Below are 54373 nucleotides of genomic sequence, written 5' to 3'. Positions count from 1 at the left end.
GCCCGAGCCGTATCGGTTCCTGGTCGCCCGCGGCGACCTGCGCCACACGCGCTGCACGAGCGACCCGGACGCGCCCGGCGCGCGTGCGCTGGCCGCCGGCGAGGTGCGCCTGCGCGTCGAGCAGTTCGCGCTGACGGCCAACAACGTCACCTACGCCGCGTTCGGCCAGGAGATGGACTACTGGCGCTTCTTCCCGTCGGGCGACGAGGCGTTCGGCTGCATCCCGGTGTGGGGCTTTGCGACCGTGGTGGAGTCCCGCTGCGAGGGCGTCGAGTCCGGCATGCGCGTCTACGGCTACCTGCCGATGGGCAGCTACCTGGTCGTGCAGCCGGCACGGGTGCGCCCGCGCGGCTTCGTCGATGCGGCGCCGCACCGGGCAGGGCTGGCCGCGGCCTACAACGACTACGCGGCCTGCGCGCAGGACCCGCTGTACGACGCGCAGCGCGAGGGGCTGCAGGCGCTGCTGCGCCCCTTGTTCACCACCTCGTTCCTGCTCGACGATTTCCTGGCCGGCCAGGGCGATTTCGGCGCCCGGCGATTGGTGCTGTCCAGCGCGTCCAGCAAGACGGCCTATGGCACGGCCTTCTGCATCGGCCGCCGCGCCGGCCACCCGCAGCGCGTGGGCCTGACTTCGCGCGGCAACTTCGATTTCGTCCGCTCGCTCGGCTGCTACGAGCAGGTGCTGGCCTACGACGAGCTGCCCTCGCTGGATGCCAACGTGCCGGCCAGCTACGTCGACTTCGCCGGCAGCGCGCCGCTGCGCCTGGCGGTGCACCGCCACCTCGGCGATGCGCTGCGCTACAGCTGCGCCGTGGGCGGCAGCCATTGGCAGGACCTGCGCAGCCCCGCGGCCGAACGCCTGCCGGGCCCGGCACCGCAGCTGTTCTTCGCGCCCGCGCAGGCGCAGCGGCGCGCCGCGCCCCCGCCCGAGGGCCTGGGCCCGCGCGGGCTGGAGCAGGCGATCGCCGGCGCGTGGCACGCCTTCATCGAGACGCTGTCGACGGCGTCGCCGCCCTGGCTGGTCGTGCGCCACGGCCGAGGCCCGCAGGCCATGGCCGACGCCCTGTCGGCCCTGGTCGGCGGCGCGGCCGACCCGCGCGAAGGCCTGATGCTGTCGCCCGACTGAAACTGGCAGGCGGGCTGAAGCCTCAGCGCAGCTGCATGACCTGCAGCTCGCTGACGGCCGAGGCGCGGTTGCCCCAGCTCTGCCGCACGTAGCTGGCAATGGCGGCCAGCTCGGCGTTCGACAGATCCTGCGGCGGCATGCCGTAGGGGCGGGGGTGGCCCGCCGTGGCGGGTGCGAAGCCGCCTTCGCGCATCACCTGCACGAGGTTGCGGGCGGTGGGCTGCAGCACCGTCGGGTTGCCGGCCAGCGCGGGGTAGGCGCCGGCCGCGCCCTGGCCGCGCTCGCCGTGGCAATCGGCGCAGCGCTTGTCGTAGAGGCGGCGGCCGAGCGCCAGGTCGCTCGCTGGCGCGGGTGGGGGTGTTTCGGCGGTGGCGGGTCGCGCCGGCAGGTTCACCAGGTAGTCGGCCACGGCCTGCAGGTCGTCGGCGTGCCAGTGCTGCAGGCTGCGGTAGACCACGCTGGCCATCGGGCCCGACAGGCTGTCCTGGTCGGTGCGGCCGTCGCGCAGCAGGGCAGCGAGCTCGGCGGCGTCGCCCCGGCCCGCGGCGGGGTGCAGCGAGGGCGCGTACCAGGCCTGCCCGGCCACCTGGCCGCCGCTGAGTTCACCGGAGGTAGCGCCCAGCGCATTGCGCGGTGCATGGCAGGCCGCGCAATGGCCCAGCCCCTGAACCAGGTAGGCGCCGCGCGACCGGGCCGCCGAAGCCGCCGGGTCGACCGGCGTGAAGTGGAGCCACTGCCAGGCGGCCATCGCGAGCTCGGTGTTGTACGGAAATCGCAGCCCGTGCGGCGTGTTCGCCCGCTGCACCGGCGGCAGGCTGCGCAGGTAGGCGAAGAGGGCGTCGCTGTCGTCTCGCACGACGTGCGAGAACGAGGTGTAGGGAAACGCCGGCACCAGGCGGCGGCCATCGCGCGAGCGGCCCTCGTGCAGCGCGCGCCAGAAGTCGTCGGCGCTCCAGCGGCCCAGGCCGGTGGTGTCGTCCGGCGTCAGGTTGCCGGCGTAGACCGTGCCGTAGGGCGTCGGCAGGCCGCGGCCGCCCGCATAGGGCTCGCCGCCAGGGCGCGTGTGGCAGCCGGCGCAGTTGCCGAGCGTGGCCAGGTAGGCGCCGCGGGCGATCTGCTCGGGCCCGGCCGGCACGGGGGCCGCTGCCGACCCGGATGCCGCCTCGCGGCGCCCTCCGCCGAGCACCATCGCAGCGGCCACCAGCACCGCGACCACCGCCGCGCCCGCGACCAGCTGCATCCGCCGCCGGCTCACGGCCGGATGCTCCCGCAGGACAGCGGCCACGATGGCGGTGGCGTCGTCGAGGGCGCTGGCTGGGGCGGCATCGGCTGCGCCGCCAACCACGCGGCGATTTCGGGGATGGCCTCGGCGGGCAGGCGGCCGGCGATCCTGGCCATGCAATCGGGCGATCGCCCGTGGCGCACGCCATTGCGCCACGCGCCCAGCTGGCCGACGAGGTAGTCGCTCGGCAGGCCGATGAGGCCGGGCACATGCGGGGCGATGCCGGTCAACGCCGGGCCGTGGCATTGCTGGCAGGCGGGGATGCCCCGCTGCGGGTCGCCGTGGCGAACCCAGGCGGCCGCGCGCTGCGCCGCCGGGCCGGTCGGCGACGGCCTGGCGCGCGAGCTTGGCGGGTAGGGCGCATCGAGCGCGGCGAAGTGATCGGCGAGCTCGCGCAGGAACTCGTCACTCAGGTTGTCGAGCAACCGGGCCATCGGCGCGTTGGCGCGCCGGCCGTCGCGGAAGTTCAGCAACTGTTCGTGGAGGTAGCCGGCCGGCTTGCCGGCAATGCGCGGGATGTAGCCGCCCACGACGGCGGTGTCGCCGGTCTGGTGGCAGCCGGTGCAGGCCAGGGCGCGCTGGGCCATCGTGTCGGGGACGACGGGCGCGGCCGCGCCAGCGCTGCCCAGCATGCAGGCGGCCGCGACGGCGGCAAGGAAACGATTCGACAGGCCCATGCCCGGCGGTGTCGCGGGGCCAGGCGGTCAGGCCTCGGCCAGGACCGCGTCGATCAGCGCGTCCTTCTCGGCCCACTGCTGCTCGACCCAGTCGCCGATGCGGCGCCGGTAGGCCTTGTCGGCCACCGGGTCGCCGCCCAGCACGTCGGCCGGGATGCTGCGCTGCTGCACCCGCACCGAGACCTTGTCGAGGCGGCCCGTGAGCAGGTCCCAGAAGGTGGGCGTGCCGTGCGGGTAGACGATGGTCACGTCCACCAGCGATTCGAACTGCTCGCCCATGGTCGCGAGTGCCACGCCGAGGCCGCCGATCTTGGGCCGCAGCAGGTGCTTGTAGGGGCTGGACTGCGCCGCGTGCTTGGCCGGCGTGTTGCGCGTGCCTTCGACGAAGTTCATCACCGCGGTGGGGATGTGCCTGAACTTTTCGCAGGCCTGGCGGGTGGTCTTCAGGTCGCCGTTGCGCGAGTTCAGGCCCTTGCCGCGCTTCATGAACGGGAAGTCCAGCGCCCACCACGCCAGGCCGATCACCGGCACCCAGATCAGCTCGGCCTTGAGGAAGAACTTGAGGAACGGGATGCGGCCGTGCAGCACGCGCTGCAGCACGAGGATGTCGACCCAGCTCTGGTGGTTGCACGAGACGAGGTACCAGCCGCCCGGGCGCAGCCCATCGCTGACCTGAACGTCCCACTCGGCCGGGCTCACCGCGGCGATCCAGGCGTTGTTGTTGGCGACCCAGCGCGAGGCCGTCGCGTTGAGCGCGCGGTCGCACAGCCGGCGCACGGCCGCCGCGGGCAGCGCGCGCTTGAGCAGGGCCGGGGGGATCATCAGCGAGAACATGACCAGGGTGTTCAGGCCGAGCGCGGCGCCCGCGAGGCAGCCGCGCAGCACGGGCAGCAGGCCGGAGCGGCGGGGTACGGAGGTCGTCATGCGGCAAGGGCGCGGGGCCGAGCGGGCCGCGGCGCGAGGGAAGGCAAGGTCATGGTCGTGCGGCTGCGGGTCAGCGCGGTGAGGGGTGAACGATGCAGCCGGGGTCTAACGCGGCGCTGTGGCCGAATTGTTGCAGCATGGCGCGGGCCCGGCGAGGCTTTGCCGCAGGCGCTGGAACGCCGGCGAGCGGCGCAGCGCCTCGCGCCCGGCGTCCTGCAGCAGTTCCACGTCCGACGGCGCGATCGTGAACGCCGTGGGCACCTGCAGGGCCGAGCGGCGCCGCCGCGGATCCGGCACGTCGCGCAGGCTGATGCTGATCACGTGGAGCTCCGCATCCGCCGCGAAGGGGCTGCCCGGCGCGCCGCGGTGGCGCTGAAGCTCCTGGTTCCAGCGCCGCAGGTCGTCGTCGAGCATCGCCAGGGTCATCTGCGTGACCCGCGAGCCGGCGCCGAACAGCAGCGCGTCCATCACCTGGCCGGTGGTGGGCACCCGGTCGCTCTGGTCGATGCGCTCGGCGAGGTCGCGCTCGGAGTTGACGGCGATCAGGATCAGCTTGCGGATGGAGCCGGGCGCCACGTCGCGGAAGCTGTCCTGGATGGAGCCGGTGGCGACCACCCGGTCGAGCAGCCCGCGCATGCCCAGGTTGTCGGCCAGCCCACCGTCGACCAGGTGCAGGAAGGGGCGTTCGCGCACATCGCGGTAGCTCTCGGCGCTGGCCTCGAGCATCCGGGTGCGGTAGTCGGCCTCCGCCGACACGGCGTTGCCGGTGGCGGGCAGTGGCGGGTGGGCGCAGTCGCCGGCATGGTTGCGCAGCGTCACAGGCGTCAGCAGCAGCGGCACCGCTGACGATGCCGCCACCGCGAACGACAGCGGCACGCTGCCCAGGTCCGAGCAGATCAGCGCGAACTGCTCCGCGTTGAATTCGAACGGTGCGCCGGTGGTCAGGTCGGTCGCCGTGACGAGCAGTTCCGGCCCGCGCGCCCGTTTCGCCAGGTCGGCGAAGGTGCGGCCCTGGTACAGCGCATCCAGCCGGTCGGCCAACACGTTGCTGCGCCCGTACCACGGCGACGTCAGGTCGTGCAGGCGCACGGGCGACAGTGCGCCCAGGATGAGGTCGCCGTCGAAATCGTGCAGCAGGAAATCCGGCTCGAAGCGGCTCAGCGTCTCGTCGCCGAAGCTCGCGTAATGGGCGGCCAGGATGCTGCCGCCGGACACGCCGCTGACCAGGCCGATCTCGTCGAACAGCGTCGTCTGCCGGCCTTCCCAGACGAAGGCGGTGTCCTTCAGCTCGCGCAGCACGCCCAGGCCGAACGCGGCGGCCCGTGCCCCACCGCCCGACAGCGTCAGCGCCGCGACCATCGAGGGCCTGTCGCTGCGGTCGGGGCCGAGGCCGGTGACGGGCGGCGCCATGCTGGCGGGCGATGCGGCTGCGTTCTGCCACGGCCGCATCGTGGAACAGCCCGCGAGCAGCGCGGCCGCCAGCACGACGGAAAGGGCGGAAGACCTCATGCGTTCAGGCGCGGCGGGGCAGCTATTGCCCCACGCGCGCCTCAGAGGTGGAACCAGGCGGCCGCGCCGACCAGCACGCCCAGGCCGCCCAGGCCCAGCGTCGCCCACTCGAGCCAGCGGCGCCGGGTCAGCAGCGCGATGGCGGCCATCGCGATCGCGATCTGCAAGGCGGTGGTGGCCTGGGCCCAGCGGTGGTGCTGGTGCATCTGCGCTTCGCTGGCCAGGTCCTTCTCGTGCGATTCGGCGTCGAGCGCCTCGGCCTGCTTCTTGATGTCGTTCTTCTCGGCCTCGTAGCGCTCGACCTTGGCCTGGTAGGCGCTGCGCTTGTCCTCGGGGGCGAGGTCACGCGCGAACTCGGCCAGCGACTGCTTCGTGCTCTTGGACTGGTAGTAAGCCCACTGGTTGGCCGCCTCGGTCTTCTTGATGGCCGCCTCGTTCTTCAGCAGCCCGGCGTTGGCCTGCGTCGCGCCGCCCTGGTAGGAGAACAGCGCCCCGACCGTGGCGAGGATCGCGGTGAGCACCGCGAGCTGGCCGGCCATGCCCTGCGGCTCGTGCTGGGCGGCGTGTTCGAGTTCGTGATCGTGCGGGCCGTGGACGTGGAAACCGTGCTCGGACATGGTGCGGGGCTCAGGTCTTGGGCGGCAGGCGCCGGTAGGTGACGAAGGAGAAATCGAAATCGTTGGGGGGCGCGGCCCGGTGGCGCTCGCGCTGCACCTCGGCGAAGGCCTCGCGGCTGAAGCTGGGGAAGTGCGCATCGCCCTCGAACTCGCGCTCGACCTCGGTCAGCAGCAGCTCGTCGGCGCGAGGCAGCGCCTCGCGGTAGATCTGCTCGCCGCCGATCACGAAGGCGCGCGCCGCGCCATCGCGCCCGGCCAGTGCCAGCGCGGCGTCGAGGCTGGCCACGACGCTCGCCCCCGGTGCGTCGAAGCCGGCCTGCCGGCTCAGCACGATGTTGTGGCGGCCCGGCAGCGGGCGGAAGCGCGCGGGCAGCGAATCCCAGGTCTTGCGGCCCATGATCACCGGCGCGCCCATCGTCGCGGCGCGAAAGTGCTTCAGGTCCTCGGGCAGCTGCCACAGCAGCTGGTTGTCGCGCCCGATCACGCCATTGCGCGCGACCCCGGCAATCAGCGTCAGCAACATGGCGTCACAGGCCATCAAACCGCCACCGGCGCCTTGATGGCCGGGTGGTGCTGGTACTCCAGCACCTCGAAGTCGTCGAACTCGTAGTCGAAGATCGAGGGCGGACGGCGGCGGATGTTCAGCACCGGGTAGGCAAACGGCGTGCGGGCCAGCTGCGTCTTCACCTGCTCGCGGTGGTTGTCGTAGATGTGGCAGTCGCCGCCGGTCCAGATGAACTCGCCGACCTCGAGATCACACTGCTGCGCCAGCATGTGGGTCAGCAGCGCGTAGCTGGCGATGTTGAACGGCACGCCGAGGAAGATGTCGGCGCTGCGCTGGTAGAGCTGGCAGCTGAGCTTGTTGTCGGCCACGTAGAACTGGAAGAACGCGTGGCAGGGCATCAGCGCCATCCTGTGCAGCTCGGCCACGTTCCAGGCGCTGACGATGATGCGGCGCGAATCCGGGTTGGTCTTGAGGGCCTTGACGACCTCGGCGATCTGGTCGATGTGGCCGCCGTCGGGTGTCGGCCAGCTGCGCCACTGCACGCCGTAGACCGGCCCCAGGTCGCCGTCGTCGCCGGCCCATTCGTCCCAGATGGTGCAGCCGCGCTCCTGCAGCCAGCGTGCGTTCGAGTCGCCGCGCAGGAACCACAGCAGCTCGAGGATGATGCTCTTCAGGTGGACCTTCTTGGTCGTCACCAGCGGGAAGCCTTCTTTCAGGTCGAAGCGCATCTGGTGGCCGAACACGCTGCGCGTGCCGGTGCCCGTGCGGTCGCCCTTGGCCACGCCCGTCTCAAAGACGTGGCGCATGAAGTCTTCGTACTGGGAGCGGACGGGGCGGGCGTTCATCGGGCCGATTTTATCGGCCGGGTCCCGCCCCGCGGGCGGCATCAGGAGGGACGCTCGGCTTCGCGCAGGAAGATCTCGACCCGGCGGTTGCGCGCGCGGCCTTCGGCGCTGCCGTTGTCGGCGATCGGCTGGCGCGAACCTTCGCCGGCGATCTCGACCCGCTGGCTGGCCACGCCGCGGCTGGCCAGGTACTCGCGCACCGAGCGGGCGCGCTCGACCGACAGCGGGTCGTTCACCGCATCGCTGCCGGTGTTGTCGGTGTGACCGACGACGCGCACGTGCATCGTCGCGTCCAGCCCTTGGGCGAACTGGTCGAGCACCGGGCGCAGCTCGGGGCGGATGTCGGAGCGGCCGGTGTCGAACGAGATGTCGCTCGGCACGTTGACCTTCAGCTGGTTGTCGGTCGTGCGGGTGACGGTGGCGCCGGTACCTTGCGTGGCCTTCTCCATCGCCTTGCGCTTGTCTTCCATGCGCTTGGACCAGAGGTTGCCGGCGACCGCGCCGAGCGCGCCGCCGACGACGGCCCCGGTGCCGGCCTTGCCGCCGGTCGTCGAGCTGATGATCGCGCCGGCCGCGGCGCCGATGCCGGCGCCGGCAGCCGTGCCCTTCTCGCGTTCGCCCATGTTGGCGCAGCCGGTCAAGGCGACAGCCGCGGCGACGAGCCAGGGCAGGGATTGGGTGGTTCTGCTCATGATTGTTCTCCTTGTTGAACGAGTGGCTCCCAGCCTAACGCGGCACACCCCGCGCGCCGGGACAGCGACGTGCAACCGGGTGTGACTTCAAGCGTCGAATTGCATGGCCGCCAGCCGTGCGTAGAGTCCGCCGCGCCCGACAAGTTCAGTGTGGGTGCCCTGGTCCACGATGCGCCCGGCCTCGAGCACGACGATGCGGTCGGCCCGCTGCACGGTGGCCAGCCGGTGGGCGATGACCAGCGTCGTGCGGTCGACCATCGCGGCCTCCAGCGCGGCCTGCACCATGCGCTCGCTCTCGGCATCGAGCGCGCTGGTGGCCTCGTCGAGCAGCAGCAGCGGCGGGTTCTTCAGGATCGCGCGGGCGATGCTGATGCGCTGGCGCTGGCCGCCGGACAGCCGCACGCCGCGCTCGCCGAGGAAGCTGTCGTAGCCGCCGGGCAGGGCCATGATGAACTCGTGCGCGAAGGCCGCCTTCGCGGCAGCGATCACCTCGGCGTCGCTCGCGTCGGGGCGGCCATAGCGGATGTTGTCCATCGCGCTGGCCGAGAAGATCACGCTGTCCTGCGGCACGATGCCGATGCGCTCGCGCAAGGCGGCGAGCGAGGCCTCGCGGACGTCGACCCCGTCGACCAGCACGCGGCCGGCCTCGGCGTCGTAAAAGCGCAGCAGCAGCTGGAACACGGTCGTCTTGCCGGCGCCGCTGGGGCCGACCAGGGCCACCGTCTCGCCCGGCTGGACCTGCAGCGCGATGTCGGCCAGCGCCGCGTGCTGCGGCCGCGAGGGGTAGTGGAAGCGCAGGGCCTGCAGCTGCACGCGTGAGCCGCGCACGGTGGGCGGCAGCGCGCGGGGCGCGGCGGGCTCGGCGACCGGCGAGCGCGCTGCCAGCAACTCCATCAGCCGCTCGGTCGCGCCGGCGGCGCGCAGCAGGTCGCCGTAGACCTCGGACAGCACGGCCACCGAGCTGACCAGCACGATGACGTACAGCACCGTCTGGCCCAGGTGGCCGGCGGTGATGTCACCGTGCAGCACCGCCTGCGTGCCCTGGTACAGGCCCCACAGCAGCGCGCCGAAGGTGGCGGTGATGATGAAGGCCACCAGCACGGCGCGCACGCCGGTGCGCTTTTGCGCGGTGTCGAAGGCGGCTTCGGTGGCGAGCCCGAAACGCTCGGCCTCGCGCCGCTCTTGCGTATAGGCCTGCACGACGGGGATGGCGTTCAGCACCTCCGCGGCTATCGCGCTCGAGTCGGCGACCCGGTCCTGGCTGGCGCGGCTGAGCTTGCGCACGCGGCGGCCGAAATACAGCGCCGGCAGCACCACCAGCACCAGGATCCCCAGCACCTGCGTCATCACGTAGGGGTTGGTGACGACCAGCATGAGCAGCGCGCCGATGCCCATCACCGTGTTGCGCAGGCCCATGCTCAGGCTCGAGCCGACGACCGTCTGCACCAGCGTCGTGTCGGTCGTCAGCCGGCTCAGGACCTCGCCGGTCGCGGTGGTCTCGAAGAACTCGGGGCTTTGCTGCACGACATGCGCGTAGACGGCGTTGCGCAGGTCGGCCGTGACCCGCTCGCCCAGCCAGGTCACCATGTAGAAGCGCGCCGCCGAGAACAGGCCGAGCGCTGCGCCGACCGCGAACAGGGCGCCGAAGTGCTCGCGCAGCGACATCACGCGCTCGCCCGGCCCGGCCGCGACCAGCCCCTGGTCGATCAAGGACTTCAGCGCCACCGGCAGCACCAGCGTGGCGACCGCGGCCAGCACCATGAAGGCCAGTGCCAGCACGATGCGGCCGCGGTAAGGCCGCAGGAAGGGCAGCAGGCCGGACAGGGAGCGGGGGGATGCGCCGCGCGGGCGCTCGGTGGGCGAGGTCGACATGGCGGGCAGTGTAGGCAAAACCCCATGCGCTGCCGGGCAAATAAATGACTGCCACACCAATCATTGCCTATGCAATTACAGTGGCGGCATGAATCAAGATGCCAGCAGCGCCCCGGAGTTCTACGTGCCCGGCCAGTACCGGCCCGACCAGAGCGTGGGCTTTCTGATGAAGCGGGTGCTGTCGTCCATCCTCGCGCAGGCCGACGAGCGCCTGGCGGCCTACGACCTGACGCACGCGCAGTGGCTGCCGCTGTTCAAGCTGGCGATGAAGGATTGCGACACCGTCGCCGAGCTGTCGCGCGGCCTGGAGCTCGACCCCGGCGCGATGACCCGCTCGCTCGATCGGCTCGAAGCCAAGGGTCTGGTGCGGCGCGAGCGCTCGACCGAAGACCGTCGCGTCGTCCACCTGGTGCTGACCGACGAAGGCCGCAAGGTGGCCCGCAAGGTGCCGCCGGTGATGGCCGAGGTGCTGAACAAGCACCTGCAGGGCTTCGACGAAGCCGAATGGAAACAGCTGATCGGGCTGCTGGCCCGCATGGTGGCCAACGGCGATGCGATGCGCCAGCCACCGGTGGAATGAGCGGAGGTGCGCGACATGAACATGAAGAAGCTCGACCTTTCCTCGCTGCACCTGCCGCACTGGCGCCTGCCCCTGCCGGGCCCCACGGCGCTGACCGCGCTGGTGGCGGTGGCCTCGGCCGCGGTGCTGCTCGCCGGCTGCGCCAGCCCCGGCGCGCCGACGCCGCGCCTGGCCGAGATCCCGCCCGCCGCGCTCGGCCTGGCTGATGCCACAAGTGGCTCGGCCGCCGCGAGCGACGCCGCCCCCGTGCGCTGGTGGGCCACGCTCGGCGACGAGCAACTGGCCCGTCTCGTCGACCAGGCCCTGCGCGACCAGCCCAGCCTGGCCGTGGCGCAGGCCCGGGTTCAACGCGCCCGCGCGCTGGCCCAGGCGACCGACGCGGCCGATGGCCCGCAGGCCCAGCTGAGCGCCGAGGCCTCGCGCCAGCGCTACCCCGAACACGGGCTGTTCCCGCCGCCGATCGCGGGCTCGGTGCGCAACACCGGCACCGTGAACGCCGGCCTGGCCTGGGCGCCGGATTGGTACGGCCAGCAGGCCGCGGCACTCGCCTCGTCGCTCGACCAGGCGCGCGCCGCGCAGGCCGATGCGGCCGTGGCGGCCAACGCGCTGGCCACCCAGGTCGCGCGCAGCTATGTCGGCCTGGCCCGGCTCGTCGCCCAGCGCGACGTCGCGCAGCGCACGCTCGCGCAACGCGAGGAGCTGAAGGACCTGACGCACCAGCGTGTCGGCGCCGGGCTCGACACCCGCGTCGAGCTGGTCCAGGCCGACAGCGCGCTGCCCGACGCCCGCACCCAGCTCGAGGCGCTGGACGAGCAGATCACGCTCGCGCGCCACCAGCTGGCCGCGCTGTCGGGCCAGGCACCGAACGCGCTCGATGCGCTGACCCCGGCACTCGGCCAACTGGCGGTGCAGCGCCTGCCCGGCACGCTGGGCGCCGACCTGCTGGGCCGCCGGCCCGACGTGGTGGCGGCGCGCTGGCGGGTCGAGGCGGCCGGGCAGGACGTGAAGGTCGCCCGCACGGCCTTCTACCCGAACATCAACCTCAGCGCCTTCGTCGGCCTGAATGCCGTCGGGCTCGACCAGCTGTTCGAGCTCGGCAGCCGGCAGTTCGGCGTCACACCCGCGCTGCACCTGCCCTTGTTCGACGGCGGCCGCCTGCGCGCGCAGCTCGGTGGCCGCGAGGCCGAGTTGAACGCGGCGATCGCGCAATACAACGGCACGCTGCTCGACGCCGTGCGCGAGACGAGCGACGCGATCAGCTCGCTGCAGTCGATCGAGCGCCAGCGCCGCGAGCAGGCCGATGCCCTGGCCGGCTCGCAGACCGCGCATGAGCTCGCGCTGCAGCGCTACCGCGCGGGCCTCGGCAGCTACCTGATCGTGCTGAACACCGAAAGCCAGTGGCTCGCGCAGCGCCGCGCCGCGGTCGACCTGCAGGCCCGGCAGGTCGATACCGGCATCGCGCTGATGAAGGCGCTCGGTGGCGGCTGGATCGATGACACCGGCCCGGCCACCCGCACGGCCGCCGCCCCTGCGCCAGCCCGCGCGCAATGAGAAGAACGAACCCGAAGGACGAGACCATGACCGACGCTGCTTCCTCCCCCGTCGCCAACCCCGCCGGCCGCCGCCGCGGGCTGACCGTGATCGCCGTCGCCGTGGCGCTGGCCGCCGCCGGATGGGGCGGCTGGCACTGGTTCCACGCCCGCCACCGCCAGTCGACCGACAACGCCTACGTGGCCGGCAACGTCGTGCAGATCACGCCGCAGGTCGGCGGCACGGTGGTCGCGATCCTGGCCGACGACAACGACGTGGTCAAGGCCGGCCAGCCGTTGGTCAAGCTGGACACCGCCGACGCCAAGGTGGCGCTCGATCAGGCCGAGGCCCAGCTTGCGCAGACGGTGCGCGAAGTGCGCGCCCTCTACGCCGGCAACGCGACGCTGAAGGCGCAGGTGGCGCTGCGCGAGGCCGATCTGGCCCGTGCGCAGGCCGACTTGGCCCGGGCGCAGGACGACGTCAACCGCCGTGCCCCGCTGGTCGCCAGCGGCGCGGTCGGCAAGGAGGAGTTCCAGCACGCGAGCGCACAACTGGCGGCGGTGAAGGGCACGCTGGCCGCCGCCCAGTCGGCCGCGCTGGCTGCCAAGGAGCAGCTCGCCACCGCGCAGGTGATGACCGAGGGCACGACGGTCGAGCAGCACCCCAACGTGCAGCGCGCCGCGGCCCGCGTGCGCGAAGCGGCGCTCGCGCTCAAGCGGGACGAGCTGCCGGCGCCGATGGATGGCCACGTCGCCAAGCGGGCGGTGCAGCTCGGCCAGCGGGTGCAGGCCGGGGCGCCGCTGATGACCGTCATCGCGCTCGACAAGGTCTGGGTCGATGCCAACTTCAAGGAGGGCCAGCTGGCCGACCTGCGCATCGGCCAGCCGGCCGAGCTGACGGCCGATGTCTACGGCAGCAAGGTCAACTACCACGGCAAGGTGGCGGGCCTGGGCGCAGGCACCGGCTCGGCCTTCTCGCTGCTGCCGGCGCAGAACGCGACCGGCAACTGGATCAAGATCGTCCAGCGCGTGCCGGTGCGCATCGCGCTGGACCCGGCCGAGCTCGCCGAACACCCGCTGCGCGTCGGCCTGTCGATGGAGGTGACCGTGGACACCGCCGAACGCGGCGGCAAGACGCTGGCCGACGCACCGCGTGCCCAGGCCGTGGCGGCCACCGGCGTCTACGAGACGCTGGACCGCGAGGTCGATGAACGAATCCGGCGCATCGTGCGCGCCAGCCTGGCCCTGCGCTGAATCGTCGGGGGAACGCAGGATGAGCACCACCGCGATCGAACAGGGCGCGGCCGGGCCGGCATCGCCGCCGGCGGCGGCGGCGATGCCGCCGAGCCCGCCACCCCCGCTGACCGGCGCCGCGCTCGCGCTCGGCACGCTGTCGCTGTCGCTGGCGACCTTCATGAACGTGCTCGATTCGTCGATCGCCAACGTCTCGTTGCCGGCGATTTCGGGCGACCTCGGCGTCAGCCCGGGGCAGGGCACCTGGGTCATCACCAGCTTCGGCGTCGCCAACGCGATCTCGGTGCCGCTGACCGGCTGGCTGACACAGCGCTTCGGGGCGGTGCGGCTGTTCACGATGAGCGTGCTGCTGTTCGTGCTGGCCTCGTGGCTGTGCGGTTTCGCGCCGTCGCTCGAAATGCTGGTCGCGTTCCGCGTGCTGCAAGGCCTGGTCGCCGGGCCGATGATCCCCCTGTCGCAGACGCTGCTGCTGGCCAGCTACCCGCGCGCCAAGGCCGGCACCGCGCTGGCGCTGTGGGGCGTCACGACCCTGGTCGCGCCGGTGGCCGGGCCGCTGCTGGGTGGCTGGATCACCGACAACGTCTCCTGGCCCTGGATCTTCTACATCAACATCCCCGTCGGCCTGTTCGCCGCCGCGATCACCTGGGGCATCTACCGCCGCCGCGAGACGGCGACGCGCAGGCTGCCCATCGACACGCTGGGCCTGGCGCTGCTGGTCACCTGGGTCGGCTCGCTGCAGCTGATGCTCGACAAAGGCAAGGAGCTCGACTGGTTCTCGTCGCCGCAGATCGTCCTGCTGGCGGTCGTCGCGGCCGTGTCCTTCGCGGTGTTCCTGGTCTGGGAATTGACCGACGCCCACCCGGTGGTCGACCTGCGCCTGTTCGCGCGGCGCAACTTCGCCTTCGGCGCGCTGGCCTTGTCGGTGGCCTATGGCCTGTTCTTCGGCAACGTGGTGCTGATGCCACTGTGGCTGCAGCAGTGGATGGGCTACACCGCCACCTCCGCCGGCATGGCGCTGGCGCCGGTGGGCGTGTTCGCGATCCTGCTGTCGCCGCTGGTCGGCCGCAAGGTGGGCGTGTGGGACCCGCGCCGCATGGCCAGCGCGGCCTTCGTCGTCTTTGCGCTGGTGCTGTGGCTGCGCTCGCAGTTCACGACCCAGACCGACCTCGCGCACGTGCTGGTGCCGACCTTCATCCAGGGCGCGGCAATGGCCTTCTTCTTTATCCCGCTGACCACGCTGACGCTGGCCGGCCTGAGCCCCGAGCGCATGCCCGCCGCCGCGGGCCTGTCGAACTTCGTGCGCATCACCGCCGGCGCGATGGGCACCTCGATCTCGACCACACTGTGGGACGACCGTGCCGCGCTGCACCACGCGCATCTGGCCGAGCCGCTGTCGGCCGGCCAGGGCGTGTTCGCCAATGCGCTGGCGTCGCTGCAGGCGGCCGGCCTCAGCGCCGAGCAGGCGCTGGCGCAGGTCAACCGTCTGATCGACCAGCAGGCCTACACCCGCGCGGCCGACGACATCTTCCTCGGCTCGGCGATGCTGTTTCTCGCGTTGATCGGCATGATCTGGATGACCCGCCGTCCGGCGCGCGCGGGCGCCCCGGCGGCCGATGCGGGCGGCGCGCATTGAGCGCGCGGCCGCGACGAATCCATCACGAGGCGCAGCCCGCCGTGTAAACAGTGCTCAAGCCCCACCCCGGATCAGCCGATTTGTGTTGGAATTCTTCTACCGGATCACTGAGACGACGATGGTGGCATCGAGCGAGCCGCGCGAGAGCCGCGAGGCGCATCCCAACTGGATGCAGACCCTGACCCGGCTGGCCGGCGGGGCCAGCCTGGGGTCGGCGTGGGCCTTCCAGATCGGCGTCGCAGCGATCGTCGCGATCGCGGTGGCCACGATGCTGGTCTGGCTGGACGGCAGTTCCTGGCCGGTGGCGCTGGGCGCCGGCGCGATCGCGCTGCTGCCGGCTCTGCTGGCCGGCGGGGCGGCGCTGCAACTGGCACGCGCCTTGGCCCAGTCGTCGGTGCAGCGCGAGTTGCTGATGGTCGACGACGAGTTGACCGGCGTGTGCAACCGTCGCCAGTTCCTGCGCTTGACCGAGCGCGAATGGTCGCGCTGCCGCCGTTATGGCGACGATGGCGCGCTGCTGCTGATCGATGCCGACCACCTGCGCCGCATCAACGACAGCATGGGCCAGCGCTGCGGCGACGCGATCCTGCTCGAGGTGACGCGGCGCGTGAACGCGACGCTGCGCCAGTCCGACCTGCTGGCCCGTTTCGGCGGCGCCGAGCTGGCGGTCTTCCTGCCCCACACCGACCCGCTGGGCGCGCTCGACGCGGCCGAGCGCATCCGCCAGCAGGTGGCCTCGGCGCCGTTCCGCTGGGAAAACGCGCATGTCGTGGCCACGGTCAGCGTCGGCGTCGCCCATGTGCACCTGGGCCAGGCCGCGCTCGACGGCCTGGTGCAGGATGCCGAGGCCGCATTGCAGGCCGCCAAGGAGGCCGGTCGCAACTGCGTGCGCGCGACCCCCATCCAACCTCGCCGCAGCGGCGAGACCCGATCGGTGACGTCCTGACGGCTAGGCTGGAACCTTGTAGTTCTCGGCGCCCATCAGATCGACGCCGCAGGCCAGGCCGCGGGCCCAGGCGATGAACTGCGGCACCGCGTCGTCCATCAGCGGCGCGCCGTGCTGTGGCACGATCATGCTGATCGGCAGCGTGCTGATCATGTCGGCCCACAGCCGCAGGATCTTGTTCGAGACCATGTAGCGGCGATGGAACTTCTCCATCGACGGCAGGAGCTTGGCCAGGTTGGTCACCGGCTGCTGCGCGGCCTGGCCGCCGACCAGCGACACGCCCAGGTCGCCCGAGAACAGGATCCGGCTCACCGGGTCGTAGAACTGGAAGTTCCCCTCGGCGTGCAGGAAGTGCGCCGGCAACGCGATCAGGTCGCTGCGGCCGATGCGGATGCGCATGCCCGGGTCGGGGATCGGCACGATGCGACCGATCGTCTTGCCCGGTTTGCAGAAGTGCGGAATGAAGCGCTCCCAGACCGCCGAGACGTAGATCTTGGCCTGGGTCGAGGTCGTCCAGCGGTCGAGCGAGGCGATGATGTCCGGGTCCGCGTGCGACGCCAGGATCGCCGCCAGCCGCTGCGGCGGGAAGTGCCGCGTCATGCCGAGGTAGAGCTCGCTGTAGGCCAGGTTGCCGCCCGGGTCGATGATCGCGCCGGTGTCGCCGTCGACGATCAGGAACTGGTTCGACTGCACCGCCTCGTCGGCATGCCCGTCGGTGCCTGGCACGTGGCCGAGGTCGGTGAACATCAGGCAACGGTGGCCGTCGCGGTCGTACAAAGTCACGGGCATGGCCCACTGTAGGAGGGGGGCCTGGGGTGCCGGTTGACGAAGGTCAAAACCCTCGGCCGGCCAGGGTGTGGCGCGCGTGATCAAACGCACGCGCTGCATCTTCGGGCGGCAGCACGCTGCGCCCCATGCCCCGCAGCCAGGTGAGCTGCCGCTTGGCCAGCTGGCGCGTCGCGGCGATGCCGCGCTCGCGCACGTCGGCGCGCAGGGCCTCGCCGGCCAGGCCGGCGTCCAGCGCCTCCCAGGCCTGCCGATAACCGACGCAGCGCATGCTGGGCAGGCCGGTGTGCAGGTCGCCGCGCGCGCGCAGGCGCTGGACCTCGGCGATGAAGCCTTCGGCCAGCATCTGGTCGAAGCGCTCGGCGATGCGCGCATGCAGCCAGGCGCGCTCGGTGGGCTCCAGCGACAGCAGCAGGTGCCGCGGCGCCGGCACGGCGGCGCCGCGGGTATGGAAGGCCGACAGCGGCCGGCCGGTGAGCTCGAAGACCTCCAGCGCGCGCTGGATGCGCTGTGCGTCGTTCGGCGCAAGCCGCGCGGCGGCGGCCGGGTCGACCGCGGCCAGGCGGGCGTGCAGCGCCGGCCAGCCGGCGCGCGCGGCCTCGGCATCGAGCGCGGCGCGCACGGCCGCATCGGCCGGCGGCAGTGCGTCGATGCCCTCGATCAGCGCCTTGAAGTACAGCATCGTGCCGCCCACCAGCAGCGGCAGGCGACCCCGCCTGCGGATCTCGCCGATCAGGCGCGTCGCGTCGGCAACGAACTGCGCCGCCGAGTAGGCCTCGCTCGGGTCCAGGATGTCGATCAGGTGGTGCGGCACGGCGGCGCGCTCGGCCGTGCTCGGTTTCGCGGTGCCGATGTCCATGCCGCGATAGACCAGGGCCGAGTCGACGCTGACGATCTCGAGCGGCACGGTCTGCGCAAGGCGCAGGGCCAAACCGGTCTTGCCCGAGGCGGTGGGGCCGGCCAGGCCGACCCAGTCGATGCGGGAGGCCGTCGGGCTCACGCGGCGCTACCCAGCTCGAAACGCTCGCCGTCGCGCTGCACCAGCGTCCAGGCGACCGCGCTCGTCGCGATGGCCCAGAAGCCCAGGCCGAGGCCGAGCGGGCGCAGCGTGCCATCCAGCGCCTGGCCCAGCCAGAGGCCGACGCCGAAGGCGACCAGCGCCAGCATGAAGCCCGCCAGCGCCGAGGCCAGCCCGGCCGCATGCGGGAAGGCGCCGACCGCGCCGGCCTGGCCACAGGGTTGGTGGATGCCGTGGCCGAAGTTGTAGAGCCAGTGGGCGACGAGCACCCAGACGATCTCGTGGCTGCCGGCCAGGCCCAACGCCGCCATGCCCAGGCCGCCGGCCAGCGTGAACAGCGCGCCGCGGCGCACCGCACCGGCCAGCCCATGGCGCGTCAGCAGGTGACGGCAGTAGAACGTGCCGACCAGGTAGGCCAGCGAAGCCGAGGCCAACGCGAGGCCGTAGCCCCAGGGTGACAGGCCCAGCACGCCGATGTAGACGAAGGACGAGCCGGCGAGCATCAGGAACAGGCCGCCGTAGGTCGCGCTGACCAGCGTCGCCCAGGCGCGAAAGGCCGGGTGGCGGGCCACACGCCTGAACCCGGCGGCCAGCGGGCCGGGGCGCAGCGCATCCGGGTCGCGCCGGGTGCTGGTCTCCGGCACCCGCCAGGCGACGATGCCCAGCGTGATCGCCGCGATCGCCGCCACCGCGCCGAGCGGCGCGCGCCAGCCGGCCGCGGCGGTCAACCAGCCGCCCAGCAGCGGCGAGCCGAGCGCCAGCACGCCCAGGCCCGACAGGGCCCAGGCCATCACGTGCGCCCCCTCGTGCGGCTCGTACAGATCGCGCACCATCGCCCGCGCGCAGACCACCGATGCGGCCAGGCCCAGGCCCTGCAACGCCCGGGCGGCGATCAGGGCCTCGATGTTCGGCGCCAGTGCGGCGCCGACGCTGGCCAGCGTGTGCAGCGCCAGGCCGCCGAGCAGCACGGGCCGGCGACCATGGCGATCCGACAGCGGGCCCATCACGAGCTGGCCGATGCCGAAGGCCAGCAGCACGAACGACATGGTCAGCTGCGTCGCCGACATCGGCGCCGCGAGCTCACGCGCCAGCAGCGGCAGCGCCGGCAGGTACAGATCGGTCGTGACCGGTTGCAGCCCGAGCAGCAGGGCGATGGCCAGCGCGGCGAGGGCGGGGCTGAGCTGGCTGCCGCGGGAAATCACTCGTCCTCGAGTTCCGCCTTGGCCATCTCGACGTCCAGCCGCTCCATCGCATCCATCGGCGTGCAGGCGGCGGCGTCGGCATAGAGCTTCTCGGCCTCGGCCATCTTCTTGTCGCCTTCGAGCATGACCAGCCCGTTGGCGTACTCGACCATCGCGATCGCACTGGCCGGGTTCAGCGCCAGCGCCTCCTTGTAGAGCTTCAGGCCGGTGGCGGCATCGGCGCCCTGGGTCTTGCCGAGCAGCTTGCCGACCTTGTCGATCACCTCGGCGTGGAAGGCGCCGAGCGCGATGTGCGCGTCGGCATGCTTCGGAGCCAGCTTGATCGTCGTCTCGAGCGCGGTCTTGACCTTGCTGCCCAGGCCCTGCGCCAGGGCCTTGGCGACACTGATGCCCTGGCTGTAGCGGCCCAGCGCGTAGGCCTGCCAGTACCAGGCGTTGGGGTTCTGGGGCTCCTCGGCCTGCTGGGCGCCGGCCCGTTCGGACACCTCGAGGAACAGCGCGAGCTTGTTCTTCTCGCTCTTTTCGAGGTAGTTCGCGTAGATGGCCTGCGCCTTGTTGGCAACCGTGATGCCGGCCCCGCCGGCCTTCAGCCCGGCCTCGGCCGCCTTCTGGAACTGGCCGGCGTGGAACAGCGCCCAGGCGGCCTGCACGGCCTCGTCCTTCGGCCACGGCTCGGCGTCGCCGGCGTGCAGGCGGGCCCAGTGTTTCTTCAGCGCTGCGGCGTCGTACTGGTACTCGCTGCCGTCATAGGGGAAGGCGGTCCACTTGGCCATCTTGTGTCTCCTTGGGTGTGTGTGGGTGTGATCGATCAGCCGGCGCGTCAACCGGCACGATAGGGTGACGCCAGCGTGTTCAGGTGCTCGCGCGCGTCCGGCTCGAGGTAGGGCCCGAGCAGGCTCAGCACGTGCCAGGCGCCCCGCGCCAGCGTGGCGGCGGCATGCTCGGGCTCGAGCGCCTTGCGCGGCTCGCGCACGTACTCGTAGCTCAGCCAGTAGGTCAGCACGACCACCATCGAGGTCGCGACGACGGCCGCGTCGGGCCGCGCGAGCCGCGCGGCGCTGCCACGCGTCAGCCCGGCGAGCACCGCCTCGACCGCGCGGGACTTGTTCTTCAGCACGAACTGGAAGTGGGTCTCGAGCCGGCGGTTCTTGCTGAGCAGGTCGTTGAGGTCGCGGTACAGGAAGCGGTAACCCCAGATCAGCTCGAACAGCATGTGGAAGAACAGCCACGCGTCCTCGACGTTGCGCACACCGTCGGCCGCGTTCAGCAACTCGTTCAGCGCCGTCTCGTAGCGCCCGAACAAGGCGTTGATCAGCTCATCCTTGGCGGGGTAGTGGTAGTAGAGGTTGCCGGGGCTGATGCCCAGCTCGGCCGAAATCAGCGTGGTCGACACATTCGGTTCGCCGAAGCGGTTGAACAGGTCGAGGGTGACTTCGAGGATGCGCTCGGCGGTGCGGCGGGGCTTCTTGGTGGGCATGGGCGGCGTCAATCTAGCATCCCCACGCCCCGGTGGCCTTGGGGGGCCTACCTACAATGTTCCGATGCCAGCCGTTTCCTTCCAGGGCGTCGCCAAGACCTATAGCGGCGCCCGCGGCACCCTGCGTGCGCTCGACGGGGTGAGTTTCGACATCGAGCGCGGCGAGTTCTTCGGCCTGCTCGGCCCCAACGGGGCAGGCAAGACCACGCTGATCAGCATCCTCGCCGGTCTCGCGCGCGCCACCGAGGGCCGCGTGTCGGTGATGGGCCACGACGTGGTCGCCGACTATGCCGATGCGCGGCGCTCGCTGGGCATCGTGCCGCAGGAGCTGGTGTTCGACCCCTTCTTTTCGGTGCGCGAGACGCTGCGCATCCAGAGTGGCTACTTCGGCGTCAAGCACAACGACGACTGGATCGACGAGCTGCTCGCCGGCCTGGGCCTGGCCGACAAGGCCGGCGCCAACATGCGGCAGCTCTCGGGCGGCATGAAGCGCCGCGTGCTGGTCGCGCAGGCACTGGTGCACCGGCCGCCGGTCATCGTGCTCGACGAGCCGACGGCCGGTGTCGACGTCGAGTTGCGCCAGACGCTGTGGCAATTCATCGCGCGGCTGAACAAGCAGGGCCACACTGTGCTGCTGACCACGCACTACCTCGAGGAGGCCGAGGCGCTGTGCGGCCGCATCGCCATGCTCAAGCAGGGGCGGATCGTCGCGCTGGACCGCACGGCGAACCTGCTGGCCGCGACCGCCGGCAGCGTGCTGCGCTTCAAGACCGACGACGCCCTGCCGGGCGACGTGGCCGCGCGGGCCCGGGTGACCGGCCGCATCGCGCAGATCGCGGCACACGACGCCGCCGAGGTCGAACGCCTGCTGGCCCGGCTGCGTGCGGCCAAGGTGCGCGTCGAAGACCTCGAGATCGGCCGGGCCGATCTGGAAGACGTGTTCCTGGGCATCATGCAGGGCAGCACAGCGCCGGCGGTGGCGGAGGAGGCCGCATGAGCGCCGTCATGGAATCGGGCGGCAGCCGGCCGCTGGCCGGGGCGCGCACGCTGTTCTACAAGGAGGTGCTGCGCTTCTGGAAGGTCAGCTTCCAGACGGTGGCGGCGCCGGTGCTCACCGCGGTGCTCTACCTGCTGATCTTCGGCCATGTGCTCGAGGAGCACGTCAAGGTCTACAACCGCATCGGCTACACCAGCTTCCTGATCCCGGGGCTGGTGATGATGAGCGTGCTGCAGAACGCCTTCGCCAACACCTCGTCCAGCCTGATCCAGAGCAAGATCACCGGCAACCTGGTGTTCCTGCTCGTCACGCCGCTGTCGCCGCTGGCCTGGTACGTGGCGTACGTCGGCGCGTCGGTGGTGCGCGGGCTGGCGGTCGGGCTGGGCGTGCTGGCGGTCACCGCGTGGTTCGGCCCGCCGGGCTTTGCGCAGCCGGGCTGGATCCTGGCCTTCGCCTTGCTGGGGGCGGCGCTGATGGGCTCGCTGGGCCTGATCGCCGGCCTGTGGGCCGAGAAGTTCGACCAGATGGCGGCGTTCCAGAACTTCATCGTGATGCCGATGACCTTCCTCGCCGGCGTCTTCTACTCGGTGCACTCGCTGCCGGCGTTTTGGCAGGGCGTGAGCCAGCTGAACCCCTTCTTCTACATGGTCGATGGCTTTCGCCACGGCTTCTTCGGTGTCAGCGACGTGTCGCCCTGGTTGAGCCTGGGCGTGGTCCTCGCGAGCTTCTTCGTCGTTGCCGGCATCACGCTGCGGCTGCTGCAGTCGGGCTACAAGCTCCGGAATTGAGCGATCAGGGATAATCCCGGCACCATGTCCGCCCCCACTCCCGCCCAGGTTCGCGACTACATCGCTGCAGGTGTTGCCTGCGAGCACCTGGAAGTCGAGGGTGACGGCCGGCATTTCTTCGCGACCATCGTGTCGCGCGAGTTCGAAGGCCTGCTCCGCGTGCGCCGCCACCAGCGCGTCTACGCGGCGCTGGGCGAGCGCATGCGCGAAGAGATCCACGCGCTGTCGATGAAGACGCTGACGCCGGCCGAGTGGGCCCGCGAATCCGCCAACTCGGCCCCCACGGGCCACCATTGACGCTTCTGCGGCCCGGGGCGCGCTGCCGCGCGCCGTGGGCCACCCCTGGTCCACGACCCGACACCCCATGGACAAACTCCTCATTCGCGGTGGCCGCCGCCTGGCCGGCGAGCTGACGATTTCCGGCGCCAAGAACGCCGCTCTGCCCGAGCTGTGCGCCGCGCTGCTGACGCCCGAGCCGCTCACGCTGCACAACGTGCCCAAGCTGCAGGACGTGGCGACCGCGCTGAAGCTGCTGCGCCACATGGGCGCGAAGGTCGATCGGCCCGAGGCCACGCCGCAGCGCATCACGATCGACGCGGCCGACATCACCAGCACCGAGGCGCCCTACGAGCTGGTCAAGACCATGCGCGCGGCCATCCTGGTGTTGGGCCCGCTGCTGGCGCGCTTCGGCACCGCGACCGTCTCGCTGCCCGGTGGCTGCGCGATCGGCTCGCGGCCGGTCGACCAGCACATCAAGGGCCTGCAGGCCATGGGCGCCGAGATCACCGTCGAGCATGGCTACATCCAGGCGAAGGCGCCGCTGAATGCGGCCGGCCAGCGGCGCCTGCGCGGGGCGTGCATCACGACCGACATGGTCACCGTGACCGGCACCGAGAACCTGATGATGGCCGCGGTGCTGGCCGAAGGCGAGACGGTGCTCGAGAACGCCGCGCAGGAGCCTGAGATCCCGGACCTGGCCGAGCTGCTGATCGCGATGGGCGCGAAGATCGAGGGCCACGGCACGCACCGCGTCGTGATCCAGGGGGTCGAGCGCCTGCACGCGCCCGCCAACGGCCACCGCATCATCCCGGACCGCATCGAGACCGGCACCTTCCTGTGCGCGGTGGCGGCCACCGGCGGCGACGTGACGCTGCGCCAGGCCAACGCCCGCCACCTTGACGCGGTGATCGACAAGCTGCGCGAGGCCGGCGTGACGATCACCTCGGGCGACGACTGGGTCCGCGTCCAGGCCGCGGCCCGGCCGCAGGCGGTGAGCTTTCGCACCAGCGAGTACCCGGCCTTCCCGACCGACATGCAGGCGCAGTTCATGGCTGTCAACTGCATCGCAGAGGGCGCCGCGAAGATCAGCGAGACGATCTTCGAGAACCGCTTCATGCACGTCAACGAGCTGATCCGCCTGGGCGCGAAGATCGAGGTGGACGGCCACAGCGCAATGGTCACCGGCGTCGAGCGCCTGTCGGGCGCGACGGTGATGGCCACCGACCTGCGCGCGTCGGCCAGCCTGGTGATCGCCGGCCTGGTGGCCGATGGCGAGACGGTCGTCGACCGCATCTACCACCTCGACCGCGGCTACGACCGCATGGAGGCCAAGCTGCGCTCGATCGGCGCCGACATCGAGAGGGTGTCCGCATGATCACGCTCGCGCTGTCCAAGGGCCGCATCTTCGAGGAGACGCTGCCGCTGCTGGCCGCCGCCGGCATCACGGTGAGCGAGGACCCGGAAAAGAGCCGCAAGCTGATCCTGCCGACCAACCGGCCCGACGTGCGCGTGGTGCTGGTGCGCGCGACCGACGTGCCGACCTACGTGCAGTACGGCGGCGCCGACCTGGGCGTGGCCGGCAAGGACGTGCTGCTCGAGCACGGCGGCGAGGGCCTGTACCAGCCGCTGGACCTGAACATCGCCAAATGCCGCATGAGTGTCGCGGTGCGCGACGATTTCGACTACGCGGCGGCCGTCAAGCAGGGCTCGCGCATCAGTGTGGCCACCAAGTACACGACCGTGGCGCGCCAGCACTTTGCCGACAAGGGCGTGCACGTCGACCTGATCAAGCTTTACGGCTCGATGGAGCTGGCGCCGCTGACCGGGCTGGCCGATGCGATCGTCGACCTCGTCTCGACCGGCTCGACGCTGAAGGCCAACCACCTGGTCGAGGTCGAGCACATCATGGACATCTCGTCGCGCCTGGTGGTCAACCAAGCTGCGTTGAAACTCAAGCGCGACGTGCTGCGCCCGATGATCGACGCCTTCGCCAGCGCCATTCCTCGATAGCTCCGGACACCTTTGCCGCCCGCCATGCTTAACCTGCGCCAGCTCGACACCACCACCGCCGATTTCGAAGCCGAGTTCGCCCGGTTGCGCCACTGGTCGGCGGAAACGGATGCCTCGATCGAAGAGCGCGTGGCGGCGATCCTGGCCGATGTGCAGCAGCGCGGCGATGCGGCGGTGCTCGAGTACACCGCGCGCTTCGATGGCGTGCAGGCCGAGAGCGTGGCCGCGTTGGAACTGACGCGCGACGAGCTGAAGGCCGCGTTCGACGCGATCACGCCGGCGCAGCGCAGCGCGCTCGAAGCCGCGGCGGCGCGGGTGCGCGCCTACCACCAGCGCCAGCTCGACGCCTGCGGCCGCGGCTGGAGCTACCGCGACGAGGACGGCACGCTGCTAGGCCAGAAGGTCACGCCGCTGGACCGCGTGGGCATCTACGTGCCGGGCGGCAAGGCGGCCTACCCGTCGTCGGTGCTGATGAGCGCGATCCCGGCCCACGTGGCCGGCGTCGGCGAAATCATGATGGTGGTGCCCACGCCGAAGGGCGAGAAGAACGCGCTCGTCCTCGCCGCGGCCTACGTGGCCGGCGTGACCCGCGCGTTCACCATCGGCGGCGCGCAGGCCGTGGCGGCGCTGGCCTACGGCACCGCGACGATCCCCGGCGTCGACAAGATCACCGGCCCCGGCAACGCCTACGTCGCCAGCGCCAAGCGCCGCGTCTTCGGCCAGGTCGGCATCGACATGATCGCCGGCCCGAGCGAGATCCTCGTGCTGGCCGATGGCACGACGCCGCCGGACTGGGTGGCGATGGACTTGTTCAGCCAGGCCGAGCACGACGAGCTGGCGCAATCCATCCTGCTGTGCCCCGACGCCGCCTACCTCGCGAAGGTGCGCGAGGCGATCGAGCGCCTGCTGCCCGAGATGCCGCGCCAGGCGGTGATCCGCGCTTCGCTGGAAGGCCGCGGTGCCCTGATCCTGACCCGCTCGATGGACGAGGCCTGCGCGATCAGCAACCGCATCGCGCCCGAGCACCTGGAGGTGTCGTCCGACCAGCCGAACCGCTGGGAGCCGCAGCTCAGGCACGCAGGCGCGATCTTCCTCGGCGCCTACACCAGCGAAAGCCTGGGCGACTACTGCGCCGGGCCGAACCACGTGCTGCCCACCTCGGGCACGGCGCGCTTCTCGTCGCCGTTGGGCGTGTACGACTTCCAGAAGCGAAGCAGCCTGATCGAGGTCAGCGAAGTGGGCGCGAACAAGCTGGGCTTGATCGCGGCCGAATTGGCCTACGGCGAGGGCCTGCAGGCCCACGCCCGGGCGGCGCAGATGCGGCTCAAGTCTTGACGGGTTGACACGAACTTCGTGGAACACGAAAATCGTGCGACACGAACATCGTGTGAGAGCCTCATGAAGAACGTCACCGTCACGATGGAAGACAGCGTCGCCGAATGGGCGAGGCTGGAAGCCGCGCGCCGCAACACCAGCGTCTCGCGCCTGGTCGGCGAGATGCTGGCCGAGAAGATGCGCCATGACGACGCCTACGAGCGGGCCATGCGCGAGGCGCTGGAGTTCAAGAGCTGGGGCTCGTCCGACGGGCGCTACCTGAATCGCGAAGCGATCTACGACCGGAGCCAGCGGTGAGCACGACGGTCTTCGTCGACACGAACGTCCTGCTGTACTGCGTCGACGACCGCGACCTGGCCAAGCGTGACTGTGCGCGCGGCTGGATCAGCACTTGCTGGGAGCGGCGCTGCGGCCGCCTGAGCGTGCAGGTGCTCAACGAGTTCTACAGCAAGGCCCGCCAGCAGTTTCCCAGCGCCATCTCCGCCGGCGACGCACGCGCCGAGGTGCGCCGCTACCAGCACTGGCGCCCATGGCAGGTCGATCACCCGACGGTCGAGACGGCCTGGGCGATCGAAAGCCGCAACGGCCTGAACTACTGGGATGCGCTGATCGTCGCCTCGGCCCAGCAGCAGGGCTGCCGCTACGTCATTTCGGAAGACCTGCCGCACGGCCAGCAGATCGATTCGGTGCAGATCCTCAACCCCTTTCTCGTCGGCCCCGAGGTGCTCGACGCACCGGCCGCCGCCACATCATGAGCAACGCCCTTGCCGATCGAATGACCCGCTTCCTGCGTGCCGACGTGCAGGGCATGCACGGCTACGCGATCCAGCCCAGTGCCGGCTTCGTCAAGGTCGACACGATGGAAAACCCGTTCCGGCTGCCGCCCGCGCTGCGCCGCGAGCTGGGCGAGCGGCTGGCCGAGGTCGCGCTGAACCGCTATCCGGCCGAGCGGGGCGACGTGCTGCGTCACGAGCTCGCCCGCCATGCCCAGATGCCCAAGGGCTGCGACATCATGCTCGGCAACGGCTCCGACGAGCTGATCAGCCTGCTCGCACTGGCGGCTGACATCCCCGGCAACGTGGTGCTGGCGCCGCTGCCCGGTTTCGTGATGTACGAGCTGTCGGCCAGGCTGCAGGGCCTGAAGTTCATCGGCGTGCCGACCACGCCCGATTTCGAGCTCGACGGGCCGGCCATGCTGGAGGCGATCGGGAAGTACCGGCCGGCCATCGTCTACCTGGCCTACCCGAACAACCCGACCGCCAACCTCTGGGACGACGCCACCATCGAGGCGATCATCGAAGCCGCACCCGGGCTGGTCGTGATGGACGAGGCCTACCAGCCCTTCGCCTCGCGCGATTCGCTCGAGCGCCTGAAGCGGCACGAGCACGTGCTGCTGATGCGCACGATGAGCAAGTTCGGCCTGGCCGGGGTGCGCATCGGCTACCTGATCGGCCGCGCGCCGCTGATCGCCGAGCTGAACAAGCTGCGGCCGCCGTTCAACATCAGCGTGCTGAACTGCGAGGCGGCGCTGTTCGCGCTCGAGCACGTCGACGAATACGCCAGGCAGGCCGAGACCATCCGCGCCGAGCGCGCCAAGCTGTTCGGCGTGCTGGCCGCGCTGCCGGGCGTCAAGCCCTACCCGAGCGAGGCGAACATGATCCTGGCGCGCGTGCCGGATGCGAAGCGCGTGTTCGCCGGCATGAAGGCGCGCGGCGTGCTGGTGAAGAACGTCTCCAGCCTGCACCCCTTGCTGGCGGATTGCCTGCGCATCACCATCGGTACGCCGGAAGAGAATTCGCAAACCGTGGCCGCACTGCGCGGCGCCCTGGAAGAACTCGACGCATGAGCACCACCGACCCGACGATGGCCCGTGTGGCCGAGGTCCGCCGCGACACCAAGGAGACCCAGATCCGCGTGCGCGTCAACCTCGACGGCACCGGCCAGGCCAAGCTCGCCACCGGCATCGGCTTCTTCGACCACATGCTCGACCAGATCGCCCGCCACGGGCTGATCGATCTCGAGATCGAGGCCCAGGGCGACCTGCACATCGACGGCCACCACACGGTGGAAGACGTCGGCATCACCCTGGGCATCGCGGTCGCGCAGGCGGTCGGCGACAAGAAGGGGCTGACCCGCTACGGCCATGCCTACGTGCCGCTGGACGAAGCCCTGTCGCGCGTGGTGGTCGATTTTTCCGGCCGGCCCGGCATCCAGATGGCGGTCGACTTCAAGGCCGGCATGATCGGCACGTTCGACACCCAGCTCGCCTTCGAGTTCTTCCAGGGCTTCGCGAACCACGCGCTCGTGACGCTGCACATCGACAACCTGAAGGGCCACAACGCACACCACCAGTGCGAGACGATCTTCAAGGCCTTCGGCCGTGCGCTGCGCATGGCGATGACGCTGGATCCCCGCTCGGCCGGCGTGATTCCCTCGACGAAAGGCAGCCTGTGAGCCGAGTCGTCGCCGTCGTCGATTACGGCATGGGCAACCTGCGCTCGGTGTCGCAGGCGGTGATGCACGTCGCCGCCGGCACCGAGGTGCAGGTCGTCGTCACGTCCCGACCCGAAGAGGTGCGTGCTGCCGAGCGCGTCGTGCTGCCCGGCCAGGGTGCCATGCGCGATTGCATGCGCGAGCTGCACGACTCCGGCCTGAAAGAGGCGGTGCTCGAAGCCGCCACCGCCAAGCCGCTGATGGGCGTGTGCGTCGGCATGCAGATGCTGCTCGACCACTCGGAAGAGCAGGACACGCCAGGCCTGGGCCTGATCCCGGGGCGCGTCAAGCGCTTCCAGTTGGAAGGCCAGCTGCAGCCCGATGGCAGCCGCTACAAGGTGCCCCAGATGGGCTGGAATCAGGTGCGCCAGACGCGTCACGGCGGTGCGGTGCACCCCATCTGGGCAGGGGTGCCCGACGAGGCCTGGTTCTATTTCGTGCACAGCTACTACGCCGAACCGTCGGACCCGCACCACAGCGCGGGCAGCACCGACTACGGACTGCGCTTTACCTGCGCGGTGGCGCGGGATAACATTTTTGCGACCCAGTTCCACCCTGAGAAGAGCGCCGCACACGGCCTGGCCCTGTATCGCAATTTCCTGCACTGGAATCCGTGATCCCCGCTTGCCCTGCGCCGTGCCGCATCCGTGCTGCATCCCTCGCACTGACCGCCTTCTCGCCTTCACCCCAGCCCGAATCCCCACTCGTGCTCGCCGAGCCATGCTGCTGATCCCCGCGATCGATCTGAAAGACGGCCATTGCGTTCGCCTGCAACAGGGCGACATGCAGGCTTCCACCACCTTCGGCGAAGACCCCGCCGCGATGGCCAGGCGCTGGCTGGCGGCCGGGGCGCGAAGGCTGCACCTGGTCGACCTGAACGGGGCCTTCGCCGGCAAGCCGGTCAACGAGACCGCGATCAAGGCGATCTTGAAGGCGGTCGGCGACGACATCCCGGTGCAGCTCGGCGGCGGCATCCGCGACCTGGACACGATCGAGCGCTACCTCGACGACGGGCTGTCCTACGTGATCATCGGCACCGCCGCGGTCAAGAACCCCGGCTTCCTGCGGGATGCGTGCACGGCCTTTGGCGGCCACATCATCGTGGGCCTGGATGCCAAGGACGGCAAGGTCGCGACCGACGGCTGGAGCAAGCTCACCGGCCACGAGGTGGTCGACCTCGCCAAGAAGTTCGAGGACTACGGCGTCGAGGGGGTGATCTACACCGACATCGGCCGCGACGGCATGCTGACCGGCATCAACGTCGACGCGACGGTCAAGCTCGCGCAGGCGCTGACGATCCCCGTGTTCGCCTCGGGGGGCCTGAGCAGCATCGCCGACATCGAGGCGTTGTGCGCCGTCGAGAGCGAGGGCATCGAAGGCGTGATCTGCGGCCGCTCGATCTACACCGGCGCGCTCGATTTCACGGCCGCCCAGGCGCGCGCCGACGAGCTGGCCGAAGCCGGCTGATCCATCTCGGCCGCCCGGCCCCAGCCGGGTGGCAGCGCGTGCAGCACCGCATGCGCATCGAGCGAGCGGATCGGCACCGCCTGGTCGGGCGGGATGCGCTGGTGTGCCATCAACGCCTGGTAGCGCAGCGCCGTCACGCGCAGGAACGAGGCGAAATTGCCGACGGCGCCGCGCGCCGCGACGAGCTCGTCGTACAGCTTCTCGATCAACTGGACGACGCCCATGCCGTCGCGCGCCGCGATCTCCTCCAGCACCGACCAGAACAGGTTCTCCAGCCGGATGCTGGTGACCACGCCGTGCAGCCGCACCGAGCGGGTGCGGCTGTCGTAGCTCGCCGGCTCCGCGCTGATGAAGATCTCGCACATGGCGGCCTCCCTGGAATCCGTCTCGAAGACCGCCAATGTAGGCCGAGGCAGGCTTGCCCTCAAGCCTGGATGCGCGTACCCAGCACCGCCAGGAACTGCCCGATCCACGCCGGGTGCGCCGGCCAGGCGGGTGCGGTGACGAGGTTGCGGTCGGTCACCGCCGCGTCCACCGCGATGCCGCAGTACTCGGCGCCGGCCAGCTCCACCTCGACCTGGCAGGCCGGGTAGGCCGAGACGCGGCGGCCCTTGATCTGGCCGGTGGCGGCCAGCAGCTGGGCGCCGTGGCAGATCGACGCGACCGGCTTGTCGGCCTTCAGGAAGTGGCGCGTGATCTCGACCACGCGGTTGTTCATGCGCAGGTATTCGGGCGCGCGGCCGCCGGGAATCACCAGCGCGTCGTAGCTCTCGGGCTTCACGTCCGCAAAGGTCGCGTTCAGCGTGAAGCGGTGGCCCGGCTTCTCGCTGTAGGTCTGGGCGCCGTCGAAATCGTGCACGGCGGTCAGGATGTAGTCGCCGGCCTTCTTGTCCGGCGCCACCGCATGCACGGTGTGGCCCACCGCCTGCAGGGCCTGGAACGGCACCATGGTTTCGTAGTCTTCGCCGAAGTCGCCGCACAACATCAGGATCTTCTTCGCCATCGCTGGTCTCCTTGGGTGGGGCCCGGCGCCGGAAGAGGAAATCGCACCGGGGTGAGGCATTCTTGGAACACCAGCGCGGGGCGTGGTAACAGCCCGCTGTGACCCTGCTCGCCGCGCGGGGGCTGCGACAATCGAGGCTTTCCTTCCGCCGCCCGCCCGCCATGCTCGCCAAACGCATCATTCCCTGCCTGGACGTCACCGGCGGCCGGGTCGTCAAGGGCGTCAACTTCGTCGAGCTGCGCGACGCCGGCGACCCCGTCGAGATCGCCGCGCGCTACAACGACCAGGGTGCCGACGAGCTGACCTTCCTCGACATCACCGCCACCAGCGACAACCGCGACCTGATCCTGCACATCATCGAGGCGGTGGCGTCGCAGGTCTTCATCCCGCTGACGGTTGGCGGGGGCGTGCGCACGGTGGACGACGTGCGCCGCCTGCTGAACGCCGGGGCCGACAAGGTCAGCTTCAACTCGGCGGCGGTGGCCAACCCGCAGGTGATCCGCGACGCCTCCGAGAAGTACGGCGCGCAGTGCATCGTCGTGGCGATCGACGCCAAGCGGCGGCAGGGCGACGACCTGGCCGCGCGCGGACCGGGCTGGGATGTCTACACCCACGGCGGCCGCAAGAACGTCGGCCTCGACGCGGTGGCCTGGGCGCGCCAGATGGCCGAATACGGTGCCGGCGAGATCCTGTTGACCAGCATGGACCGCGACGGCACCAAGATCGGCTTCGATCTCGAGCTGACCCGCGCGGTGAGCGATGCGGTGCCCGTGCCGGTGATCGCCTCGGGCGGCGTCGGGGCACTGGAGCACCTGGTTGAGGGCATCCAGGTCGGCGGCGCCGACGCCGTGCTGGCGGCGAGCATCTTCCACTACGGCGAGTTCACGGTCGGCCAGGCCAAGGCCCTGCTGGCGAAAGCCGGCGTGCCGGTGCGGGCGTGACGCGGCCCGTGAGGCCCGCCAGGCCCGAGCCGCCGCGCAAGGTGGCCAGGCCGGCCCACGCTGCCGGAAGGGCGCCGAACCAGGTGCGCATCGTCGGCGGCCAGTGGCGCCGCAGCCTGCTGCCGGTGGCCGACAAGCCGGGTCTGCGGCCCACGCCGGACCGGGTGCGCGAAACGCTGTTCAATTGGCTGGGGCAGGATCTGGCCGGCTGGCGCGTGCTCGATGCCTTCGCCGGCTCGGGTGCCCTCGGCTTCGAAGCCGCCTCGCGCGGCGCGGCCGACGTGCTGCTGGTGGAGCAGGACGCCGAGCTGGTGCGCTCGCTGAATGCGTCGCGCGAGCGCCTCAAGGCCACGGCGCTGCGCGTGCAGCGCGGCGACGGGCTGGCCGTGCTGCGCAGCGCGGTGCCCGGCCAGTACGACCTGGTGCTGCTCGATCCGCCGTTCAATTCGCGCCTGGCTGGCTCATCGCTGGCGGCGGCCGCCCGCGCGGTGGCCGCCGGCGGATGGGTCTACCTCGAGTCGGGCGAGGTGGCGCCCGAGCCGCCCGAGGGCCTGCGGCTGCACCGCCAGGCGCGTGCCGGCGCGGTGCACTACGCGCTGTTCCAGGCGGCGTGAGCAACGGAGCCCCTACACTGTGCTCGCCACTCCAGACCACGCCGAGGGCCTGCCGATGACCACTGTCCGCCCGTTGACCGCCGTCTACCCGGGTACCTTCGACCCGATGACCCTCGGTCACGAAGACCTGATGCGCCGCGCAAGCACGCTGTTCGATCGGCTGATCGTCGCGGTCGCCGCCGGCCACCACAAGCGCACGATGTTCAACGTCGACGAGCGGCTGGACATCGCCACCGAGCTCGCCCGGCCCTGCGGCAACGTCCAGGTGATCGCGTTTCGCGGCCTGCTGCGCGATTTCGTCGTCGGCCATGGCGGCCACGTCGTCGTGCGCGGCCTGCGCGCGGTGAGCGACTTCGAGTACGAGTTCCAGATGGCGGGCATGAACCGGCAGCTGATGCCCGAGGTCGAGACGCTGTTCATGACGCCCAGCGACCAGTACCAGTTCGTCAGCGGCACCTTCGTGCGCGAGATTGCCATGCTCGGCGGTGATGTCTCCAAGTTCGTGTCACCCTTGGTGCTCGATCGCCTGAAAGACCGCGTGGCCCAGCCGCCGCGCGAATGACTGTTTCCCCCGAGAGAGTGCCGTCATGGCCCTGATGATCACCGACCAGTGCATCAATTGCGACGTCTGCGAGCCCGAGTGCCCGAACGACGCGATTTCGATGGGGCCGGAGTATTACGTGATCGACCCCGACCGCTGCACCGAGTGCGTCGGCCATTTTCCCGAGCCGCAGTGCGTGCAGGTCTGCCCGGTCGAATGCATCCCGCTGAACCCCGAGCGGGTCGAGACGCGCGAGCAATTGCAGCGCAAGTACGAGGCCTTGATTGCGGCGCAGGGCAAGGTGGCCGACCCGGCCCGCTGACCGCCCGGAGCCCCGCTCAGTTCTTAGCTGCCGGCGGTGCGAGGTAGCGCGGCGACTCGTCTTCGGGCCGCGGCTTGTGGTGTTTCTTCTTCGAAGGCTTGGCCTTGCCGCTGGCCGGCGCACTGGCGGGCGGCTCGGCCGGCTTCAGCCCCAGGCCCATGGGCTGCCGCTGCGCGGGGGCAAGCTTCTCGCGCGCGTGCCGCTCGGCGGCCAGCTCGCTGGCCTGGCGGCGTTCGGCCGCGGCGGCGGAGCGGGCATCGCGGCGCTGGCTCGCGCTGCGGGCGTCATCCGCGTCCACCGCCTGGCCGCCGGTGCACGGCACCTGCTGGTAGGTCGGGCCGCAGCGGTAGACGGTGCCGTCGGCGGCGCCGGCGGCGGTGGCCCACGTCAGCAGCAGGCACCCGGCCCAGGTCGTGTGCACCACGGCCCTGTTCATGTCGGTTCCGCTGCCGGGGCCGCGCCATCCGGCCGCGGCGGTTTGGGCCGCGCGGGCTTGGCGTGCAGCTTCATGACTGCGCGGTCCATCTCGCCGGCCATGAGCAGGTCCAGCACCTTCATCGACTCGTCGATGTTGCGCTCGATCGCGTCACGCTCGTCGGCAGGCGGCTTGCGCAGCACGTAGTTGACGACCTCGGCCTTCACGCCTGGGTGGCCGATGCCCAGCCGCAGGCGCCAGAAATCGGCCGCGCCGAGCTGGGCCTGGATGTCCTTCAGGCCGTTGTGGCCGCCGTTGCCGCCGCCTTGCTTGAGCTTCATCTGGCCGGGGGCCAGATCGAGCTCGTCGTGCACGACGAGGATCTCGGCCGGGTTGATCTTGAAGAAGCGCGCCAGTGGCGCCACCGACTTGCCCGACAGGTTCATGTAGGTCATCGGCTCGAGCAGCCACAGCGGGCCGCCCTGCTCGGCCGGGCGATTCAGGCGCGCGACCAGGCCGTGGTAGGCGCGATCGGGCTGCAGCGTGGCCTTGAGCTGGCGCGCGGCGGCGTCCACCCACCAGAAGCCGGCGTTGTGGCGCGTGCCTTCGTACTCGGTGCCCGGGTTGCCCAGGCCGACGATCAAGCGAATCATCCGCGAATTATCGGGGGGTGATGGCCGGCGGCGCGTTCCCCCGCGCGGGGGATGTGTCCGGCGCACCGCCCAGTGCCGCGCGGGCCCCGGCGATCACCGCCTGGCCGATCTGCTCCATCAGCCCGGTGTGGGCGGGCGTTACCGCGCGGTTGCCGGCCGCCGGCGGCGCGAGCCGGGGTTCGTCCAGGCTCAGCTTCCATTGGTGCCAGTGCAGCGCCACATCGATCGTGATCTCGGGCCTCAGCGGCACCAGCGCGCCACTGGCGATGTCGGCGCGCGCCAGCAGCTCCGGCAGCACCGCGACGCCCCAGCCCATCGCCGCCGCGCGCAGCCCCGCCTCGCTGCTGGGCACGAAGCGCTCCTTCAAGCGTGGCGCGCGCAGGCCGAAGGCCTTAGCCACCCACTGGGCCTGCATGTCGTCCTTGCGGTTGAAGACGATGAAGGGAAGCTGCGGGAAGTTCATCGGCGTCAGGCCGTCGGGCATCGCGCGGGCGATGAACCCCGGGCTGGCGACCGCGACGTAGCGCATCAGCCCGAGCGGCTGGCACGAGCAGCCGCGCAGTGCCTGCGAGACGGTGCTGACGCAGCCCAGCACCTCGCCCTGGCGCAGCCAGTCGTGGGTGAAATCCTGGTCGTCGACGATCAGCTCCAGGCCATAGCCTTCGCGCTGGCCGGTGCGCACCAGGCCGTCCAGCGCCGGCAAGACCCAGGTCGCCAGGCTGTCGGCGTTCACGGCGATGGGCAGCCGCTCGTCGCGGGCCAGCGTGGTGCCCAGCTCGCGCGCTGCGTCCGCTCGGAGCGCCTGCATCTGGCGCGCGTAGCGCAGCAGCACCTTGCCGGGCTCGGTCAGCCGCAGCGGCCGGGCTCGCACGACCAGCAGGTGGCCGGCGCTGGCTTCGAGCGAGCGCAGCCGCTGCGAGACGGCGGACTGCGTGATCGACAGCAGCTGCGCTGCGCGCTCGAAGCTGCCGGCTTCAGCCAGCGCGGCCAGGCAATCGAGACCGGCGGGATCCAGAGCGTTCATGACTAATGAATTACATCAGGTTGGCTAATGTAACCGCTGAGATTGCGATGGCGCTTGGTGCTTTCCGCTGCGCGGTTCCAACATGGGCTTCCATCAGAAACTTCGTCGGAGACAACCATGCGAATCGGCCTGCCCAAGGAAATCAAGAACCACGAATACCGCGTTGGCCTGACACCCGCCAGCGTGCGCGAGTTCACCTCGCACGGCCACCAGGTGTTCGTGCAATCGGGTGCCGGCGCCGCGATCGGTCTGGCCGACGAGCACTACGCCGCTGCTGGCGCGGTGCTGGTCAAGGACGCGGCCGAGGTCTTCGCCAAGGCCGAGATGATCGTCAAGGTCAAGGAGCCGCAGCCGCAGGAATGCGCGATGCTGCGCGAAGGCCAGATCCTCTACACCTACCTGCACCTCGCGCCGGATCCCGAGCAGACCGCGGCGCTGGTCAAGTCGGGCGCGATCTGCGTCGCCTACGAAACCATCACCGGCCCGGGCGGCGGCCTGCCGCTGCTGGCACCGATGAGCGAAGTGGCCGGCCGCATGAGCATCCAGGCCGGCGCGGCCCACCTCGAGAAGAGCAAGGGCGGCATGGGTGTGCTGCTGGGCGGCGTGCCCGGCGTCGAGCCGGCCCATGTGCTGATCCTGGGTGCCGGCGTCGTCGGCACGAACGCGTTGCAGATGGCGATCGGCATGGGTGCCCGCGTGACAGTGCTCGACAAGAACGTCGACCGCCTGCGCCAGATCGACCTGGTGTTCGGCAACCGCGTGAAGACGCTGTTCTCGAACGCCCAGGCGCTGGAAGAGAAGGTGCTCGAATCCGATCTCGTGATCGGTGGCGTGCTGGTGCCGGGTGCCGCGGCGCCGAAGCTCGTGACTCGCCCGATGGTGCGCTGCATGAAGAAGGGCGCGGTGCTGGTCGACGTGGCGATCGACCAGGGCGGCTGCTTCGAGACTTCGCGCCCGACCACGCACGCCGAGCCGACCTACCTGGTCGACGATGTCGTGCACTACTGCGTCGCCAACATGCCCGGCGCGGTGGCCCGCACCTCGACCTTCGCGCTGAACAACGCCACGCTGGCCCACGGCCTCGCGCTGGCCGACAAGGGCTGGAAGCAGGCGATGCTCGACAATCCGCATCTGAAGGCGGGCCTGAATGTCGCAGCCGGCAAGGTCACCTACGAAGCCGTCGCGCGCGACCTGAACTACGACTACGTGCCGGCCGAGCGCATCATTCACCACTGATCGAGGTCGCCCCGAAAAGCACAAAGCCCCGCCGAGGCGGGGCTTTGTCTTGCGGCGAGGGCGAAGAATTACTTCTTGCCCTTGCCCTTCTTCTTGTCGTCGGCAGCGGGGGCGGCGGGCGCGGCCACCACTTCCTCTTCGACCTTCGGCTCGGTCACGGCCACGACCACCGGGTTCAGCGTGCCGTGCTTGACGGCCTTGATGCCGGCCGGCAGCGTCAGGTCGGACACGTGCAGGCTCTTGCCCTTGACCAGGCCCGACAGGTCCACCGAGACGAACTCGGGCAGTTGGACGGCCAGGCACTCGATCTCGATCTCGGTCGCCACGTGGCTGACCAGGCACTTGTCGGTCTTCACGGCCACCGAGTTCTCTTCGCCCGAGTAGTGCAGCGGCACCTTCTTGCGCAGCTTGGTGGTCTCGTCGACGCGCTGGAAATCGACGTGCAGCACTTGCTGCTTCCAGGGGTGCATCTGGAAGTCGCGCAGCAACACCTTCTGCTTCTTGCCGGCCAGTTCCATCTCGAGGATCGACGAGTGGAAGGCTTCCTTCTTCAGCGCGAAGTACAGCGCGTTGTGGTCGAGCTCGATCATCGCGGGCTCACCCGCACCGAACACGATGCCGGGCACCTTGCCCGAGTTGCGCAGGCGGCGGCTCGCTCCGGTCCCCTGCTTGCTGCGCTCGAAAGCGACGAATTCCATGGCACTCTCCATTGAGTCGGGGCGTCCGCGACCAGATGCGCCCCTGTTGAGATGACGGCCTCTCGGCCGTCGGCGAAAAGGCCCTCGGGCGTTGCCGCCCCAGAGCCTCAGAAGTTGTTGTTCTGCTCGGCGAACATCGAGGTCACCGACTCGCCGTCGGAAATGCGGCGGATGGTTTCGGCGAACAGGAAGGCGACCGACAGCTGGCGGATCTTGGAGCAGGCCTTGCCGGCTTCCGACAGCGGGATGGTGTTGGTGATCACGACCTCGTCCAGGTGCGAGGCCTTGATGCGCTCGATCGCCGGGCCCGAGAACACCGCGTGCGTGCAGTAGGCGTAGACGCTCTTGGCGCCGCGGTCCTTCAGCACTTCGGCCGCTTTGACCAGCGTGCCGGCGGTGTCGATCATGTCGTCCATGATCACGCAGTTGCGGCCGTCGATCTCGCCGATCACGTGCATCACTTCGGAGACGTTGGCTTTCGGGCGGCGCTTGTCGATGATGGCCAGGTCGCAGCCGAGCTGCTTGGCCAGCGCGCGGGCGCGCACGACGCCACCGACGTCGGGGCTGACCACCACGAGGTCGCGGTAGGCCTTGGCCTTCAGGTCGGTCAGCAGCACCGGCGAGGCGTAGATGTTGTCGACCGGGATGTCGAAGAAGCCCTGGATCTGGTCGGCGTGCAGGTCCATCGTCAGCACGCGCTCGACGCCGACGGTTTCCAGCAGGTTGGCCACGACCTTGGCCGAGATCGGCACGCGGGTCGAGCGGGGGCGGCGATCCTGCCGGGCGTAGCCGAAGTAGGGGACCACGGCCGTGATGCGGCGCGCGCTGGCGCGCTTCAATGCATCGACCATGATCAGCAGCTCCATCAGGTTCTCGTTCGTCGGCGCGCAGGTCGATTGCACGACGAAGACGTCGCGGGCACGAACGTTCTGCTGGATCTCGACGGTCACTTCACCGTCGGAGAAGCGGCCGACCGCGGCCTTGCCCAATTCGGCGCCCAGGTGGGTGGCGATCTCCTGGGCCAGCGCCGGGTTGGCATTGCCGGTGAAGAGCACGGTGTTGAACAGCACGGGAGGACTCCGGAGGGCAGGCGGGCGGGAGAGTGGTGCGGTCTTCAGACGAAGACGGCGTGAAGATCACGCCGCCTTGGAGCAAGAGATTTGGCAGGGGAGGAAGGACTCGAACCCTCGCATGTCGGAATCAAAATCCGATGCCTTAACCAACTTGGCGACTCCCCTACACAGGACACAGCCAGGAGGCTGCACCCCAAAACCTTTCAGCCCAGCCACCCGGCCAACGGGTGCACATCCAGGCTCCGGCACATTCGCCCGACCCAGCCTTCGGGCAAGCGATCAAGCAGGCCCTCGAGCATGGTCGCCACAGGCCGAGCGCCCGTGCCGGCTCTTGCATACACCGCACTGCCCGAGCCCGTCATCCGGCTGTTGCCGAACCGGGCTTGGAGCCAACGGCCCACTTCGGCGACCTCCGGGCACAAGGCCTCGGCGGCGCGTTGCAGGTCGTTGCGGCCCGGAAACCCCCCCAGGCTCTTCGCCTCGGCAGTCTCGTCTCGAACCAACGCGTTAGCGTCTGCAAGAAAGCCCGCAACTATAACAGCATCGCTGTCGCGTGTCAGCAGCGAGCTCGAAAAAATCGCGGCGGTGGCGATCGATTCGGCGGGCTTGACCACCGCATAGTGCTGCGGCGCGAGCGTGATTGGTGTCAGTTTCTCGCCGATGCCTTCGACCCAGGCGGTGTGGCCGCCGATGAAGAAGGGCACGTCGGCCCCGAGCCGGGCGCCGAGCGCCAGCAGGCGTTCGCGCGGCCAGTTCAGGCCCCACAGGCGGTTCAGGCCGATCAGCACCGTGGCCGCGTCCGAACTGCCGCCGCCCAGGCCCGCGCCCCAGGGCACGCGCTTGTCGATCGAGATGTCGGCGCCCAGGGTGCTGCCGCTTTCGGCCTGCAGCAGGCGCGCGGCCTTCAGGCACAGGTCGTCGTCGGGCAGCGCGGGGCCGAGATCATGGCGGCGCAACCGGCCGTCGTGGCGACGCTCCAGGTGCAGCGTGTCGGCCCAGTCGATCATCGTGAAGACCGACTGCAGCAGGTGGTAGCCGTCGGCGCGGCGGCCGATGACGTGCAGGAACAGGTTCAGCTTGGCCGGCGCGGGCAAGTCGTAGAGCGCATTCAGCGGCATGGTCGTCAGGGGCTGCGGTCGAGCTTGGCGCGCACGCTCACGCCAGGTGGGTCGATGCGCGTGGCCTCGATCAGCGCGTCGCCGGCGAAGTGGGCCAGGTCCACCGACCAGCCGAGCTGGCTGAAGCCGTGGCCGTTGGCCTGGTGGGGGGCGCCGGGCCAGGGGCGGCCCTGCAGCCAGTGCATCAACGCACCCAGCGGCAGCGGCTCGCCCAGTGTTTCGTCGGCCAGCGCAGCGAGATCGGCGAAGGCGCGCGTGCCCTGCGCGTCCTGCAGCGTGGCGCCGGTGGCGCCCCAGCGCGCCAGCGCCACCTGGGCGCCGAGCGGCCCCAGCAGCCTCATCTGGCCATCGCGCTCGTCGCCGCTCAACTCGAAGGCCGCGCTGTGCGACTGGGCCGGCTGGTCGGCCAGCGCCGCCACCTTCACCAGCAGGCGGCCGCTGAGGGCCGCTTCCGGCCCGGCGGGCGGCGCACTGGCGCAGCCCGCCAGGACGATGGCTATCGCCATGCAGGCCACCACCCTGACCAAGGGATTTGCGCGGATCCGGCTCTGCCGGTCCGCGTCAAGATGGGGGATCACAACTTGACCTTCAGCCGCGTCAAGGTCTCCTGCAGCACATCGTTGTCGGCCTCGCGAGCGCGGCCCTCGCGCCAGACGCGAATGGCCTCGTCGTGCTGTCCCATGGTCCACAGCACCTCGCCCAGGTGCGCCGCCACTTCGACGTGCGGCCGCGCGGCATTCGAGCGGCGCAGGAGCTTGAGCGCTTCGTCGTGGTGGCCGAGGCGGAATTGCACCCAGCCGAGGCTGTCGATGATGAAGGGGTCGTGCGGCGCCAGGCTGGCAGCGCGCTGCACCAGCCCGAGCGCTTCGGAAAGCCGCAGGTTGCGATCGGCCAGCGAGTAGCCGAGTGCGTTGTGCGCGTGCTGGTCCTCCGGCTTGAGCGCCATCACGCGGCGCAGCAGCGCCTCCATGTCGTCGTAGCGATTCAGCCGATCGGCCACCATCGCGAGTTCGTACATCAGCGTGGTGTCTTCGGGGGCCTGGCGCAGGCCGCCGAGCAGCAGCTCGTAAGCCTCGGACCACTGGCGCTGGTCCCGCAGCACCTGCGCCTCGGCGAGCAGGCGCGTGCGCGCGTCGGGCTCGTCGCGCGCAGGCGCCTCGCGCACCAGCGCACGTGCTTGCGCCACCTGACCGGCGTGGGCCAGCAGGCTGGCCCGGCGGGCGAGGGTGGACATGTCGACCCGCGCCGGCTCGATCTTGTCCAGCCACTGGGTGGCGGCGCGCAGGTCGCCGCGCTGTTCGTTGGCCTGCGCGAGCAGCAGATGGGCCAGGTCGACCATGCCGCGCAGGTCGGGCTTGTCATCGCGCAGCGCACGGTCGGCGCGCTCCGGGCGATCCGCCTCGGGATCCGCGCGATCCGCGCGGTCGGCGGCGGCTTCGGCCGTGCGCACCACGGTCAGGAAGCGCTCGAGCGCGCGGATCGCTTCATCCGGCTCGTGCAGATCGACCATGTAGGCGCCCAGGCTGAGCCACGCGGCCGCCTGATCGGGCTGTTGGGCGAGGACCTGTCGCAGCTGCACTGCGGCTTCGCCGATGCGTTGCTGCTGGTCCAGCGTGCGGGCATAGGCCAGGCGCACCGGCGCCAGCGCCTCGGGGCGGGCGAGGTAGGCCTGCACCAGCGTCTCGGCCTCGTCCTGCTTGGCCATCAACTCGAGCGCCAGCAGCACCGCGCCGGGGGCCAGCGGATCCTCGGCCAGCGCGCGCCGGGCGTGGTCGAGCGCCGCTTCGGGCTGGTCGGCGGCCAGCGCCAGCCTGCCGAGGGCCGTATGCACGGCAATGCGCGTGGACGCCTGGTTCGCGAACGGCGCCAGCGCCTGGCCGGCCACGGCCAAGGCGCGCGGCTTGTCGGCCAGCGAGGACAGGAAGCGCGGCAGCGACGCGATCACGGCGCCGCGGTCGGTCGCGTCCTCCTTCTCGATCAATGTGCGGATCGGCTCGGCCAGGTCGCCGGTCTTGTTCAGCGCCACCAGCAGGTGCAGCTGCGTGCTGAGCGCGGTCGTGGAGTCGGGCAGGGTGCTGCGCCAGAGCTTGGCCGCCGCCAGCGCCTTGTCGCCGGACTTGGCCGCCACCGCCAGTTCGACGGCGCGCTCGAACAAGCCCTCGTCGCGCGTGCGGCGGGCGCTGGCGATCATCCGGCCGAAGGCCTCGCCAAGCTCGCCGTTCTGCGCCTCCATCTCGGCGGCCAGCACGTCGAAGAACAGCGCGCCGTCCATCGCCGAGTTGGCCGGTGGGGCCGACGCCGCATCGGCCGGCGGCGGGGCATCGTCGGCCGCCAGGGCGTTGGCGCCCAGCACGCCGGCCAGCGCGGCGGCAATCACCAGGCGGGCCGGGCGGCGCCGGGGCATGTTTCGGCCCGCGGCGGTGCGGGCAAGACGAGGCAGCATCGAATCTCCGAAAGCAGTGTCGATTCTAGGAGTGGGGCGGGGCGGGATAATTCCCCGATGCCCGAACTGCCCGAGGTCGAAGTCACGCGCCAGAGCATTGGCGGCATCGAGGGGGCGCGGGTGCTGGCGCTGTTGCTGGGCAAACCGCTGCGCTGGCCGCTGGGTGTTGCACCCGATGCGCTCGTCGGCCTGAAGGTCGGCCCCGTCGGGCGGCGCGGCAAGTACCTGTGGTTGCCTTTGTTGCACGACGCGGGCACGGCGGATGGTGCGGCGACGGGCGGCCTGCTGTGGCACCTGGGCATGTCGGGCTCGCTCGCCTTCGGCAGCGGCCTGGGCCCGTCGGCCAAGCACGACCACGCCGAGCTGGTGACCGATCGCGGCGCGCTGCGCCTGACCGACCCGCGGCGCTTCGGCGCGGTCGTCTGGTCGCCCTCGCTCGACGAGCTGCCCGCGCGCAAGCTGCTGGCCGGCCTCGGCCCCGAACCTTTCGACCCGGCGTGGACGCCCGCGGCGCTGCACGAGGCCCTGAAGGCGCGCCGGACCGCCGTGAAGCTCGCGCTGCTGTCGGGCGAGCTGGTCGTCGGCGCCGGCAATATCTATGCGAGCGATGCGCTGTGGGAAGCCGGCATCGACCCGCGCACACCGTGCGCGCGCATCGGCCCGGCGCGGGCAGGGCGGCTTCACGCGGCCCTCAGGCGTGTGCTCGGCGAGGCGATCGCGGCCGGCGGGTCGACGCTGCGCGACTTTCGCAACGCGCATGGCGAAGTGGGCCAGTACCAGGGTCAGGCACGCGTCTATGGACGCGAGGGCGAGCCGTGCGCACGCTGCGGCCGGCCGATCCGGCGCATCGTGCAGGGCCAGCGTGCGACTTATTTCTGCGCATCCTGCCAGCGCCGTTGATCGGCACGCTGGCGCGAGCCATGCCTTTGCTAGGATGCCCCGACCGCCTGTCGCCCGCTGTCGGCGCGGCACATTTGCTTACACGCCGGCACGATCCAGAACGCCAACGACCATGCCCCAGACCCACGCGGCTGAACGCCAACTCGCGATGCAACCGTTCCTGGTGCCGGGGCTCGACGCGCTGGCCGATTGGCGCCTGGCGCTCGAGAACGAGCTGGCATCGCTCGAGCGCACGCTGAGTGGCAGCGACCTGCTCGACCCCGCCGCCGCGGCCGCGTCCCAGGCCCTGCGCCAGCGCCTGGCGAGCGACAAGCTGGTGATCGCCTTCGTCGCCGAGTTCTCGCGCGGCAAGAGCGAGCTGATCAACGCGATCTTCTTCGCCGACGCCGGCCGGCGCGTGCTGCCGGCCACGCCGGGTCGCACGACGATGTGCCCGGTCGAGCTGTCGTGGGACGAGCAGGAACTGCCCACACTCGATCTGCTGCCGATCGACACACGCCGCGAAGCCGCCTCGCTGGCCGACTGGCGCGCGCAGCGCGAGCGCTGGAAGCGGCTGTCGCTGGACCCGAGCGATACGCAGGGCCTGGCGCGTTCGCTCAACGAGGTGACCGCCACCCGGCTCGTCAGCGTCGACGACGCGCGCGCCCTCGGCCTGTGGTCGGACACGAACCTGGCCGACAACCCGCCGGTCCAGCCCGACGGCCGCGTCGAGGTGCCGGCCTGGCGCCACGCGATCATCAACTACCCGCACCCGCTGCTGCAGCGCGGCCTGGTCGTCGTCGACACGCCGGGCCTGAACGCGATCGGCGCCGAGCCCGAGCTGACGCTGGGCCTGCTGCCGAGCGCGCATGCGGCGCTGTTCGTGCTGGGCGCCGACACCGGCGTCACCCGCTCCGACCTCGACATCTGGAACGACCACCTCGGCGGGCAGGGCCTGGCGAGCTTCGTCGTGCTGAACAAGGTCGACACGCTGGCCGACCCGCTGGCCACGCCGGCCGAGCGCGAGCGGGCGATCGAGCGCCAGTGCAGCGAGACCGCGACGACGCTGGGCATCACGCGCCAGCGCGTGTTCCCGGTCTCGGCCCGGCAGGCGCTCGCGGCGCGGCTGGCGGGTGACGAGGCCGGCCTCGCCGAGAGCCGGCTGCCGGCGCTCGAGGCCGCGCTCAACGCCGACCTGCTGCCGCAGCGCCAGCACGTGCTGGCCAAGGCGGTGATCAGCGGCGTGCAGTCGCTGATCGAGCACGCGACGCGGCGCCTGCGCGACCAGCGCCGCGCCAACGCCGAGCAGATGCTCGAGCTGCGCAGCCTGCGCGGCAAGAGCGGCGGGCGCGTCGCGCAGATGCTGGTGCGCGTGCAGGCCGACACGACCGAGTTCGAGCGCTGCGCCTCGCGCCTGGCCGCGCTGCGCGCGGTGCACATGCGCATGCTGCGCGATGCCCTGCACGCGCTGTCGAGCGATCGCCTGCGCGAGGCCGTCGCGAGCCTGCAGGCCACGCTGGGCGCGAGCTGGTTCAACCTGCGCGCCCGCTCGGCCTTCGAGAACCTGTGCAACGGCCTGCTGGACCAGGTCGACAAGGCCGCCCACCAGTGCGCCGAGATCGACCAGATGCTGCAGGCTACGTTCAAGCAGCTCAACACCGAGTTCGGCTTCACGCTGGCGCTGACACCGGCGCCCGACCTGGCGCCGTTCCGCGAGGAGCTCAAGCTGATCGAGCGCGGGTATGGCCGCTACTTCAGCGTGACGCGGGCGATCCGCATGAACGCGCCGGCGTTCTCCGAGCAGTTCCAGCGCATGCTGATGTCCAAGCTGCGGGTGATCTTCGAGAACGCCTCGGGCGAGGTCGAGGCCTGGAACCAGATGGCCTCGCAGCAGATCGACGGCCAGTTCCGCGACCGCCGGCGCGGCCTGAAGCGCCGGCGCGAGGCGCTCGAGCGCATCCAGCTGGCCACCGGCGAGCTGGAACAGCGGCTGGCCGAGGTCGAGAGCCAGGACGCCCGGCTGATGGAGTTGCTGGAGGCGGCCCACGCGCGGGCCCACGCGCTGCGCCGCCGGGCCGAGCGCGGCCCGGTGCTGGCCGAGCTGTCGCCCGATGCGATCGACACCGTGACCGGCGGCGATGCCGCGCTGCTGCACAGCGACGGCCTCGCGCTGCCGTGAGCCCCGCACGGCCGCCCGAAGGGGCTCGTTCCCTCTCGGAGGGACGGGCCGCAGGCCCAAGGGTGCGCCAGTGAACTTCGGCGCCCCGGCGCTGGCCGCGCGGGTCATCGCCTGGCAGCGCCGCCACGGCCGCCATGCACTGCCCTGGCAGCGCACGCGTGACCCGTACCGCGTCTGGCTGTCGGAGATCATGCTGCAGCAGACCCAGGTCACGACGGTGCTGGGCTACTACCAGCGCTTTCTCGAACAGTTCCCCGACGTCTCCGCGCTGGCGGCCGCACCGGCCGACGAGGTGCTCGCGCTCTGGGCGGGCCTGGGCTACTACAGCCGCGCGCGCAACCTGCACCGCTGCGCGCAGGCCGTGGTGGCCGAACATGGCGGGCGGTTTCCGCGCAGCGCTGCGGCGCTGGCGACGCTGCCCGGCATCGGCCGCTCGACCGCGGCGGCGATCGCCGCCTTCTGCTTCGACGAACGCGTCGCGATCCTCGATGGCAACGTCAAGCGCGTGCTCACGCGCGCGCTCGGCTTCGGCGAGGACCTGGCCATCGTGCGCCACGAACGTGCGCTGTGGGCGCGGGCCGAGGCGATGCTGCCGCCGTCCGACGGCATGGTGGCCTACACCCAGGGCCTGATGGATCTGGGCGCGACGCTGTGCAGCCAGCGCGCGCCACGCTGCGCCGCCTGCCCGCTGGCCGACGACTGTGTCGCGCGGCGCGAGGGCCGGCCCGAGGATTACCCGGTCAAGACGCGCAAGCTCAAGCGTGGCCAACGCACGATCGCCCTGCTGTGGCTCGTGCAAGGCGATCGGGTCTGGCTGGTTCGCCGGCCGGCCAGCGGCATCTGGGCGGGGCTGTGGTCGCTGCCGGAGTTCGATTCCATTGAAGGTGTGCGCGAGTACCTGGCGGGCTGGCCCGGGTCGTCCGACGAAGTCCCCGCCTTCACCCATGTCCTGACGCATCTGGATTTGCGGCTGCAGCCTTTGCGCCACGCGCTGCCGGCGCGTGCGCGGCGCGATGCGGCGCTGTTGTCGATGTGGCCCGAGGGGCGGTGGGTCAGCCGCAGCGAGCTCGGTGCCTACGGCCTGCCGGCGCCGGTGGCGAAACTGCTGACCTCAGATCAGCTGCTTGCCGCGCAGGAACTCGTCGACCAGCGTGAGCCGCTGTAGCGGGTCGGGCAGCGCCATCAGCTGCTGGCGCGCGGCCAAGGGCACGGGCAGCAACTCGCACCAGCGGTTGGCGACCCAGCCGGCATCGTCGAAATGCCGCTCGGTCGGCAGATCGGCCTCGGGCCGATGGGCGAGCGCGGCGTAGGCGCGCTGCAGGGCGTGCACCGCCCCGGCGAAGCGCTCGCCGGGCGCTTGCGCCGGATCGGCGGGCAAGGTCGAGACGCCCGTGGCCTGCCAGAGGCCATCGGCATCTTCGTGCACCGCGCTCCATTGAAAGCGGGCACCGCCCTCGCAGCGAACCTTCAGCATGCCGGGGCCGATGGCGTCAACCTCGGCGAGGTGCGCGAGCACGCCCACCGGCTCGAAGCGCGTGGCCGCACCGGCCTGGCGCACCTCGCCGCCTTGCAGCAGGCACACGACGCCGAAGGGCTGGCGCTCGCGCAGGCAGCTCGACACCAGGTCGAGGTAACGCGCCTCGAACACCTTCAGCGACAGGCGCCCGCCGGGGAACAGCACGGTGCGCAGCGGGAACAGCGGCAGCGTGCCGCCGGCGGCAGCGGTCATGCCCGCTCGTCCAGCTCGCGGTGTCGGCGCAGCGTCGCGACGCGGCCGGCGAAGCGCGCGGCCAGTTGCTCGACGAAATACACCGAGCGGTGCTGGCCGCCGGTGCAGCCGATCGCCACGGTCAGGTAGCTGCGCTGGTCGTCCTCGAAGGCGGGCAGCCAGCGGCGGATGAAACCGTCGATCTGCCCCAGCATCTCGCCGACCTCGGGCTGGGCCTGCAGGTAGTCGGCCACCGGCCCGTCGCGGCCGGTCAGCGGCCGCAGCTCGCGGATGTAGAACGGGTTGGGCAGCACACGCACGTCGAACACCAGGTCGGCATCGAGCGGCACGCCGAACTTGAAGGCGAAGGATTCGAAGACCAGCGTCAGCCGGCTGCTGGTGGCACTGACCAGGTCGCGCATCCACAACCGGAGCTGGGCCGGGCGCAGCTGCGAAGTGTCGAGCACCGTGGAGCGCTCGCGCAGGTCGGCCAGCAGCTGGTGCTCGAGCTCGATCGCGTCGACCAGGGCACGGTGCGGGTCGCCTTCGGCATCGGGCGCGGTCAAGGGGTGCGGCCGGCGCGTCTCGGAGTAGCGCTTGACCAGCGACTCGGTGCTGGCGTTGAGGAACACGCTGCGCACGTTGACCCCGTCGGCGCGCAACTGATCGAGCACCGGCAGCAGGTACGGCAGCGAGCCTGCCGAGCGCACATCGACCGCGATCGCCATCCGGTGCACGCCGTGCTCGGATTCGACGCGGATGAAATCGCGCAGCAGCTCGGGCGGCAGGTTGTCGACGCAGAAGAAGCCCGCGTCTTCGAGCGCATGCAGCGCGACCGACTTCCCGGAGCCGGAGATGCCGGTGACCAGCACCACCTCGCGCAGCTGCGGCGGCGGCGTGGGGCTGGCAACGGCGGCCGTGGTGTCTTCGCTCATCGCCGTCACGCGCCGGCGACAGCGCGCTGGATCAGTTCGTTCGCATGCGCCAGGCTGGTGCCCGAGGCGCGGTCGCCGCCCAGCATGCGCGCCACTTCGCCGACGCGCGTTTCGCCGTGCACCGGCGAGATCTGGCTCAGCGTCTGGCCGGCTTCGGTGGCCTTGGCGACGACGAAATGGTGATCGGCGCAGGCAGCGACCTGCGGCAGGTGGGTCACGGCCAGCACCTGGGCGCTGCGGCCGAGCTGCTTCATCAGCCGGCCGACCGAATCGGCCACGGTGCCGCCGACGCCGGAGTCGATCTCGTCGAAGATCAGCGTGGCCGGGCTGCTGCAGGCGCCGCCGGCCTGGCGGGACTGCGCGGTCGTCACCGCGATCGCCAGCGCCAGGCGCGAGAGCTCGCCGCCCGAGGCCACCTTGCCCAGCGGCCGCGGCGCGCTGCCGGCGTGGCCGGCGACCAGGAACTCGACCGTTTCCATGCCGTAGGACTGCGGCTCGCCGGCCGGGCTCAGGGCCACCTCGAAGCGGCCACCGGTCATGCCGAGCTGTTGCATCGCATCGGTCACGCGCTGCGACAAGGGCTTGGCGGCCTTCTTGCGCGCCGCGCTGACGGCCTTGGCCGCGGTCGTCCAGGCCGTCAGCGCCTGCGTGACACGCTGCTCCAGGCTGTCGAGATCGGCGGCTTCGTCCAGCGCCTGCAGGTTTGCGCGCCATTCGGCCAGCAGCGCGGCCAGCTCTTCCGGCGGGCGGCGGTAGCGGCGTGCCAGGCTCAGCCAGGCCGACATGCGTGCATCGAGCTCGGCCAGGCGATCCGGATCCATCTCGGTGCGCGAGAGATAGGCGTTCAGCGTGTGGGCAGCGTCCTCGAGCTGGGCTTGGGCGCCCTGCAGCACCTCGAGCACCGGGGCGAGCTTGGCATCGAACTCGGCGATGTCCTCGAGCGCCGACAGGGCACGCGCCACCATGCGCGAGGCGCTGTCGTCATCGTCGCCCGAGATGGCGCGCGACGCCTGGCCGGCACCGTCGAGCAGCGCCTGCGCGTGCGCCAGGCGCTGGTGCTCGGCGTTCAGCTCGGGCCACTCGCCTTCGCCCGGCGCGAGGCGCTCGAGCTCGCCGATCTGCCACTGCAGCCGCTCGCGCTCGTTGGCCAGCTCGCCCTGGCGCGTGCGGGCGGTGGCCAGTGCCTCGGCGGCCGCGCGCCAGGCGTCGAACGCGGCGGCGAGCGGCTTCGGGTCGATGCCAGCCTGCTCGTCGAGCAGCGCTCGCACCGAGGCCGGCCGCGTCAGGCCTTGCCAGGCGTGCTGGCCGTGGATGTCGATCAGGTGGTCGGCCACCTCGCGCAGCTGCGCCGCGGTGGCTGCGCTGCCGTTGATGAAGCCGCGGCTGCCGCCCTTGGCGTCGACGATGCGGCGCAGCAGCAGCATGCCGTCGGCCACCTCGAAGCCGGCTTCGTCGAGCCACGGGCCGAGCGAAGCCGGCGCCTCGAAGGCGGCGGTGATCTCGGCCCGCGCCGCGCCGTCGCGCACGACGTGGTTCTCGGCGCGGGCGCCGAGCGCGAGCTGCAGCGCGTCGATCAGGATGGACTTGCCGGCGCCCGTCTCGCCGGTGAGAACGGAAAAACCGGCATCGAACTCGACATCGAGCGCACGGACGATGACGAAATCCTTGAGGGTCAGGCTCTTCAGCATGGAGAGTCGGGGTGCAGGTTCAGACGACGCCTTCGTACCAGCGCAGCTTGCGCCGCAACGTGGCGTAGTAGCTCCAGCCCAACGGGTGCAGGAAGCGCACGTTCTGCGCCGAGCGCCGCACGCGGACCTGGTCGCCATGCAGCAGGCTGGCCAGGCGGTGCATGTCGAAGTTGGCGCTGGAGTCGCGGCCGGCGACGATGGTCACGGTCACGTCCTGCCCGTCGGGCAGCACGATCGGGCGGTTGGACAAGGTGTGCGAGGCGATCGGCAGCATCACCCAGCCGGCGATCGCCGGGTGCAGGATCGGCCCGCCGGCCGACAGCGCATAGGCGGTGGAGCCGGTGGGCGAGGCGATGATCAAGCCGTCGGCACGGATGTTGGCGACGAACTCGGCGCCGACATCGATGCGCAGCTCGACCATGCTGGCGCTGGGCCCGCGGCTGACGACCACGTCGTTCAGCGACAGGCCCTCGAAGATGATCTCGCCGTCGCGCCAGACCTCGCCTTCGATCATCGTGCGGCGCTCTTCCTCGTAGTCGCCGTGCACCATCGGGCCCAGCGCCTCGGCCCAGTCGGCCGCGCGGATGTCGGTGATGAAGCCGAGCCGGCCCTGGTTGATGCCGACCATCGGCAGGTTGTAGGGCGCCAGCTCGCGCGCTATGCCGAGCATCGTGCCGTCGCCGCCCACCACCACCGCGATGTCGCAGCGTTCGCCCAGCTCTTCCGGCGTGAAGGCGCCGTGGTCGGCCCAATCGGTGTTCAGCGCGGTTTCGCGCTCGACGGAAACCTCGAGTCCTTGAGCAATCAGGAAGTCGGCCAGGCCCTGCAGCATCGGCCGGATGCCCTGGGCCTGGTATTTGCCTATCAGCGCGGCATGGCGAAAGCGGGTGGGCATGGCGACAAATTACACCACAGGGGGGTTCAAGGCAGGGCCGCCGCGCGGGCCCGTCCTTACAATCGTTTCATGCTCGACGAGCGCTCCCGATCGCTGCTGAAGACCCTGGTTGAACGCTATATCGCCGACGGCCAGCCGGTGGGCTCGCGCACGCTGTCGAAAGCCTCGGGCCTCGAGCTGTCGCCGGCGACCATCCGCAACGTGATGGCGGATCTGGAAGACCTCGGCCTGATCGTCAGCCCGCACACCTCGTCCGGCCGCATCCCCACACCGCGCGGCTACCGGCTGTTCGTCGACACGATGCTGACCAGCCGCGCGCTGGATTTCGCCAGTGCCGGGCCCGAGCTGGCCGCCGCGCGCGAGCAACTCCATCCCGACCAGCCGCAGCGCGTGATCGCGCAGGCCGCGCAGCTGTTGTCGAACCTGTCGAGCTTCGTCGGTGTCGTCACCGCGCCGAAGAAGCCCAGCGTGTTCCGCCACATCGAATTCCTGCGCCTGGGCGAGCGGCGCGTCCTGGTGATCCTGGTGTCGCCCGACGGTGACGTGCAGAACCGCGTGATCTTCACCGCGCACGACCCGACCCAGGGCGAGCTGGTCGAGGCCAGCAACTACCTGAATGCCCACTACGCCGGCCTGACGATCGAGGAGGTGCGCGAGCGGCTGAAGGGCGAGATCGACGCGCTGCGCGGCGAGATCGCCGGGCTGATGCAGGCGGCGGTGCAGGTGGGCACCGAGGCGATCGCCGAAACCGAGGACCAGGTCGTCGTCAGCGGCGAACGCAACCTCCTGGGCGTGCAGGATTTTGGCAACGACCTGGGCAGCCTGCGCAAACTCTTCGACCTGTTCGAGCAGAAGACGCAACTGATGCGCCTGCTCGACACCTCCAGCCGCGCCGAGGGTGTGCGCATCTTCATCGGCGGCGAGAGCCGCGTCGTGCCCTTCGAGGAACTCTCGGTCGTGTCGGCCCCGTACGAGGTCGATGGCCAGATCGTCGGCACGCTCGGCGTCATCGGCCCGACCCGCATGGCCTACGACCGCATGATCCAGATCGTCGACATCACCGCGCGGCTGGTCGGCAACGCGCTGTCGCAGCGCTGAGCCCACCTAGAATCCAGCCCCTCGGGGGCCGTTAGCTCAGTTGGTTAGAGCAGAGGACTCATAATCCTTTGGTCGTTGGTTCAAGTCCAACACGGCCTACCACTTCAGGCATGTAGTGGGCCGCGCCGCACGCGTGCCGGCGGCAGCGACACCATCCGGGCGAGGCCTTCTCCAGAACCTGCCACAAGCGAAGCGCTGCCTCCAGCGCGAGTTCGTCCCGGACCCAGCTCGTGCTTCCACGTCAGAGACTGTGCATGGGATACGGTCGGAGGCCCTTGGGGCGTGACAAGGTAAGCTTGAATCGCCTGGCCTGACCAATTCCGGGCCGAGAGGAGTGGCATGTCGCCGAACACCAAGCAAGCCGAGCCGCGCCGGCTGTATCACCAGGTGGCCGACCAGATCCGAAGCGTGATCGAACAGGGCGCCTTCTCGCCCGGAACGCGTCTGCCGCCGGAGCGGGAACTGGCCCTGCAACTGGGCGTGTCGCGCCCGTCGCTGCGCGAGGCCTTGCTCGTGCTCGAAATTGAAGGGCGCGTGGAGGTCCGCATGGGCTCGGGTGTCTACGTGTGCGCCGTGCCCAGCGGCAGCATGCCTGAACACCTCTCGCTGGGCGACAGCCCGAGCGAGTTGATGCAGGCGCGCACGGCGCTCGAGGGTGCGGTCATTCCACTTGCACTGGCACGGGGCAACCAGTCAGGCCTCGAGCAGGTCAAGGCATGCCTGGACGCCATGCGCAACGACGTGCGGCGCGGGCATTCACCCGTGGACGCCGACCGCCGCTTCCATGTGGCGATTGCTGAGATGACCGGCAATACGGTGCTGGCTCGCATGGTGGGGGAGTTGTTCGACGGGCGGAACGGCTTGATCTCGTCACGGATGACAAATCGCGCCGAGAGCGCGCGCACCTGGGCGGCCGCGTTGCGCGAGCACGAGGCGATCTACCAAGCGCTCGAGGCGCGGGACCCGCAAGAGGCCGTGGCTGCCATGTTCTGGCATTTGACCGCTTCGCGCGAACGTTGGATCGACGAGGAGGCGAGCTCGCCGCCGCTGGGGTGATGCAGCAGCGGGGCGCCGGGGCTGGCAAGACCAATTTAGGATATCTGCTATAGTGGTCTTACCAATCTTGCGTTGACGGCGCCGATGTCTCTCGCTCAACGATACGAGCACTCCCCATTGCTGCTGCGGCTCGCCGGCATTTCCAAGGCGTTTGCCGGCGTCCGGGCACTCGAGCGCGTCGACTTCGAGGTCCGGGCTGGTGAGGTCCATGCGCTGTGCGGCGAAAACGGCGCCGGCAAATCGACGCTGATGAAGATCATGAGCGGCGTCTACCAGCCCGACGCCGGCTCGATCAGCTTCGAAGGCCGCCCGCTCGTGCTGGGCTCCGCCCGGGCAGCCGAAGCCGCCGGGGTGGTGATGATCCACCAGGAGCTGAACCTGATTCCGCACCTGTCGGTGGCCGAGAACATCTTCCTGGCCCGTGAGCCGAAGCGCGGCTGGTTCATCGACCGCAAGCGCCTGCGTGCCGACGCCCAGCGCTGCCTCGACCGCCTGGGCATGGCGATCGACCCCGACCTTCCGGTCCACGTGCTGCCGGTGGCGCAGCAGCAGATGGTCGAGATCGCCAAGGCGCTGTCGATGGACGCCAAGGTGGTCATCATGGACGAGCCCACGTCCTCGCTCACCGAAGCCGAGACGGGCCAGCTCTTCAGGGTGATCCACGAGCTCAGGCGCGACGGCGTCGGCATCGTCTACATCTCGCACCGGCTCGACGAGATGGCCCGCATCGTCGATCGCGTCACCGTCCTGCGCGACGGGCGGTGGGTGGCGAGCTGCGCCTTCGCCGACACCACGGTCGACCGCATCGTCGCGCAGATGGTGGGCCGCGACCTGGAAGACAAGTTTCCGCCCCGCCGCAGCCGGCCCACCGGGCAGACGCTGCTCGAGGTGCGCGGCCTGCGGCGCCAGGGCGTCTTCGGGCCGGTCGACTTCGACCTGGAGCGCGGCGAGATCCTGGGCTTCGCCGGGCTGATCGGCGCGGGTCGGACCGAGGTGGCGCGCACGCTCTTCGGCGCCGAGGCGAAGGATGACGGCAGCATCCGCTTCGGCGGGGTGGAGCTCGACATCCGCTCGCCGATCGACGCGATCCGCCAGGGCATCGCCTATGTGTCAGAGGATCGCAAGGCCCACGGCCTGGCGGTGAAGATGACGGTCGCCGAGAACATCACGCTGGCGAACCTGCGCGCAGTGTGCCGCCGCGGGGGCTTCGTCGACTTCGGCGCCGAGGCCGAGACCGCACGCCACTACATCGACGCGCTGGGCATCCGCACCCCCGGCCCCCATCAGGTGGCGCGGCTGCTGTCGGGCGGCAACCAGCAGAAGGTCGTCATCAGCAAGTGGCTGTTCCGCCAGGCGCGGCTGATCATCTTCGACGAGCCGACGCGCGGCATCGACGTGGGCGCCAAGTACGCGATCTACGAGCTGATGGACCGGCTGGCTGCCGACGGCATCGGCGTCATCCTGATCAGCTCCGAGCTGCCCGAGATCCTGGGCCTGACGGACCGCGTGGCGGTGTTCCACGAAGGCCGGCTGGTGAAGGCGCTGCACACGCGCGCCACCAGCCAGGAAGAAATCATGCACTTCGCCTCCGGCCGCGGCCAGGGTGGCAGCAGCGGCACCGTCTCCGCGGCGATGCCCGCTCCAGAACCGATCGCTTCATGAACGACCGACAAAAGGATCTGCTCCAGAAGTTCGCCGCCCTCGCGGGGCTGTTGCTTCTCGTGCTGGTGTTCTCGCTGACCAGCGAGGCCTTCTTCAGCGTCGGCAACGGCATGACGGTCGCGCTGCAGGTCACCTCGATCGCGTTGCTCGGCGTGGGCGCCACCTGCGTGATCATCGCCGGCGGCATCGACCTGTCGGTGGGCTCCGTGCTGGCGCTGGCCGGCGTGCTGGCCGCGATGGCCACCAAGGCGGGCGTTCCGGTTCCGCTGGCGATGGCGTTGGGCGTGCTCTCGGGCGCGGTGTGCGGCGCGGTCAACGGGCTGCTGGTCACGCGGGCGAAGCTGCCGCC

58 protein-coding genes and 2 tRNA genes (1 of these 60 cut by a window edge) are annotated in these 54373 nt (G+C 70.7%); 31 read left to right on the top strand and 29 right to left on the bottom strand.

The window, feature by feature from the left end; genetic code table 11:
- Positions 1 to 1126 carry the 3' portion of a DUF2855 family protein gene (locus VJ693_RS10715; protein ID WP_324153971.1) on the top strand. 17 nt of this gene lie to the left of the window's left edge, so 1126 of the gene's 1143 nt are visible here — the last part of the coding sequence; the start codon falls outside the window, past its left edge; it ends in the stop codon at positions 1124 to 1126.
- 22 nt (positions 1127 to 1148) lie between these two features.
- Here VJ693_RS10715 and VJ693_RS10710 read toward each other — a convergent pair whose 3' ends face one another.
- From VJ693_RS10710 to VJ693_RS10670, 9 genes are all read right to left on the bottom strand, one after another.
- Positions 1149 to 2366: a c-type cytochrome gene (locus VJ693_RS10710; RefSeq protein ID WP_324153970.1), complete on the bottom strand. Its 1218-nt coding sequence runs from the start codon at positions 2364 to 2366 to the stop codon at positions 1149 to 1151.
- Between the two features lie 11 nt (positions 2367 to 2377).
- Positions 2378 to 3085 (bottom strand): cytochrome c4, encoded by a 708-nt coding sequence (locus VJ693_RS10705; protein WP_324153969.1) that lies wholly within the window; start codon positions 3083 to 3085, stop codon positions 2378 to 2380.
- Between the two features lie 27 nt (positions 3086 to 3112).
- Positions 3113 to 4009 carry an acyltransferase gene (locus VJ693_RS10700; protein WP_324153968.1) on the bottom strand — a complete coding sequence of 299 codons (897 nt, stop codon included), beginning with the start codon at positions 4007 to 4009 and terminating at the stop codon, positions 3113 to 3115.
- Between the two features lie 105 nt (positions 4010 to 4114).
- The gene (locus VJ693_RS10695; RefSeq protein ID WP_324153967.1) at positions 4115 to 5518 is read right to left on the bottom strand and encodes a patatin-like phospholipase family protein; all 1404 of its coding nucleotides are present in this window, start codon (positions 5516 to 5518) and stop codon (positions 4115 to 4117) included.
- Positions 5519 to 5559: 41 nt separating this feature from the next.
- Positions 5560 to 6135, bottom strand: a complete 576-nt coding sequence (locus VJ693_RS10690) for a DUF4337 domain-containing protein (RefSeq protein WP_324153966.1) — start codon at positions 6133 to 6135, stop codon at positions 5560 to 5562.
- A 10-nt stretch (positions 6136 to 6145) separates the two neighbouring features.
- Entirely contained in the window at positions 6146 to 6673 is a 528-nt protein-coding gene (locus VJ693_RS10685) for a dihydrofolate reductase (RefSeq protein ID WP_324153965.1), read from the bottom strand.
- Positions 6673 to 7485 (bottom strand): thymidylate synthase, encoded by an 813-nt coding sequence (locus VJ693_RS10680; protein WP_324153964.1) that lies wholly within the window; start codon positions 7483 to 7485, stop codon positions 6673 to 6675. The genes VJ693_RS10685 and VJ693_RS10680 overlap by 1 nt, the downstream gene beginning before the upstream one ends.
- A gap of 41 nt (positions 7486 to 7526) precedes the next feature.
- Entirely contained in the window at positions 7527 to 8177 is a 651-nt protein-coding gene (locus VJ693_RS10675) for an OmpA family protein (protein WP_324153962.1), read from the bottom strand.
- 87 nt (positions 8178 to 8264) lie between these two features.
- Positions 8265 to 10049 carry an ABC transporter transmembrane domain-containing protein gene (locus tag VJ693_RS10670; RefSeq protein ID WP_324153961.1) on the bottom strand — a complete coding sequence of 595 codons (1785 nt, stop codon included), beginning with the start codon at positions 10047 to 10049 and terminating at the stop codon, positions 8265 to 8267.
- Positions 10050 to 10137: 88 nt separating this feature from the next.
- On the opposite strand from VJ693_RS10670, the gene VJ693_RS10665 reads away from it, so the two are divergent.
- From VJ693_RS10665 to VJ693_RS10645, 5 genes are all read left to right on the top strand, one after another.
- Positions 10138 to 10629: a MarR family transcriptional regulator gene (locus VJ693_RS10665; RefSeq protein ID WP_324153959.1), complete on the top strand. Its 492-nt coding sequence runs from the start codon at positions 10138 to 10140 to the stop codon at positions 10627 to 10629.
- 21 nt (positions 10630 to 10650) lie between these two features.
- A complete protein-coding gene (locus VJ693_RS10660; protein ID WP_414652259.1) occupies positions 10651 to 12180 on the top strand; it encodes an efflux transporter outer membrane subunit in 1530 nt (509 codons plus the stop codon).
- Positions 12177 to 13412 carry an efflux RND transporter periplasmic adaptor subunit gene (locus tag VJ693_RS10655; RefSeq protein WP_414652258.1) on the top strand — a complete coding sequence of 412 codons (1236 nt, stop codon included), beginning with the start codon at positions 12177 to 12179 and terminating at the stop codon, positions 13410 to 13412. Before VJ693_RS10660 ends, VJ693_RS10655 begins: the two co-directional genes overlap by 4 nt.
- A 19-nt stretch (positions 13413 to 13431) precedes the next feature.
- A complete protein-coding gene (locus tag VJ693_RS10650) occupies positions 13432 to 15045 on the top strand; it encodes a DHA2 family efflux MFS transporter permease subunit (RefSeq protein ID WP_414652257.1) in 1614 nt (537 codons plus the stop codon).
- Positions 15046 to 15163: 118 nt separating this feature from the next.
- Positions 15164 to 15991, top strand: coding sequence for a GGDEF domain-containing protein (locus VJ693_RS10645; protein WP_324153954.1), 828 nt, complete (start codon positions 15164 to 15166; stop codon positions 15989 to 15991).
- Between the two features lie 3 nt (positions 15992 to 15994).
- Here VJ693_RS10645 and VJ693_RS10640 read toward each other — a convergent pair whose 3' ends face one another.
- Genes VJ693_RS10640 through VJ693_RS10620 form a run of 5 tightly spaced genes read right to left on the bottom strand, consistent with a single transcriptional unit; the run spans position 15995 to position 20474 of the window.
- Complete coding sequence (locus VJ693_RS10640) at positions 15995 to 16780, bottom strand: MBL fold metallo-hydrolase (protein ID WP_324153952.1); 786 nt, start codon at positions 16778 to 16780, stop codon at positions 15995 to 15997.
- A gap of 43 nt (positions 16781 to 16823) precedes the next feature.
- Positions 16824 to 17777: a tRNA (adenosine(37)-N6)-dimethylallyltransferase MiaA gene (gene miaA / locus VJ693_RS10635; protein WP_324153951.1), complete on the bottom strand. Its 954-nt coding sequence runs from the start codon at positions 17775 to 17777 to the stop codon at positions 16824 to 16826.
- Positions 17774 to 18997, bottom strand: a complete 1224-nt coding sequence (locus tag VJ693_RS10630; protein ID WP_324153949.1) for a Bcr/CflA family efflux MFS transporter — start codon at positions 18995 to 18997, stop codon at positions 17774 to 17776. Before VJ693_RS10630 ends, miaA begins: the two co-directional genes overlap by 4 nt.
- A complete protein-coding gene (locus tag VJ693_RS10625; RefSeq protein ID WP_324153948.1) occupies positions 18994 to 19770 on the bottom strand; it encodes a hypothetical protein in 777 nt (258 codons plus the stop codon). Before VJ693_RS10625 ends, VJ693_RS10630 begins: the two co-directional genes overlap by 4 nt.
- A 47-nt stretch (positions 19771 to 19817) precedes the next feature.
- Positions 19818 to 20474 carry a TetR/AcrR family transcriptional regulator gene (locus VJ693_RS10620; protein WP_324153946.1) on the bottom strand — a complete coding sequence of 219 codons (657 nt, stop codon included), beginning with the start codon at positions 20472 to 20474 and terminating at the stop codon, positions 19818 to 19820.
- Positions 20475 to 20538: 64 nt separating this feature from the next.
- On the opposite strand from VJ693_RS10620, the gene VJ693_RS10615 reads away from it, so the two are divergent.
- The 12 genes from VJ693_RS10615 to hisA all read left to right on the top strand — a co-directional run bounded on the left by VJ693_RS10615 (position 20539) and on the right by hisA (position 29843).
- Complete coding sequence (locus VJ693_RS10615) at positions 20539 to 21471, top strand: ABC transporter ATP-binding protein (RefSeq protein ID WP_324153945.1); 933 nt, start codon at positions 20539 to 20541, stop codon at positions 21469 to 21471.
- Complete coding sequence (locus VJ693_RS10610; RefSeq protein WP_324153944.1) at positions 21468 to 22259, top strand: ABC transporter permease; 792 nt, start codon at positions 21468 to 21470, stop codon at positions 22257 to 22259. Before VJ693_RS10615 ends, VJ693_RS10610 begins: the two co-directional genes overlap by 4 nt.
- Before the next feature lie 24 nt (positions 22260 to 22283).
- On the top strand, positions 22284 to 22556 hold the full coding sequence (locus VJ693_RS10605) for a BolA family protein (protein ID WP_324153943.1): 273 nt from the start codon (positions 22284 to 22286) through the stop codon (positions 22554 to 22556).
- Positions 22557 to 22623: 67 nt separating this feature from the next.
- Positions 22624 to 23913 carry a UDP-N-acetylglucosamine 1-carboxyvinyltransferase gene (gene murA / locus VJ693_RS10600; RefSeq protein ID WP_324153941.1) on the top strand — a complete coding sequence of 430 codons (1290 nt, stop codon included), beginning with the start codon at positions 22624 to 22626 and terminating at the stop codon, positions 23911 to 23913.
- Positions 23910 to 24548 carry an ATP phosphoribosyltransferase gene (gene hisG / locus VJ693_RS10595; RefSeq protein ID WP_324153939.1) on the top strand — a complete coding sequence of 213 codons (639 nt, stop codon included), beginning with the start codon at positions 23910 to 23912 and terminating at the stop codon, positions 24546 to 24548. The genes murA and hisG overlap by 4 nt, the downstream gene beginning before the upstream one ends.
- Before the next feature lie 24 nt (positions 24549 to 24572).
- Positions 24573 to 25883 carry a histidinol dehydrogenase gene (hisD, locus tag VJ693_RS10590; RefSeq protein WP_324153938.1) on the top strand — a complete coding sequence of 437 codons (1311 nt, stop codon included), beginning with the start codon at positions 24573 to 24575 and terminating at the stop codon, positions 25881 to 25883.
- A 63-nt stretch (positions 25884 to 25946) separates the two neighbouring features.
- On the top strand, positions 25947 to 26180 hold the full coding sequence (locus VJ693_RS10585; protein ID WP_324153936.1) for a CopG family transcriptional regulator: 234 nt from the start codon (positions 25947 to 25949) through the stop codon (positions 26178 to 26180).
- Positions 26177 to 26638: a PIN domain-containing protein gene (locus VJ693_RS10580; protein WP_324153935.1), complete on the top strand. Its 462-nt coding sequence runs from the start codon at positions 26177 to 26179 to the stop codon at positions 26636 to 26638. Before VJ693_RS10585 ends, VJ693_RS10580 begins: the two co-directional genes overlap by 4 nt.
- On the top strand, positions 26635 to 27729 hold the full coding sequence (gene hisC, locus VJ693_RS10575; protein WP_324153934.1) for a histidinol-phosphate transaminase: 1095 nt from the start codon (positions 26635 to 26637) through the stop codon (positions 27727 to 27729). The genes VJ693_RS10580 and hisC overlap by 4 nt, the downstream gene beginning before the upstream one ends.
- Positions 27726 to 28337, top strand: coding sequence for an imidazoleglycerol-phosphate dehydratase HisB (gene hisB, locus VJ693_RS10570; protein ID WP_324153933.1), 612 nt, complete (start codon positions 27726 to 27728; stop codon positions 28335 to 28337). The genes hisC and hisB overlap by 4 nt, the downstream gene beginning before the upstream one ends.
- Entirely contained in the window at positions 28334 to 28993 is a 660-nt protein-coding gene (gene hisH / locus VJ693_RS10565; protein WP_324153931.1) for an imidazole glycerol phosphate synthase subunit HisH, read from the top strand. The genes hisB and hisH overlap by 4 nt, the downstream gene beginning before the upstream one ends.
- Before the next feature lie 103 nt (positions 28994 to 29096).
- Positions 29097 to 29843, top strand: coding sequence for a 1-(5-phosphoribosyl)-5-[(5-phosphoribosylamino)methylideneamino]imidazole-4-carboxamide isomerase (gene hisA / locus VJ693_RS10560; protein ID WP_324153930.1), 747 nt, complete (start codon positions 29097 to 29099; stop codon positions 29841 to 29843).
- Here hisA and VJ693_RS10555 read toward each other — a convergent pair.
- Positions 29777 to 30208 (bottom strand): ribbon-helix-helix domain-containing protein, encoded by a 432-nt coding sequence (locus VJ693_RS10555; protein WP_324153929.1) that lies wholly within the window; start codon positions 30206 to 30208, stop codon positions 29777 to 29779. The genes hisA and VJ693_RS10555 overlap by 67 nt on opposite strands.
- Before the next feature lie 59 nt (positions 30209 to 30267).
- Positions 30268 to 30846 (bottom strand): DJ-1/PfpI family protein, encoded by a 579-nt coding sequence (locus VJ693_RS10550; protein ID WP_324153927.1) that lies wholly within the window; start codon positions 30844 to 30846, stop codon positions 30268 to 30270.
- Positions 30847 to 31007: 161 nt separating this feature from the next.
- Between VJ693_RS10550 and hisF the strand changes: the two genes are divergently transcribed.
- Genes hisF through VJ693_RS10530 form a run of 4 tightly spaced genes read left to right on the top strand, consistent with a single transcriptional unit; the run spans position 31008 to position 33264 of the window.
- Entirely contained in the window at positions 31008 to 31787 is a 780-nt protein-coding gene (gene hisF / locus VJ693_RS10545; RefSeq protein WP_324153926.1) for an imidazole glycerol phosphate synthase subunit HisF, read from the top strand.
- Between the two features lie 8 nt (positions 31788 to 31795).
- Positions 31796 to 32401: a 16S rRNA (guanine(966)-N(2))-methyltransferase RsmD gene (gene rsmD, locus VJ693_RS10540; protein WP_414652256.1), complete on the top strand. Its 606-nt coding sequence runs from the start codon at positions 31796 to 31798 to the stop codon at positions 32399 to 32401.
- Positions 32402 to 32456: 55 nt separating this feature from the next.
- A complete protein-coding gene (gene coaD / locus VJ693_RS10535) occupies positions 32457 to 32963 on the top strand; it encodes a pantetheine-phosphate adenylyltransferase (RefSeq protein ID WP_324153924.1) in 507 nt (168 codons plus the stop codon).
- Between the two features lie 25 nt (positions 32964 to 32988).
- Positions 32989 to 33264 (top strand): YfhL family 4Fe-4S dicluster ferredoxin, encoded by a 276-nt coding sequence (locus tag VJ693_RS10530; protein WP_324153922.1) that lies wholly within the window; start codon positions 32989 to 32991, stop codon positions 33262 to 33264.
- Between the two features lie 16 nt (positions 33265 to 33280).
- On the opposite strand, the gene VJ693_RS10525 is transcribed toward VJ693_RS10530, so the two are convergent.
- The 3 genes from VJ693_RS10525 to VJ693_RS10515 are packed head-to-tail and all read right to left on the bottom strand — an operon-like array spanning position 33281 to position 35356.
- A complete protein-coding gene (locus tag VJ693_RS10525) occupies positions 33281 to 33700 on the bottom strand; it encodes a hypothetical protein (protein ID WP_324153921.1) in 420 nt (139 codons plus the stop codon).
- Positions 33697 to 34332, bottom strand: a complete 636-nt coding sequence (pth, locus tag VJ693_RS10520; RefSeq protein ID WP_324153919.1) for an aminoacyl-tRNA hydrolase — start codon at positions 34330 to 34332, stop codon at positions 33697 to 33699. The genes VJ693_RS10525 and pth overlap by 4 nt, the downstream gene beginning before the upstream one ends.
- 7 nt (positions 34333 to 34339) lie before the next feature.
- Positions 34340 to 35356 (bottom strand): LysR family transcriptional regulator ArgP, encoded by a 1017-nt coding sequence (locus VJ693_RS10515; protein ID WP_324153917.1) that lies wholly within the window; start codon positions 35354 to 35356, stop codon positions 34340 to 34342.
- Positions 35357 to 35473: 117 nt separating this feature from the next.
- On the opposite strand from VJ693_RS10515, the gene ald reads away from it, so the two are divergent.
- Complete coding sequence (gene ald, locus VJ693_RS10510) at positions 35474 to 36592, top strand: alanine dehydrogenase (protein ID WP_324153915.1); 1119 nt, start codon at positions 35474 to 35476, stop codon at positions 36590 to 36592.
- A 68-nt stretch (positions 36593 to 36660) separates the two neighbouring features.
- On the opposite strand, the gene VJ693_RS10505 is transcribed toward ald, so the two are convergent.
- The 6 genes from VJ693_RS10505 to VJ693_RS10480 all read right to left on the bottom strand — a co-directional run bounded on the left by VJ693_RS10505 (position 36661) and on the right by VJ693_RS10480 (position 41885).
- Positions 36661 to 37290 carry a 50S ribosomal protein L25/general stress protein Ctc gene (locus VJ693_RS10505; RefSeq protein WP_324153914.1) on the bottom strand — a complete coding sequence of 210 codons (630 nt, stop codon included), beginning with the start codon at positions 37288 to 37290 and terminating at the stop codon, positions 36661 to 36663.
- Positions 37291 to 37397: 107 nt separating this feature from the next.
- Positions 37398 to 38360 carry a ribose-phosphate pyrophosphokinase gene (locus VJ693_RS10500; RefSeq protein WP_324153913.1) on the bottom strand — a complete coding sequence of 321 codons (963 nt, stop codon included), beginning with the start codon at positions 38358 to 38360 and terminating at the stop codon, positions 37398 to 37400.
- A 91-nt stretch (positions 38361 to 38451) separates the two neighbouring features.
- A tRNA-Gln gene (locus tag VJ693_RS10495) sits at positions 38452 to 38528 on the bottom strand.
- Positions 38529 to 38566: 38 nt separating this feature from the next.
- Entirely contained in the window at positions 38567 to 39481 is a 915-nt protein-coding gene (ispE, locus tag VJ693_RS10490; protein WP_324153912.1) for a 4-(cytidine 5'-diphospho)-2-C-methyl-D-erythritol kinase, read from the bottom strand.
- A gap of 5 nt (positions 39482 to 39486) precedes the next feature.
- Positions 39487 to 39987, bottom strand: a complete 501-nt coding sequence (locus VJ693_RS10485) for a lipoprotein insertase outer membrane protein LolB (RefSeq protein WP_324153910.1) — start codon at positions 39985 to 39987, stop codon at positions 39487 to 39489.
- A 68-nt stretch (positions 39988 to 40055) separates the two neighbouring features.
- Complete coding sequence (locus VJ693_RS10480; protein ID WP_324153908.1) at positions 40056 to 41885, bottom strand: tetratricopeptide repeat protein; 1830 nt, start codon at positions 41883 to 41885, stop codon at positions 40056 to 40058.
- A gap of 96 nt (positions 41886 to 41981) precedes the next feature.
- Between VJ693_RS10480 and mutM the strand changes: the two genes are divergently transcribed.
- The 3 genes from mutM to mutY all read left to right on the top strand — a co-directional run bounded on the left by mutM (position 41982) and on the right by mutY (position 46147).
- Positions 41982 to 42824 carry a bifunctional DNA-formamidopyrimidine glycosylase/DNA-(apurinic or apyrimidinic site) lyase gene (mutM, locus tag VJ693_RS10475; protein ID WP_324153907.1) on the top strand — a complete coding sequence of 281 codons (843 nt, stop codon included), beginning with the start codon at positions 41982 to 41984 and terminating at the stop codon, positions 42822 to 42824.
- A 112-nt stretch (positions 42825 to 42936) separates the two neighbouring features.
- On the top strand, positions 42937 to 44982 hold the full coding sequence (locus VJ693_RS10470) for a dynamin family protein (protein WP_324153905.1): 2046 nt from the start codon (positions 42937 to 42939) through the stop codon (positions 44980 to 44982).
- Between the two features lie 70 nt (positions 44983 to 45052).
- Complete coding sequence (mutY, locus tag VJ693_RS10465; RefSeq protein WP_324153904.1) at positions 45053 to 46147, top strand: A/G-specific adenine glycosylase; 1095 nt, start codon at positions 45053 to 45055, stop codon at positions 46145 to 46147.
- Here mutY and VJ693_RS10460 read toward each other — a convergent pair.
- From VJ693_RS10460 to VJ693_RS10445, 4 genes are read right to left on the bottom strand one after another with little or no spacing between them, the layout of a single operon-like run.
- Complete coding sequence (locus tag VJ693_RS10460) at positions 46094 to 46711, bottom strand: LON peptidase substrate-binding domain-containing protein (RefSeq protein WP_324153902.1); 618 nt, start codon at positions 46709 to 46711, stop codon at positions 46094 to 46096. The genes mutY and VJ693_RS10460 overlap by 54 nt on opposite strands.
- Positions 46708 to 47625 carry an RNase adapter RapZ gene (rapZ, locus tag VJ693_RS10455; protein WP_324153900.1) on the bottom strand — a complete coding sequence of 306 codons (918 nt, stop codon included), beginning with the start codon at positions 47623 to 47625 and terminating at the stop codon, positions 46708 to 46710. The genes VJ693_RS10460 and rapZ overlap by 4 nt, the downstream gene beginning before the upstream one ends.
- A gap of 5 nt (positions 47626 to 47630) precedes the next feature.
- Positions 47631 to 49313 carry a DNA repair protein RecN gene (recN, locus tag VJ693_RS10450; RefSeq protein ID WP_324153899.1) on the bottom strand — a complete coding sequence of 561 codons (1683 nt, stop codon included), beginning with the start codon at positions 49311 to 49313 and terminating at the stop codon, positions 47631 to 47633.
- A 19-nt stretch (positions 49314 to 49332) separates the two neighbouring features.
- Positions 49333 to 50208: an NAD kinase gene (locus tag VJ693_RS10445; RefSeq protein ID WP_324153897.1), complete on the bottom strand. Its 876-nt coding sequence runs from the start codon at positions 50206 to 50208 to the stop codon at positions 49333 to 49335.
- A gap of 69 nt (positions 50209 to 50277) precedes the next feature.
- Between VJ693_RS10445 and hrcA the strand changes: the two genes are divergently transcribed.
- From hrcA to VJ693_RS10420, 5 genes are all read left to right on the top strand, one after another.
- Positions 50278 to 51306 carry a heat-inducible transcriptional repressor HrcA gene (gene hrcA, locus VJ693_RS10440; RefSeq protein WP_324153895.1) on the top strand — a complete coding sequence of 343 codons (1029 nt, stop codon included), beginning with the start codon at positions 50278 to 50280 and terminating at the stop codon, positions 51304 to 51306.
- Positions 51307 to 51331: 25 nt separating this feature from the next.
- Positions 51332 to 51408, top strand: a tRNA-Ile gene (locus tag VJ693_RS10435).
- A gap of 237 nt (positions 51409 to 51645) precedes the next feature.
- Positions 51646 to 52362, top strand: a complete 717-nt coding sequence (locus VJ693_RS10430; RefSeq protein WP_324153893.1) for a FadR/GntR family transcriptional regulator — start codon at positions 51646 to 51648, stop codon at positions 52360 to 52362.
- An 84-nt stretch (positions 52363 to 52446) separates the two neighbouring features.
- Positions 52447 to 54024, top strand: a complete 1578-nt coding sequence (locus tag VJ693_RS10425) for a sugar ABC transporter ATP-binding protein (RefSeq protein ID WP_324153891.1) — start codon at positions 52447 to 52449, stop codon at positions 54022 to 54024.
- Positions 54021 to 54373: ABC transporter permease (locus VJ693_RS10420; protein ID WP_414652255.1), on the top strand; the 353-nt coding region annotated here is incomplete at its 3' end. The genes VJ693_RS10425 and VJ693_RS10420, both read left to right, overlap by 4 nt.

The sequence above is a fragment of the Ideonella sp. genome, from assembly GCF_035254525.1.
GTDB lineage: Bacteria > Pseudomonadota > Gammaproteobacteria > Burkholderiales > Burkholderiaceae_C > Ideonella.
This window is presented reverse-complemented; position numbering and strand designations above follow the sequence as displayed.

Coding starts and splice junctions, on each gene's coding strand:
- VJ693_RS10710 (WP_324153970.1), bottom strand. CDS start 2,366: ATGCAGCTGGTCGCGGGCGCGGCGGTGGTCGCGGTGCTGGTGGCCGCT.
- VJ693_RS10705 (WP_324153969.1), bottom strand. CDS start 3,085: ATGGGCCTGTCGAATCGTTTCCTTGCCGCCGTCGCGGCCGCCTGCATG.
- VJ693_RS10700 (WP_324153968.1), bottom strand. CDS start 4,009: ATGACGACCTCCGTACCCCGCCGCTCCGGCCTGCTGCCCGTGCTGCGC.
- VJ693_RS10695 (WP_324153967.1), bottom strand. CDS start 5,518: ATGAGGTCTTCCGCCCTTTCCGTCGTGCTGGCGGCCGCGCTGCTCGCG.
- VJ693_RS10690 (WP_324153966.1), bottom strand. CDS start 6,135: ATGTCCGAGCACGGTTTCCACGTCCACGGCCCGCACGATCACGAACTC.
- VJ693_RS10685 (WP_324153965.1), bottom strand. CDS start 6,673: ATGGCCTGTGACGCCATGTTGCTGACGCTGATTGCCGGGGTCGCGCGC.
- VJ693_RS10680 (WP_324153964.1), bottom strand. CDS start 7,485: ATGAACGCCCGCCCCGTCCGCTCCCAGTACGAAGACTTCATGCGCCAC.
- VJ693_RS10675 (WP_324153962.1), bottom strand. CDS start 8,177: ATGAGCAGAACCACCCAATCCCTGCCCTGGCTCGTCGCCGCGGCTGTC.
- VJ693_RS10670 (WP_324153961.1), bottom strand. CDS start 10,049: ATGTCGACCTCGCCCACCGAGCGCCCGCGCGGCGCATCCCCCCGCTCC.
- VJ693_RS10665 (WP_324153959.1), top strand. CDS start 10,138: ATGAATCAAGATGCCAGCAGCGCCCCGGAGTTCTACGTGCCCGGCCAG.
- VJ693_RS10660 (WP_414652259.1), top strand. CDS start 10,651: ATGAAGAAGCTCGACCTTTCCTCGCTGCACCTGCCGCACTGGCGCCTG.
- VJ693_RS10655 (WP_414652258.1), top strand. CDS start 12,177: ATGAGAAGAACGAACCCGAAGGACGAGACCATGACCGACGCTGCTTCC.
- VJ693_RS10650 (WP_414652257.1), top strand. CDS start 13,432: ATGAGCACCACCGCGATCGAACAGGGCGCGGCCGGGCCGGCATCGCCG.
- VJ693_RS10645 (WP_324153954.1), top strand. CDS start 15,164: ATGGTGGCATCGAGCGAGCCGCGCGAGAGCCGCGAGGCGCATCCCAAC.
- VJ693_RS10640 (WP_324153952.1), bottom strand. CDS start 16,780: ATGCCCGTGACTTTGTACGACCGCGACGGCCACCGTTGCCTGATGTTC.
- VJ693_RS10625 (WP_324153948.1), bottom strand. CDS start 19,770: ATGGCCAAGTGGACCGCCTTCCCCTATGACGGCAGCGAGTACCAGTAC.
- VJ693_RS10620 (WP_324153946.1), bottom strand. CDS start 20,474: ATGCCCACCAAGAAGCCCCGCCGCACCGCCGAGCGCATCCTCGAAGTC.
- VJ693_RS10615 (WP_324153945.1), top strand. CDS start 20,539: ATGCCAGCCGTTTCCTTCCAGGGCGTCGCCAAGACCTATAGCGGCGCC.
- VJ693_RS10610 (WP_324153944.1), top strand. CDS start 21,468: ATGAGCGCCGTCATGGAATCGGGCGGCAGCCGGCCGCTGGCCGGGGCG.
- VJ693_RS10605 (WP_324153943.1), top strand. CDS start 22,284: ATGTCCGCCCCCACTCCCGCCCAGGTTCGCGACTACATCGCTGCAGGT.
- murA (WP_324153941.1), top strand. CDS start 22,624: ATGGACAAACTCCTCATTCGCGGTGGCCGCCGCCTGGCCGGCGAGCTG.
- hisG (WP_324153939.1), top strand. CDS start 23,910: ATGATCACGCTCGCGCTGTCCAAGGGCCGCATCTTCGAGGAGACGCTG.
- hisD (WP_324153938.1), top strand. CDS start 24,573: ATGCTTAACCTGCGCCAGCTCGACACCACCACCGCCGATTTCGAAGCC.
- VJ693_RS10585 (WP_324153936.1), top strand. CDS start 25,947: ATGAAGAACGTCACCGTCACGATGGAAGACAGCGTCGCCGAATGGGCG.
- hisC (WP_324153934.1), top strand. CDS start 26,635: ATGAGCAACGCCCTTGCCGATCGAATGACCCGCTTCCTGCGTGCCGAC.
- hisB (WP_324153933.1), top strand. CDS start 27,726: ATGAGCACCACCGACCCGACGATGGCCCGTGTGGCCGAGGTCCGCCGC.
- hisA (WP_324153930.1), top strand. CDS start 29,097: ATGCTGCTGATCCCCGCGATCGATCTGAAAGACGGCCATTGCGTTCGC.
- VJ693_RS10555 (WP_324153929.1), bottom strand. CDS start 30,208: ATGTGCGAGATCTTCATCAGCGCGGAGCCGGCGAGCTACGACAGCCGC.
- VJ693_RS10550 (WP_324153927.1), bottom strand. CDS start 30,846: ATGGCGAAGAAGATCCTGATGTTGTGCGGCGACTTCGGCGAAGACTAC.
- hisF (WP_324153926.1), top strand. CDS start 31,008: ATGCTCGCCAAACGCATCATTCCCTGCCTGGACGTCACCGGCGGCCGG.
- coaD (WP_324153924.1), top strand. CDS start 32,457: ATGACCACTGTCCGCCCGTTGACCGCCGTCTACCCGGGTACCTTCGAC.
- VJ693_RS10530 (WP_324153922.1), top strand. CDS start 32,989: ATGGCCCTGATGATCACCGACCAGTGCATCAATTGCGACGTCTGCGAG.
- VJ693_RS10525 (WP_324153921.1), bottom strand. CDS start 33,700: ATGAACAGGGCCGTGGTGCACACGACCTGGGCCGGGTGCCTGCTGCTG.
- pth (WP_324153919.1), bottom strand. CDS start 34,332: ATGATTCGCTTGATCGTCGGCCTGGGCAACCCGGGCACCGAGTACGAA.
- VJ693_RS10515 (WP_324153917.1), bottom strand. CDS start 35,356: ATGAACGCTCTGGATCCCGCCGGTCTCGATTGCCTGGCCGCGCTGGCT.
- ald (WP_324153915.1), top strand. CDS start 35,474: ATGCGAATCGGCCTGCCCAAGGAAATCAAGAACCACGAATACCGCGTT.
- VJ693_RS10505 (WP_324153914.1), bottom strand. CDS start 37,290: ATGGAATTCGTCGCTTTCGAGCGCAGCAAGCAGGGGACCGGAGCGAGC.
- ispE (WP_324153912.1), bottom strand. CDS start 39,481: ATGCCGCTGAATGCGCTCTACGACTTGCCCGCGCCGGCCAAGCTGAAC.
- VJ693_RS10485 (WP_324153910.1), bottom strand. CDS start 39,987: ATGGCGATAGCCATCGTCCTGGCGGGCTGCGCCAGTGCGCCGCCCGCC.
- VJ693_RS10480 (WP_324153908.1), bottom strand. CDS start 41,885: ATGCCCCGGCGCCGCCCGGCCCGCCTGGTGATTGCCGCCGCGCTGGCC.
- mutM (WP_324153907.1), top strand. CDS start 41,982: ATGCCCGAACTGCCCGAGGTCGAAGTCACGCGCCAGAGCATTGGCGGC.
- VJ693_RS10470 (WP_324153905.1), top strand. CDS start 42,937: ATGCCCCAGACCCACGCGGCTGAACGCCAACTCGCGATGCAACCGTTC.
- VJ693_RS10460 (WP_324153902.1), bottom strand. CDS start 46,711: ATGACCGCTGCCGCCGGCGGCACGCTGCCGCTGTTCCCGCTGCGCACC.
- rapZ (WP_324153900.1), bottom strand. CDS start 47,625: ATGAGCGAAGACACCACGGCCGCCGTTGCCAGCCCCACGCCGCCGCCG.
- recN (WP_324153899.1), bottom strand. CDS start 49,313: ATGCTGAAGAGCCTGACCCTCAAGGATTTCGTCATCGTCCGTGCGCTC.
- VJ693_RS10445 (WP_324153897.1), bottom strand. CDS start 50,208: ATGCCCACCCGCTTTCGCCATGCCGCGCTGATAGGCAAATACCAGGCC.
- hrcA (WP_324153895.1), top strand. CDS start 50,278: ATGCTCGACGAGCGCTCCCGATCGCTGCTGAAGACCCTGGTTGAACGC.
- VJ693_RS10430 (WP_324153893.1), top strand. CDS start 51,646: ATGTCGCCGAACACCAAGCAAGCCGAGCCGCGCCGGCTGTATCACCAG.
- VJ693_RS10425 (WP_324153891.1), top strand. CDS start 52,447: ATGTCTCTCGCTCAACGATACGAGCACTCCCCATTGCTGCTGCGGCTC.